Below are 56,578 nucleotides of genomic sequence, written 5' to 3'. Positions count from 1 at the left end.
CAATATTATTCATTCCTTGCTGATGAGCAACTGGTTTTTTAGATAAAACGTTTAAAGAAGGTAGATAGGTAGCATATTGATCAAATGGCATTTCACTTTCAAGGACAGGTAATTCCCAATTCATGCCTTCATAAAATACATTGTATTCTTGGGCACCAGTATTTAAAAATCGATTATATGCTTTAGGATTATTTCCATCTACGCCATCTGCATCTCTTGCCGAGTAGTAATCAGCATAGAGCTCGGAAAAATCATACGTCGTTCCAGTCTGCTTTAACAAAGCTGTTTCAATAGATGCATTTGAAGAGAATGACCAACAAATATTTCTAGATTGTTGATTTTTAACTGGTGTATCTAACCCGTTTATACGCGGGTCATACTTAGTCGGCAAAGGGGTTGTACGAAGCAATTGCTTTGGTTTAGGCTGCTCATAAATTGGTGTTGGGTCTGGTGTTGCCCCCGCCGGATACTCCTTTGCATCAACTTGATTTCCAGGTAAGAATAAGAAGAAACTTGCTAAAATAAAACTGATTCCCGCTAACAAACATAACAATTTTTTCATTTTAAATCCTCCTTTTTTAGTTGAAAATATAAGCTGTTTTTTTATCCTTTCTTTTTATTCTATTTAAAAGATAAAAATCATCTAAATAGTCTCCCGCTTCATTATACTATATAGAGTAAAATTCTGAAAGTTGTTATCGAGGTGATAAGTATACAAAAGTATATTCTTGGAAAAAGATATGAAATTTGCCGCTTGCTACTCTATCATGTAAAATAAAATCAAAACCTGAAAGGGGCAAAAGGATGATAAAAAAACTAGGTCAAGTCATGGTATATATTGAAAATCAAGAAGAGGTTGCACGCTTTTGGACGGAGCAAGTAGGTTTTATTATTCGCGCACGTAACAAGGAAACGGATGCGGAGAAATGGATTGAAATTGCGCCAGATGAAGAAACAGCCACAACCATTGTATTGCAAGATAAAATTGCTGTCGCGAAAATGAGCCCCGATATGAATTTAGGTACACCTTCTTTACTTTTTTATACGGATGAACTAGATGCGACTTACGCTACATTCAAAGAAAACGGCGTTCCCGTCGGAGAATTAGTAGATACGCCACTCGGACGCGTTTTTAATTTCCATGACCCAGAACAAAATTATTTCGCTATTTTAGAAGATAAATAGCAAAAAGCCAGCGATTTTACCCGCTGGCTTTTATTTTTCAATATCCAGTTTCAACAGAAGCATTCACAATATACATGAAATCATTTTTATCTGCTTTATCTTCTAAAAAAATGCCGCTAGTCGTTATCATGCCGCCGTCCATCACTGACACATGAACCGTGCCGTAAGGAATCAGAGCCTTAATTGCGGCGAAATCGACGCTTTCTTTATCAATCGGCACAGCGAGCTTCACGTGCACGACCATATTGTTCAAATCCGCATCAGGCAGGAGCGCTTGAATACCCGGCATCGAATTATGGTAAATCGCATGCCGCACAGCTCTCACAGCCGCTTTTGTCACATCTTGACCGTGTACATCAACCCCAAAACCTGTTTGGATAAAAAGTAGTTTTTCCATATTCTCACTCCTAAAAATGTTGAATAAAATCGGCACCAGCGCGGTGTTTGGCGAACTCTTTTAAGACGGCCGTAAAAACCTTCCCCTCAGGATCACCAGCTGCTTTAAAAGCTTCCGCTAATTGCTTCCGCTGTATTTTATCCAGTTCGTGTGTCAATCTAATGCCATTTGACGTTAAAAATAGTGCCCGTTTGCGCTTGTCGTGCTCCCCGATGCCAACATGAATCAAGCCCTTTTCGCGCAGCTCAGCAATTGGTTTTTGCAAAGCTTGTTTGGAAATTTCTAAAATTGTAATCATTTCACCAGTCGTAATACCAGGCATACGAGCAATGAAAAACAAAATTCGGTGGTGTAAACGCGTTAAATCATGCTTATTGATAAGATCATCAGCAGAATTTGTAAACGATTTATACCCAAAATAAAATAATGCAATTTGTTGGTTCAATCTTGTTTCAATATCCATATTTTGACCCCTTTTTTCAATTTCCCTTACATCATTATACCCTTTTTTAGAAAAACAAGAAATTTATTTTTTATCAAAAGAGTGTTTAGTTTTTCGGTTACGGGTAAAGTGAAGTAGATAATGCTTCTTAAAGAAGGAGAGGAAAACAATGGAAAATTATAAACGAATATTAGTCGGAGTTGACGGTTCTGACCAAGCTGACCATGCTTTTAAAAAAGCGCTTGAACTTGCTGGGAAATACGATGCCACACTTGGAATTGCGAGCGTAGTAGACTTACGATCATTTTCTCCTAATATTTCTTATGACGGCTCACTCGAAGAAAGAGCGATGCAAGCAGCGAAAGCTCGAATTGCTGGTTACCGCGAAGAAGCCGAAAAAGCAGGTTTGCAGGAAATCGCGACCTACGTGGAGAGCGGCAATCCGAAAACTATTCTCGCCAAAGAATTGCCAGAAGAATTTGAAGCCGATCTTATTGTCGTTGGCGCAACCGGACTAAATCGCGTTGAAAAAATTGTGCTAGGCAGCATCTCCAGCTACATTTTAGGTCATGCATCAGTTGACACATTAATTGCTCGCTAATGAGCTAAACTGATGACAAACGACAATCTTCGGAGTTCTTGCCGGCGTTCCGCTCCGTTTGCCATCAGTCTGATTGTGCGCGCTACATTTTATTTGGCTTATTTCTACAGGTTGGAAGGATAACTACAATGTTATCCTTCTTTTGTTAGCGATAACAAAAAGTAATGCTTGAAATGAAAGCGTTTCACAGTTATTATCATAATGAGGCCATAAATACTGAGAGGAGTTTTTTCATGATAAAAGGCGTTATTTTTGATTTAGATGGTGTCATCACCGACACAGCCGAGTATCATTACCAAGCATGGAAAGCACTTGGCGACAAAATCGGCATCGAAATCAATCGCACGTTTAATGAACAACTAAAAGGTGTAAGCAGACAAGATTCACTCGAAAGAATTTTAACATTTGGAGGAAAAGAAGCGGCGTTTAGTGTAGCCGAAAAAGAAGATTTAATGGCATGGAAAAATGATTTTTATGTCAGCTTAATTCAAAACATTACGCCCGATGACGTTTTGCCTGGCGTCCTTCCATTTTTGGAAAGATTAAATGAAAACGGCATCAAAAAAGCGATAGCTTCCGCATCAAAAAATGCGACAGCCATTTTAACTTCCTTACATATTTTAGAAGAATTTGACTATGTAGTTGACGCCAGCCTAATTGCGCGCTCGAAACCAGATCCAGAAGTTTTCCTCGAGGCAATAAAAGGATTAAATCTGACAGCAACAGAATGCATTGGCATTGAAGACGCAGAAGCAGGTGTTGCAGCGATTCAAAATGCTGGCATGACAGCCGTTTCGATTGGAACAGACAAAAGCCTTCAAAAAGCAGAAATCAATTTACAATCGACAGAAGAATTAAGTCAATTAGCACTATAAGCAAAAAACAGAATGAGCGAGTCATTCTGTTTTTTCATGTTTATTTATTAAAGTTTGGCAAATACTCTTTATGCGCTTCTAAAAGTTCGTCAAGTAAAACGCGTGCTTCGCTATCACTTGGAGTAAGTGGATTGATGGTCATCGCAAGAAGTGCTTTGTCATAATCTCCAGTTACTGCCGCTTCAGCTGTTAAGCGTTCAAACGTTTTAATTTCTTGAATGATTCCATTGATAGCGATTGGTAAATGGCCGCTTGCTAGAGGAATCGGACCTTGACGAGTGATTACGCAATTTGTTTCCACCGCAGAATCAGGGTCAATATCTAAAATCGCACCATTGTTGCGTGTATTGACAATTTGAATATCGCGTTTATCATTGTAAATTGAGTTGATTAAATTACATGCTGCTTCACTGTAATAAGCGCCGCCGCGTTGTTCAAGTTGTTTTGGCTTTTCAGCGAGCTCTTCTTGTTTATAAAGCTCAAATAATTCGGATTCTACTTTTTTCACGACTTCTGCACGTGTACCGTGTTCGGCATAAGCTTTTGCTTGATCTTCTAATTGTTGTTTTGTTTGCCAGTAGTAGCGCAAGTAATCAATTGGAATCATATTTAACGTACGAAGGAAAGTTTTATCCCAACCTGTCGCATTAATATTTTTAAGCTTAGAACCTTGCTCTTCTTCTGTCATTTTGAAAACAACATCACGTGTAACGTCTTTTCCGTTATGATAAACAGTTTTCGCAAAGACCATGTGATTTAATCCAACGAATTCTACGTAGATTTCAGAAGGATCCACACCAAGAGTTTCTGCGATATTTCGTTCAATCCCAATTGGTCCGTTACACAGCCCCACCACTTTTTTCTGGTTGCTGTAGCGAAGAACAGCTTCTGTAACCATTCCAGCAGGGTTGGCAAAATTAATCAACCAAGCGTCAGGACATAAACGTTCCATGTCGCGACAAATATCTAAAATAACAGGAATGGTACGAAGTCCTTTAAACATTCCACCAGGACCATTTGTTTCTTGACCAACTACGCCGTGCGAGTTTGGAATACGCTCATCTTTAACACGCGCATCAAGCAAGCCGACACGTAATTGCGTTGTAACGAAATCAGCGTCTTTTAATGCTTCCTCACGGTCAAGTGTTAAATGTATGTCAATGTTAGCGCCAGCTTTTTTTACCATACGTTTCGCAAGATTTCCAACGATTTCCAGTTTTTCGCGACCAGCTTCCACATCGACTAGCCAAATTTCACGTACAGGAAGTTCATCTTGACGTTTAATGAAACCCTCAATTAGTTCAGGCGTATAGCTTGAGCCGCCACCAATAGTTGCAATTTTAATACCATTTGCCATTTTTAATTCCTCCAATATTATAAGAATCTGTGAACGCTTTCTTATTTCCACTTACAGTATAGAAAGATTAACGGTAAATTACCAGCTTTTTGCAACAATTGGGTAGCCATTTCCCAAAAAGGAATTTGTCACATTTGAGTAACGAGGTGTTACATGATAAAATGAAGAAAAATCATGTTGGAGGCTTAAAATGCTTTTTTTAGACCAATCTATCGAACTAAATGATACAGAACTCGATATTTATAACTATATAACGTCACATCTCGACACAGTCGTTTACATGCGCATTCGCGACTTGGCAGATGCGACACATGTCAGCACAACGACCATTTTGCGCTTTTGCCGCCGTTTCAAATGCAACGGCTTTTCCGAATTCCGCGTCAAACTGCAGCTTTACGCCGAGGAACAAAAACGCACACGCATCGACATGTCAGATGAAACGACCTACATTGACTTTTTACAACGAACCGCTTCCCCTGAGTTTAAAGGTCAAGTTGCGCGTGCGGCGTCGGTCCTGCGCGATTCGGAGCTAGTCCTTTTTGCTGGCATCGGTTCATCTGGTATTATCGCCGAATACGGCGCACTTTATTTCTCGTCACTGTTCACACTCGCCTTGCACATCGAAGACCCACTCAATCACCCTTTCTACCACCTTTCCAGCAAACTTTCCGATAAGATTTGTCTTGTTGCCATTTCGGTAGAAGGAGAAAACGAAGACATCATTCGCTATATTCATGAATTAAAGTCGCAAAAATGCAAAATTGTTTCCATCACAAACAGCGCCAAATCAACCATCGCCAGACTATCCGACGCAAACATCTCCTATTACATCAACAAAGAAATGTACCAAGATGCAAACATCACATCCCAACTCCCAGCACTCTACACAATCGAATGCGTTGCCCGTGAAATTAGAACACAATTGGATAAGGAAGATAAACCAAGCTGAGGTGAAGTCACCTCAGCTTGGTTTGTGTGCGAAAAGTACATAAAGTCGTCACAATTTCATTTCGAAACCATGGTATACTAAAAAGAGTAATAAACATATATAGCTGCGGTTACGTTGGCGGCTATTCAAACATTTTTCTTTTAAACTGAGGTGAAGTAAATGGGACTATTTGGTATGGGGAAAACTGAAACCGAGAAAAAACGGGATGACTACGATAAATTACATGATCTGTTAAAAGATGCGATTAAAGAACATGATCAACAGATGGACGAAGCGGAAAGCATTTTCCGGAGTTATAAAAGTAGCGTGCCGAATTTATCTAACAGTAAAATTCCGTCGAATGAGTTTGATACCAAGCGGGAGAAGCTGACGGCAAAACTAGTCAATTTCATGGACAAGGAACAAGAGAAGCGTGCGAGTTTAGTTCGGGCGAAAGAGCGCGCGTATGATCAATATGTGCATTATAAGGCACAGGCTATTCGCGAGGACGCTGCGGAAAAAGAGAAAAAGGAAAAAGAACGAAAAGAACGGGAGGCGCGACTAGAAAATGGCTAATGTGAAAATCAACGCAGACAAAGTAGCGGAAGCGAAAGCGCAGGCTAAAATCGTGGAAACGTCTCTGAGCGCCACACACAAGCAGTGTCAATCACTCATCTCGTATGTGAACGGCGCGAAATGGGACGGCAAGACACGCGATGCATTTTTGACCTATTTGGAATTAATTGAAAAGTACCATGCGGAAGTGAAGACGCAGTATAAAAAGCAGCGCAAAGCGCTCAACAAGTTACAAGACTATGTGGCAGATTATGAGGAACAAGCCATCGTGCGCGAGGTGAAACGCTTATGAGCACAGATACGTTTCAAACCGAAGAATTATTTTTACTGATTTCAGCTTTTGGCGGCGACACCCTTTTTGGTTTGCCAGACCGGCAGGTGTTTCAACTTCGCGGCGAAGAAGGATTTCAGCGCGCGTATGAACGCTTACTCGATAAACAAATTCTGGATGAAACGGGCGCCATGACCGATGGCGGGGCTATTGTGGTGGACGCGCTTTCGCGTTACCAGGCGTGCCCGTCATTTGTTCGTCTGAATCAGTTTATGTTCGGCTTTTCAGCAGAGGATACGGAGAATGCCTATCTGTTAGTCGAAGTAGAGGCGGGGAAAAGCTATCGTTTTGAGGTGCTTGATAAAGTTCTGATACTTCAACTTTTAACGAATCATTTCCCGCTCTTACAACGTGACACGCCGAATGTGGAGCAGACATTCCTCACACGGCCTCTTACTTTAGACGAAAGAAAAAGGGTGTCAGCCTGTGAACCGGACGAGCGTTTTATCAGTATGGAATATTTCCATGTGGAAGAGACGCCGATGGAAGAAGAAAATCCCGCGTTTTACCAGCAATATTTTGTGGTGGCGTGGCAAGACAAACTGGTCGCTATTGATGTTGTGCGCGACGACTACAAGCAAGTGAGCGGTTACTGGCTTTGGAATGAGCTCTACCGTGAGCTGCAATTCCCTGTAAAGGAGGCGTTATAGATGGCCCAACTAACAATGGGTGGAGCGGGTGCGTCAAGTACGATTGAAATCAATCCTGATGAGATGACGCATATCGCCAAAGAACTGCTCGCGATGGCCAATGAATTTGAGTCGGTCATCCAACCCGCGGTGACGAAGTTAAAGAGTACGAAATATGTCACAGCGGGCGAAGCAAAGAAAGCGATGGCTAAAGTCGATGAAGCAAACGAACGAGTGATGGAATTAAAAGACCACTACGAGCGGTCCTCTTCGCTAGTGTTTGATATCTTAAACACGATGGTACAAGCGGATCAAGAGGTGGCAGAGAAAGTCATTGCGGCGCTTCAAATAGGAGGACCCGACGCATGAAAGACATCCAGTACATAGAAGCCGATTTCGAACGCGCCCACACAAGTATCGGCGGCCTTATCGGGAAAGGCGCATGGGGCAAAGGCACCATCGACCAACTAAAAAAAGTATCCAAAAATCTGGAAGAAGCCGAAGACGACATTGCCCGCTACGACACAGACGGCGTGATTTCCTTTCACCATACAAGCCGAACATCCAAGTATCAGGAGATTTTCGAGGATTTTGACGTCCTTTATCGTTTTTCCGACCAAATCGGGGACATAGTAAACAACACGATCGACCACCCGTTTTATGAAAAGCTAGATGACTTTGTGGCAGGCATGCGCGACTTAGATGCGACCACGTTCACAACAGAAAACCGAATTGGAGCCACCACGACAACCACACAATTTGAAAACAGCTATACGCAAAAACAAGTAGAGGTCCCAAAAAGTAAAGTGAGCCTCGAGGATTTATTCAGCGGGGACACCTTTTATGCCGACCAAATGAAGCTGCAGTATGATGCATGGAAACAGACGAACAAAGGAGAAGACGTCAGCCATCAAGATTTTCAAGCCGCGATGTTAAATTCCCGTGCTTTCGCCTACACGTCCATTAAAGATGAACAACAGAAGACAGAATTTTGGACACTCGTGGTCGCCACTATCGTCATCGTGGGTGTTTCCGCATTTTGCCCGCTCGCAGGTGTAGCTTTAAGTGCCGCTTACGGTACGCTTGAAATAAGCGCGGCGAAGACAGGCAAAGACTGGATGACTGGCCGCGAACTGGATGCCACCGAACGCGCCCAGCGCGGCGCTTTTGCGGTTTTGGATGTCATTCCAGGCGTCAAAGCACTAACCGGCGGTGTACAAATGATGCGCTCAGGAAGTCGTTTAGCAAACGTGAGTGATGCCCTCTTACAAGGCGTGAAAAATGTCCCCACACAAGTGGGGGATATTGCCAAACTTGGTCAAACACAAATGAGAACGCGGATGGTCAGCCTAAAAACCGCCACTCAAGACGCATTACAGGTCGCCACACAAAAAGGCATCAAAGGATTGGACAAGGTCGGACAAACGGCAACCGCCATGAAAGGCTCTTTAAACTTGCCACCACGAAAAAATCTAGCCTTAGCTGGCATGGGAGGCATCCCGAACCAAGCGCCTTCCAAAATCGCTCAAGGGACAGAGAATCTGAAAGATGTGCTGCAGAAGTTTGATGTAAATTTGGGTGGCGGAGGCAAACGGGCTGATGGTATAATAGAGAAAGCCAGTGGGGTTAATGTCAATAAACCACCTAGAAACTTAATTGATAATATGGATGAAATTGCTGATGATATTAGGAATATAAACAAAAAATATTCTAGTGGACTTGAACAGAATAATTCAATAGAGAGTATCATCAATTCTGCTTCATATTATGAAGATGTGTGGGCACAAACTTCTGCAGTAACAAGAAGTATTGCAGAACATGCATTTGTAGATGGAAATAAGCGGACAGCATTTGACACTTTAAATATGTTATTAGATGATTTAAGGTTAAAATCGCCTTTAAATGATACTCAAAAATGGGATTTAATAAATAGAATAGGAACAGGAGACTTAAAAGATGTGTCAGAAATTGCAAATATTCTTAAAGGAAAATAAAGCGAATTTTCTAATTAAGTATGATTCCGTTAGAGATGATAATAAGTATACAGTTATGTTATTTGATACTGTAAAAAAAGAAAGAATTTCTGGTGGAGATACCAATTCCATAGTTGAAACGGAACAAAAGATAATAAAAGATACACATAGTAATGTGGATTTTAACGAAATTAATGAATTGTTTTCTAAAATAAAAAATTCAGTGGAAGTAAACACTGATTTTGTAGCAATGATATCAATTAATTATTCTGATGACTATTTAGATTACACTATATATCTAGATAAATCGGAGCAAATTAGTCATAATAAGTTTCATTCTTATAAAGAAATAAAAGATTTTGTGAGGAAAAATTATGAATGAGCAGTTAATAATTGATATTAATAACTTTCTGCAGAAATTAACCGAAAATGTTGTCAAACCTATGTATGGTGTCAGAGATAAGAATTCTATTCAACTAATCTCGCAATCATTGAATCAAGAAGTTTTTGGTGTGGAATTGTATCCAACGATTTTTGATAAAGCAGCTTACCTCTGGTATTCACTTTCCAATTATCATTGCTTTTATAATGGAAATAAGCGTACTGCCTTAGTGACAACGTATGTTTATTTAAGAATAAATGGATATTGTTTAAAGATAGATGCTAGCTTTTATGATATTTCTTTAAATATTGTGGAATCGCATATAGAAAAGGAAACAATCAAAGAAATTTTACAAGCGAATGCTGTTAAAAGCCACCAAATTTCATCCGAAAAAATTTTAAGGCAATTAGAAATAGAAATGAGTAAAAATATTTTTTTTCAAGATGTGATTGTTAAGTTATCACAAACTTAATGAGGAGACATAGATAAAAAACTAAATAAAAAAAGGCGCTCTATAACTTGATTACCAGTCAAATGATAGAGCCTTGATTAAAGAGTATATGTTTGCTAATTAAGTTGCCAATAGCTAACAACAGCAAGCTGTATTTATTGTACAAAAATTCAAAGGACTTTACTAGTCTTTTTGGGAGTTTATTAAGTGTATAATCATTCTAGTTAGAAAATGTATACGATGACCTTTTACCATCAGATATGGTTGGAAGGTTTACAACACCTAAAGGAATCCCTAAGACATGGGGAGAAGCTACTGATTTGAGAATTGGGAAACAAAAAGCTAGTTTCAGAAATAATAATCCAATGGGGTCATTTGATTTAGAAAAAATGAAATAGAAAGTTTAGGTGGTTAATTTGGGCAATTTTTATATGGATGAAATTAATTTTGAATATCCCGAATCATATGAAAAACTTATAGATTTAGGATTAGTAAATTTTGACATTTGGTTTTTGATGGAAAAAGAACAAGCTTCAAGTATTTATAATGGCATGCGAGAGAGGTATCCAAATCGAAAGTTGATTCCATTTGCTAAGAGGGCTGACAATGATGATACTGCTTGTTTTGAAATTGGTAAAGGAAGTAAAATTCAATTAATTCATGATTTCACTACGGAAGGTTTTGAACAAAGAGGCGAATTTGAGGATTTATGGGAGTGGATAGAATCTGCTGTTAAAACAATGATTGAATATAATCGGGAGGAAGAAATTGTCTAATGAAATAAATTATACAAAATTGAGTAAAGAAATTTCTTATGCATTACGCCATGCTTCATGGGAATATGAGTTAGAACTGGATAGAAATGGTTGGGTGCCAATTGACCAATTATTACAAGCATTACGTCAGTCAACCGAATGGCAAAATGTAGAATTTGATGATTTAAAAGTAATGATTGAAAAATCAGAAAAAAAGAGGCATGAAATCAAAGAAGATAGTATTCGAGCATTGTATGGACACTCTGTTCCAATGAAAATAGTAAAAGAAGAAGCTATTCCTCCTAAAGTTCTGTATCATGGAACTGCACATAATTTTTCATCTAAAATTGAAAAAAACGGTTTATCTCCAATGTCTCGACAATATGTTCATCTATCCGAGGATATAGAGACAGCTAATTTAGTAGGAAAAAGAAAAGATAAAAACCCGATTATTTTAGTGATTAATACAGAAAATGCTAGAGCAAAAGGAATAAGATTTTATTTGGGAAATGAAAAGGTTTGGCTGGCAGACAGCATTCCATCAGAATTCATAGAGGTATATAACACAAAATAAAAAGGCACTTTACTATCTGATTGGCGTCGGATAGTAAAGCCTTGATAGTAAGGTATACACTCACTAATCAAGTTGCCAATAGCTAACAAAAGCAAACTGTATGTATTGTACAAAAATTCAAAGGACATGGGTGTACAATGATTTTAGTTAGAAAATAGGAAAGTTATTGAAACGGTATTAGTGAGGAACAAATCACTGATACCGTTTTTTTGTGTATTAAAAAATTGAAGGAGTGAAACAAATGATCCAAACAGAAAACAAGCAGCCAATCAAAGAAATTACTCACCAAAATATCTAGATAATTAATATCTGAATTACCCAGAAGATAATCAACAGTGGAATTTAGTTCTGTTGCAAGGCTCTACCACTTTATCAAGTTCAGGCTCTCTCTTGCCATTTTCCCAGTTTTTATAAGTTACACGATTTACACTAACTAAGTCAGCTAGTGCTTGTTGTGTCATTTTATCTATTAGAAAAGCAAGAAGTTTTAAAAGAAGTTGATGGTTTAAATGAAGAATAACAGTCTGTTTATGCTTCAGATATAAGTGCTTTGAAGCAATTGTTGAAAAATCGAAATATTTAGACATACAAAGATGAAGAATATAAACTAAGGGTGGAAATGTTATTAGAATAATAAAAAGGCACTTTACTAGTAAGTTATCGCTTTTTCGTATACCTAAAGATTAAAGTTATCTAGTAAACAAGATCGCTCTTCTTTTACATCTAGAAACGCAAAAAAAGGATTCTAGCTAGTAATTTTCTTTATTTTTGGTATAATTGTGTTGTAAATGTGTCTAAAATATGTCTGAAAGTACTAGGTATATAGTAGTTAGAAAAAAATCCAATTCATATAAAAAGGAGGGGACTGCATGGATACGGGGCGCATAAAACGGGTTATCTATTTGAAATGGATAGCTTTTATTCATTGGGGTAAGCAGTCTATCAGTCCGGCTCTTTTGGCTGCAATTGGTGTTTTTATAATTGGCATTGTAGTTCTTTTTGTGCCGCCTTATATCGGTCTAGCCGACAATGGGGACTTTTTTCGGGTGTTTTCCAGTAATAATATGTACGTTGATTCGGTTCAGCATTCGGCGACACAATTTGGGTATTTCGTAAAAGACTATCCGATTTATGAGTACTTTAACGAACAAAACACCGCCTTTTTTTCCTCCCAAAGTGTATTTATTCAAGCGGCTTTGTTTGTTAATAATTTCTTTTTAGATGGCGTTTTTGATATTCGCTTTTTGGCGGTCATTTATTTGCTCTTCTTAGTTGTGGCGATTTATTTGCTCGTGGAAGGAATTACGGTGAAAATGCAGGACTGGCGTGGCTATATGGTGGCGATTTTTGCGGTTCTGATTTTCGGGGATACAGCTTATTTGGCGTATTTTAATTCGTTTTTTGGTGAAGGTTTGATGATGATTGCGATGCTTTATATCGCGGCAAGCCTGCTACTTATGTATCAAAATCGCTACAATGATTACTGGATGCTCGGGCTCTTTTTTGTTTCGAGCATTGTTCTTATCACCACGAAACAGCAAAACGCGCCGGTCGCTATCGTCATCGGTGTACTCGGACTTTTACTTCTCTTTATTAAAAAAAATAAAGCTTTTAAGGTTTGGGTGGCTTCCGCACTGGGGGTTATCGTGCTAACTGGTGTGCTGATGTATGCCTTTATTCCTGAAACGTTTGTGACGATTAACAAGTACCAAACGATGACGCGCGGAGTCATTTTGGATTCCGAAAACCCAGAAAAAGATTTAAGAGAAATGGGGATAAATGAGCAGTTTGCGCTTTTAAAAGGCACAACTTATTTCCAAAAATATAAGATGGTGGAAACGGATAGTGCCTTTATGGAAGATCATTTTTATAGCCATTTTGGATTTGTGCCAGTGTTGAAATTTTATGTGGGGCACCCTGATGCGTTGCTTAAAATGCTGAATTTGTCAGCGGAACATGCCTTTACGATTCGTCCGCTAGAAATGGGTAATTATGAAGAGAGTGCGGGCAAGCCATTTGGGGCTAAAACAGGCTTTTTTACGCTTTATAGTACGGTGAAACATAATGCTTCGCCGTCTGCATTTGGGATGATTGTTTTATGGGCTGTGGCTGTCACTTCGGGTTACAGCCGGGGAATCATTCAAAAGTGGCATTTAGGCGATTTTCGGGGAATGCTTAGGCTCGATTTAGTTTTAATTTTAGTTGGAACGAGCTTTTCGGTGTTACTTACGACGATTGTTGGTGACGGGGAAGCTGATTTAGCGAAACATGAATTTTTGTTCAATGTTTGTTTCGATATTGTGTTGTTAATGGTATTAGCTTCATTAACGGAATTGGTCGGCAAACAAATTGCGAAAAGGAGGGCGGGCAAACATGTTTAAAAAATGTTTTTTAGTGCTTCTTTTCGTTAGTAGTATTTGTTTATGGCCCGCACCAGGCGAGGCTGCTAAGGCTGGAACGACGCTTGTTTTATACGATAGTTTGGCGAAACAAGATGTGACGAATGGAAATGTTGATTTGCTTTTAAGGATGCTTGCATCTTACGGACAAACTGTGCGGCTACAAGACGTGCATGAAAAATTGGAGGCAGACGCGGACTTTATAATTGTTGTGCAAAATAAAACGAAGCATTTAGACAGCAAAATTAGTGAGAAGTTGCAGCAGTCGGGCAAGAAAATCTTATTTGTTGGGCAAACGCCACCTGATTGGGCGCGGGAGAAATTAGGAAACCTTGCAGTGCAAGCGAATGATACGGCTGTTTCGGTGAAAGTGCATGAGGCGTTGCAATCTGAACCACTTCTTTTAGGGAAACTGAACCTTATTCAAGCGGCTGAAGGGCACAAAATGGGCGAAGTGACGACGGATACCGGAACTAAATTCCCTTACGCGGTTCGAAATGGCGATGTGTCTTACGCGAGCTTTTTAGTGGATACGCCGGTTAGTGGATTGGCCTTGTTTGAGGTGCTGAACGATTTTTACGGGGCGAAACAGACTGGGAAGCCATATGTTGTCATTCGCGATGTGAATCCATTTGTGAATTTTGAGATGGTACAACAAACAGCTGACGCCTTTTACGAAGCGGGCATTCCGTTCATCGTGAGTGCTGGACCCGTGTTTGAAAACATGAAATTAAATGCCGCTAAAAAATATGTGCAACTCTTGCAGTACGTTGAAACGCGAGGTGGGAGCATCATTTTAAATGCGCCAGTCGTTACTTTTGGGGAAAGCAAGAAGGGCGAATTAACCGATGTGATGGCGACTTCCATCCACTTCTTTGCGGAAAACGAAATTGCACCGCTTGGGATAAGTTCAGAAGCGTACTGGCAAAGGGATAAAATTTATCGTGACGAAGGATTAGCCCCGTTTTCCTCCGCCATTTTATTCCCAAACAAGAATATCGTTTACACCGCTGAAACGAACCAAACGAATGCGTTTCAAAATGCCTTGTTTTATTTAGACGGCAAGCATTACGCGAAATGGGCTAAAAATGCGGAACAGACGCGGTTTGTGGTGGACACTGCACTTGGTTTTTCCTTGTTTAGTGATGAAGCTGAGTTAAAGAAAACGGTTGAGTGGCTTCAAAAATTACCGATTCAGGATTATGCGGATTTACCGCATGCCGTTCAGACGGAAAAGGATAAGATTACGGCTCAAAATGGCTTTTTATACGTGAACGGGCAGGAAATCAGTCCGCAAGATAAGTCTGATACGATGAAGCAGACGGAGGCTACGAAGCAAGAAGCCTCGCTAAACGAATTCTTTTCTACCCAATCAAAGGTTTTAACGGTTATTATTTTGGCGACTTTGCTCGTGTTTGTGATTTTGTTTTTGATTGGGTACCGAGTTTACCGGAAAAAATATGTGAAATGAGGTGAGCGATTTGACGGTTGCAGATTATTTATCGCTGTTTGCAGTCATTTGTATTTGGGGGCTTTTACTTGTGAATATCGTGCTTATCATTGCGGGATACATTTACTATTTGCGCAATGAGCGGCGTGCAGTGCCAGAAATTGCAGGCGAGGAACCTTTCGTTTCGGTCATGGTTCCAGCGCACAATGAAGGGAAAGTAATTGTGAAAACGGTGGAATCCTTGCTTGCATTTAACTACCCAAACGATCGCTTCGAAGTGATTGTCATCAACGATAATTCTTCCGACAACAGTGCGGAACTTTTGCGGAATATCCAGCTGAAATACCCAAACCGCGCGCTTACTGTGATTAATACGGATAGCGAAACGGGCGGGAAGGGCAAATCAAATGCGTTAAACATTGGTTTTGAAAAAAGCAAGGGGGACTACATCGCGATTTATGATGCGGACAATACACCTGAAAAAAATGCACTGCGCTACCTAATTGGGGAAATCACAAACGATAAAAGCTTAGGGGCGGTCATTGGGAAGTTTCGAACGCGGAACCGGAATGCAAGCTTTCTGACCCGTTTTATTAATATTGAGACGCTTAGCTTCCAGTGGATGGCGCAAGCTGGGCGGTGGTCACTATTTAAACTGTGCACGATTCCAGGAACAAATTTTGTCGTCAGACGGTCGATTTTAACGGAAATTGGCGGCTGGGACGAGAAGGCGGTAGCCGAAGACACGGAAATTAGTTTTCGCATATACATGATGGGCTACCGAATTAAGTTCCAATCGAAAGCTGTTACGTGGGAACAGGAACCGCAGACGCTTCCTGTATGGTTTAAGCAACGTTCAAGGTGGGCGAAGGGAAACATTTACGTCATTCTAAAAAATGTGCCGCTTTTATTCCAAAAAAAAGGTCGTCCTGTGCGGTTTGATATTTTGTACTTTTTATCGATTTATTTCTTACTTTTGAGCTCGCTGCTTCTTAGTGATGCGCTCCTTATTTTTAACTTTTTAGGTTATGTGCATACGACGCTTGCGAGCTTTAGTACGACGCTTTGGTTGCTTGCAATTATTCTTTTTATTACGGGGACTTTCATTACGCTTTCAACGGAAAAAGACGAGATTTCGCTTTCGAATTTCTTGTTTATTATGTTGATGTATGTGACGTATTGTCAGCTATGGATGATTGTTGCTGCTTATGGATTCTATATTTTCTTAAAGGATACGATTTTAAAACGGGAAACGAAATGGTACAAGACGGAGCGATTTTAGGAGGGGCATTATGAAAAAATTAGGTGTACTGGCTGTTTTGCTCGGGATTTTCTTTTTTGCTGGCATGCAGCTTCATGCGGAAGCGGCGACTTATCAGACGGTGCTTGGCGTTGACAAGGAAGCGCGCGGAAAATATACGACAACAAAACAAAATTTTACGATTGAAAATTATTGGAATACAAAGACGGTGAAGGTGAAGCTTGTTTACCGTGTGACGCAGCTTTCGGAACAAGAGGTTTCAACCATAACCTTCTCGGTGAATGATGTGCCGTTCTATTCGTTCCGTCCGGCTAAAGGGGAGACGGGCGTGCAGGAGGTTACGGTTGATGTGCCGGTCGATAAGTTGAAAAAGGGGAGCAATGTGCTAAGTATAGAAGGCTTTATTTATACGACGCTGCCAGATAATCAATGTACGATTGACGACACGCCAGCGAATTGGTTGCACATTGACAAAGCGAGCAGCATTTTGGTGGATTACGACGCTGCGGCGTTTAAAAATACGATTGCGGATTTTAATGAGCGTTTTACGGGCATCGATACGGTGAAAAATGAACAAAGCGGCGTTTTTGTTTCAAATCAGGCGGCGAATGCGGAAATGACGGCCGGGCTTCAAGCGGTGACGGCGTTTGCGCATGAAAATCAATTGGACGATAAGCAAATTGCATTCGGGAAGTATACTGAAAGGGCGGATAAGGCGTATCAACTTGTTATCGCGAATTTCAAGGATTTGCCGGCCGGACTTCAAGCGGGGATTGATAAAGCGAAATTGGATGACCAAGCCGTCATGAAACTCACGCGCGTATCTGGCAAAGAAGTTTTGGTAGTCACCTCAAATAGCGATGCAGCGCTAAAAACGGCAGCGAAGCTTATTAGCAACCAGGCGCTCATGTCCCAACTTGCTTTAAACGAAAAGTGGGTGAAAAAGGACGAAAAAGTAGAGACGCCGAAGTCGAAAGTCGACAAAGAAATTAAGCTGACCGAAGAAGGCGACAAAGTGAAGGGCATCGGCCACGTGGAGCAGGATTATTTTATTAAAGTGCCTTCAAACCGAAGCATTTCGGACGGGACTAAAGTGAACTTAAAGTATCGCTACTCAAGTAACCTTGATTTCGAGCATTCCCTTGTCACCGTTTTAATTAACGGCAAACCAATTGGAAGCCAAAAGCTAACGGCGAAAAAAGCAAATGATGATTCGTTCACGATTAATGTGCCAAAAGATATGAATATTGTGGGCAATTTTAACGTCACAGTCGCATTTGATCTAGTGTTAACCGATAATTATTGCGGCTTCATTAACGATTCTGAAATTCCATGGGGCTTTGTCACAAATGAGTCGACGTTCAATTTGCAAACCGAGGAACAGCAAGACTTTCTATTCAACAATTATCCGTACCCGATGATTGAAGATGGGCAGTTTAATAAAGCGGTTGTGGTGTTACCCGACAACCCAGACGCAAATACGATGAACGCCTTGCAAAATGTATTTAACTTGTTCGGTCAATTCGTTGATGGCAACAATGGCAGCCTAGAAGCCGTCAAAAGCGCTGATTTTAAATCGGCCAATGAAGCGAGCAACATCATTGCGGTCGGCGGTTTAAACGACAACACGGTCATCAAGCAGGCGAACGACCAATTGTATTTCAAATACAACAAAGCGGGTACTTATTTCCTCTCAAACGAGAAACTGAAAATTGACCCGTCCTACGGGAAGCGAATCGGAAGCGTCCAACTCATCCCCTCCATTTTTAACAAAGAAAATGCGATTTTAGCGATTACGGGGCCGACAAGCAGCACAACCGAGCTTGGCGCCACGCTACTAGGTTCCGCTGAAATGTTAAGTAAAACCTACGGCGACGGTGCGATTATGGATACCGACGACACCATTCATGCGTATCGCTTCAAAAAAGTTGCAGATGCCGGAGAAAAAACATCTTTTGCATCAAAACTGACGGATAATCAGGCGACACTAGCTTTTGTCGGCGTAGCCATTATGACGCTAATTATTCTTATTGTCGCAACGGTCTTATTACTGCGCAAATATCGGAAGAAATGAGGGAGGATAAATGAAACGAAATCGTAGTGATTTTATAACGGATATTGGGTTTTTGCTGTTCATCCTTCTTTGTTTTATTAGTGTAGCTTTTATTGCGGATGACCCAACCAATTATTTAACCAATATCATCTTTTTTAACATCGCTTTTTTACTTGTGATTATTACGTACTTTACGAATTTGACCTTAGGTTTGATTTTAAATATTGTGTTTATTTTCAGCTACGCGACATATATTTTGTATGAAACAGTTACAAAAGGGACAGAGTATACACTTGGTTCATATTTTTGGCTGATTATGACACCACTTTTCACGGTTGCGGCATTTTTATTCACACGAAATACGACGAAATTACAGCTGGAAAATGCAGTCATTAAGTCACAAAATGAATATTTAGGTACGATTGATCAAGATACGCTACTAAAAAACATTGTTTCTTTCCAAAATGATGAAGCGATTTTTGCGAGCATTTCTAAGCGTTATGATATGCCGCTTGCGTTACTTGTTGTCAAAGTTCGCCACTGGAAAGAGCTAAAAAGATTCCAAAGTAGCGAGGAAATGCGCGTTGCCTTGCAAGATATTTCAGCACTGCTGGAGTCTTGTATTCGAACGAGTGACGTGCTTTATTTACTGGATAAAGAAGAGGCCACATGGGGACTTCTTCTCATAACCGATGATCCGGGGGCGAAACTTGTGTCCGACCGCATCAAAAAACGGATTAGTGAAGCCAATAACACCGAATTTGCTACAAAATACCGCGTGCGCATTGAGCTCCGAGTAGGCGCAAAACTCTTCGATCCAGATACGATTAAAACACCGCTTGATTTTATCGAAGCGGCTGAAAAAGAATTAGAATATGATGTTTAAAAAGAGATAGTTGAACTAGAAAAATCTTAAGGAAGATTAATTCCTTAAGATTTTTTGTTTTTTGTCCGAGAGCGCTTGGAAAATAAGGAATACGGGCCTAAAAATTGTATAGAAAAAGGTCGATTATTATGCTAGACTGAACAGACAGAGAAGTGAAGATGGAGGCGTTTTGGAGGTGGTGCTTATGCGAAGAATACGTATAAAATCTACGAAAGGAATGCAACATGTCTGTTTATGAAACAATGGCTCTAATGCTAGGTTTTGGCACATTTATTATTGCCTTGCTTGGCTTTATGGTCGTGTTAATTAGACTTAGAAAAGACAAATAATCATCTTTTCACTTTGACGAGGGAAAGATGATTATTTCATTTTTATAGCTTTGTCACCGTCTTTACGGCTCTTTTGGGATATGACACAACATATCCCTTTTCTTATTTCAAAGTATAACATAATGGATCAAATTTTCCCATCTTTATTTTGCTTGTTATATGCTTCAAGTCGTGTTCCTAAAGTTCCTGTGTGAAGTTCAAATAGATGTTGGTCAAAATCATAAAAATAAATGGATTCACCTTCACCAGATATGCGTGCCCGTGTTTCTTTAATTTCAAGGCCGAGTGCTTGAATACGCGCATAATAATGCTCAAAATCATCTGTCTCAATTTTGAAAGCAATGTGATTATACGTTTTCTGAAGCGGTGTTTCGCCTTTCATAATGGCAATCCAAATGTCATCAATTAAAAAGAATTTTTCTTCCGCAAGTGAAAATGTTTGGTCGCCGCTAGCGTAAACTTCTTTCGCATCGAAAATTTTTTCGAAAAATAGTGTTGCTTTGTCTAAATCGGCGACTATAAAGGTCATATGACTAAGTCCTCTAATCAAATTCTTCACCTCACGTCGTTTTTCGGGTTACTAGACGGAACTCGAGTTCTTGAAGAGGGGCACTAGCGCCGGCTAATTCATTGTGAATAATCGTAAAAGCATTTTCCGCTTGCTTATCAATCGGATAGTGGATAGTCGTGATATCGAGCAAGTGCGAAATCTCCAAATCATCAAAACCGCAAACCGCGAAGTCACCGGGAACGCTGAGGTTTTGCCTGCGAGCTTCAGAAACAATTCCGGCAGCAAGATAGTCATTTGGAGTAAAGAAAGCATCGGGCTTATTTTTCGTTTCTTTAAACCAATGGACGATTTCTTCACCTTGTTTGCGTGTTCCCATCCCATAAAAATGCCGTACAATGTGAGGATCGATTTCGTGTGCGTTACAAAAATCGAGGTAGGCTTGCATGCGACTTTGCGTATTTAGTCCCGAAGTAACGCCGTAAATGTTTGTGATGCGGCGGTAGCCTTTTTCGTAGAGATGCGTAAGACCGAGCATGTATCCGTCGTATTGGTTCATAAAAACAGAAGGGATTTTTTTGTTTTCAACGCGCTGCCAAGTAATGATGGGGCCGTATTTTGTGTATTGTTCGATGGTTTCCCAGTCGTTTAAACGGATGACGAGAACGAGCGCATCAATTTGTTTGCGCCGAAGCATTTCAAGTGCCTCAAGTTCCTTGTCGCGATTGATTTTTGTCATGAAAAGGGTCACGTTATAGCCATGTTCCTGCGCAGCAATTGTAAAGCTACGAATAAACACATTTAAAGAATCTGAAAATGTTGGTGCCACAATGCCAATTAGTTTCGTTGCCCCTTTCTTTAATGAAACGGCATTTAAGTTTGGCACATAGTCCAGTTCATCGATGACCGCCTGAACACGAGCGCGCGTTTTTTCACTTACGTAACTTTGTTTATTGATGACTCTTGAAACCGTCGCATTTGAAACGCCTGCGCGTTTTGCAATTTCATTTATATTCGCCAAAACAAGCACCTCACTTTGTTCTCTCAATTAAAGTATAGCACAAATAAAAAAAGTTTTGGAAAAAGCTTGACCTGTAATGCATTACATAATTTATGATGAAAATGTAAAAAAGAAAACGCTTTAAATTCACTTAGGAGGTTTATTTGATGAAAAACGGAGTAAAAATTGTCACAATTGGTGGCGGCTCAAGCTATACACCTGAACTCGTGGAAGGATTTATCAAACGTTATCATGAACTACCAATTAAGGAATTATGGTTAGTTGATATTGAAGCAGGTAAGGAAAAGCTGGAAATTGTCGGCAATATGGCGAAAAGAATGGTGAAAGCTGCTGGCGTTGATTGCGAAGTACATTTAACTTTAGACAGAAGAGAAGCACTTAAAGATGCGGATTTTGTTACAACCCAATTTCGTGTCGGCTTACTTGATGCACGTATTAAAGATGAGAGAATTCCGCTTAGCCATGGCATTATTGGACAAGAAACAAACGGAGCGGGCGGTATGTTTAAGGCATTCCGTACAATTCCAGTCATTTTAAGCATTGTAGAAGATATGCGTGAACTTTGTCCGGACGCTTGGTTGATTAACTTTACGAACCCGGCTGGTATGGTAACGGAAGCTGTTCTTCGTTACGGAAAATGGGATAAAGTGATTGGCTTATGTAATGTCCCAATTGGCGCAGTGAAAAGCGCAAGTGATGTACTCAAAAAGCCAGAAGAAGATTTATTTTTCAAGTTTGCTGGTATTAATCATCTTCACTGGCACCGCGTGTTTGACAAAGATGGCACTGAGCTGACTGAACAGGTGATTGACGGCTTGTATGCGCCTGATGCCAATCCTGAAAAAGTGGTCGAAAACATTAAAAACATGCGTTTCTTATATGAGCAAGTGAAGCATTTGAAGATGCTTCCGTGTCCGTACCACCGTTATTACTACATGACGGACGATATGTTAAAAGAGGAGCTTGAGTCATTTAAGAATGAAGGGACTCGTGGCGAGGTTGTGAAACGTTTAGAGGAGAGCTTGTTTGAACTTTACAAAGATCCGAATTTGGATTACAAACCAGAGGAGCTTTCTAAACGCGGCGGAGCGCATTATAGTGATGCGGCCTGCGAAATCATTAACTCGATTTACAACAACAAAGGAACAACGATGGTCGTTTCTACGCGAAATAATGGTGCGATTGATGATGTGCCTTACGATAGCGCAATTGAAATCACAAGTGTGATTAAGGCGCACGGAGCGGAGCCGATTAATTTTGGGAAGTTCCCGTCCGCACAACGTGGCCTTCTGCAAGTGATGAAAGCGATGGAGGAGCTCACAATTGAGGCGGCAGTAACAGGTGATTACGCGACGGCACTTCAGGCGTTTACGTTAAATCCGCTCGTTCCAAGTGGCGACATTGCCCAAGAATTACTGGATGAGATGCTAGAAGCGCATAAGGAACATTTACCACAATTTACTACAAAACAGCTCGTTAAATAAATTTTTGCGGCCCGCCTTGTTGCGGGTCGTTTACTTTTTTTGGCTTTCATGCTAGGCTAAAAGGGAGAAAGGTGTGATCGGTTTAATGCCAATTGAAAACGATGAGAAGCAACCAAAAGCTTGGCTTGGGATTATTTGGGTTGTGCTCTATTTTATTTTAGATTCGATTGGGCAATTCATTGCGATTTTGCTACAATTTTATGCGGGCACGATGGATACAGCGCTAAATCATTTCCAGATGACATGGTATATGAACTTGACGCAAGCGTTTGCGTTAGGCGTCATCATTCTTTTAGCCTATTCGACCAATATGCGTTTATTTAGCTTTAAACCCTTTTCGAAAAAAGCTACAATTCAAGCGCTCATCATTGGTGCTGCAACACTTCTTGTGTCAAATGTACTTGAATTCACCATCAGTTTATTAAATCCCAACTTTAACACAGCGAATCAAACAGGATTAGAAGGCTTCTTGACGAATTCTTCTGTTCTAACGATGTTTACCGCCATTGTTATTTTGGCACCAATTGCGGAAGAAACCATTTTTCGTGGCCTCATTATGGGCGTCATTCTGCGTAAATATCCGAAAATTGCGGTCATTGTAAGTTCGCTACTGTTTACATTTTTGCATATACCAACAGATATTTTGAGCTTCCTTATCTACTTTGTAATGGCATTTGGGCTTGCTTTTATGTATTATAAAACAAGACGGTTAGAGGCTTGTATTTTGCTTCATTTTATTAATAATCTTGTGGCTTTTTTCTTCATGATTTAAAAGCTGTTCTTTTAGGAAAGGAAGTAGTCCGTGAAAAAGTTATCCTTCATTTATATTTGTTATACATTGCTTATAGGAGCATTTGTCGGCTTAGTTGGCGCCCTTTTTATTGCCCTTATTGAATTTTCCATACATATTGTTTGGCAAGAAATCCCGTCACTTATGCCGAATCTTAGTTTTTATCCAGTGTTAGTAGGCCTAGTTGGTGGTTTATTAGTCGGACTTATTCAAACGAAAGTCGGCCCGTTTCCTTATACGCTACATGAAAACATGGCCGAAGTAAAAAAAACGGGGCGAGTGGAATATAAAAATCGTTTGTTGTACACGATTTTGGCCGCCTGGGTCGTGCTCTCATTTGGCGCAAGTTTAGGTCCAGAAGCAGCTCTTGTAGGTATCATCGGAGGGCTTGTGACATGGCTTGTTGACCATATTAAAATGGATATGCAGCGGAAAGAGAGTCTCATCAATCTCGGGATTCTCGGCATGCTTTCGGTCGTGTTTCTCGCGCCGCTTAACGGTATCGCTGAAGATTTGGATCAAGACTATCAAGAGCAAAAACTACCGCGCTGGTCGAAGCTCTGCCTATCTCTGCTCGTGTCAGTCAGCGGACTTGTGACGTATATTTTTGTGAAAGGTCTTTTACCGTTAGAAAAAAGTGTTTTTGCTATCCGGCTACCGGAAATTTCATGGTCTTGGCTGAACCTCGTTTATTTCATCCCAATTATTATCCTTGGCAGCCTTTTTGGCATTTACTTTTTATTTCTACAAAATGTGGTACAAAAAGTTCTTAAATTGATTAAAAATAAAATTTTGCTAGCCTTAATTGGTGGTGTGAGCATCGGTCTGTTCGGCATGATTTCGCATTATTTTCTATTTTCAGGTGAGCATCAATTAGTTGAAATTACAGCCGAAATCGCTCAATATCCCTTCTGGTTACTCCTTGCAATTGGTTTGTTTAAGCCTTTATTAACGGCGATTTGTTTAGGAGCAGGTTGGAAAGGCGGAATGATTTTCCCCGCCATTTTTGCAAGCGGCGTAATGGGTTACGTGGCTACTTGGGCGCTTGATATCCATGTAAGCTTCCTTGTAACTGTTTTTGTTGCCGCAAGTTGTACAAAAGTAGTCGGACGCCCATTTTTGACAAGCTCGATTCTATTATTCGTCTTTCCGCTCCAATTTTTCCCATTCATTCTTATTACCGCTTTCTTGGTGAGTTTGGACTGGAAGAAAATGGTGTTAAGACAAGCATAAAATAGTAACTAGCGTTATCAATCAAAAACCCAGCTGAGATTATCAGCTGGGTTTTGATTTTCTTATTTTTCAACCACTTTCACATCATCAAGTGATCCGTATTTTGTCCACCAAGGAACAGCGCCTTCGTCTAACAATTTGTTCAAGGAAGTAATGTTTTCCTTACCTTGCGTACGAAGCCAATCGCGAAGCGCATCATCACCTTGTTTACCGTAAACTTCAATACCATCTTTCCAAGTCGCACGGCCACATAAAACGCCACTATATTGAACGTTATGTTTGTTCGCAAATTCAATCGTTTTATGGAACATTTCCGCAGTAACACCAGCACTTAAATAAATAAATGGCAGCGGAGAAAGGTCGGAACATTCCTCGAAATGGCGAGCAGCAACCTCTTGCGAATAAGCAGTTTCACCGTCCGTAAAGCCTTCAACATAGTTGAAGTTAACTGGAACTTCAAGTTTTAAAACATCTACACCATAACGTGGTTTAGAAAATTCTTTTATAGATGCCTTTACCTTAGCCGGTTTCAATTTCGCGTATTCAAGGGAACTAGAGTCCGTCACTTTGGAATCATACGTAATCGGTTCAAGGAAGAACGGGATGTCAACCGCACGGCATTCAGCACCGATTCTTTCTAAAAAGGCGAATTTGATTTCATTAATTTCAGCAGGTTCATCTGGATCATAATAAACTAAAATTTTGACAGCATCGCCGCCGTTTTCCTTAATCTGTAATGCTGATAAATCTTCAATTAAGTCAGGTAATTTACCTGGAATTGTCGTATCATAACCTGTTTTTTCATATGAAGTAAGTAAGCCACAACCTTCGTGGCGCGCTTTAATCGCAGGTTTACCGAATTCATCATCTAATAAAATCGCAGAAGCATAAGGCGTTAATTCTTCCGATACAAGACGCTTGAAATCTTCCACATCTTTTTTATCTTCCGTTCCCTTGGCCGCTTGAATCATCTTTTTAAGTGAGCCGCGTTGGTCAATGGCAAGTGCAGCGATAACGCCTTTTTCATTTGAAAGTCTTTGCAATCCATCAAACTTACCTTTTGTTATTGTTACCATAGTTTATCTATCTCCTTTTCAAACGATTTCTGACCCTTCTATTTTACCCCTTACAGACTGCTTTAAACAAATGATTGCATTTTTTACGTGTTTGCTCTACTATTCATGTATGGAGTTGTGAAAACTGTTTTTTCTGAGGCAGCAAAAGGCTGTAGGAGTGAAGAAATAGTGGAAAAAACACGGAAAAGTAAATATGAATTAAGGAAGAAATATCGCAGAAGGCGAATTATAGCCTTTTTTAGCGTCCTTGTCCTTTTTTTGTTAGCCCTATTTGTGGGGATTAGTTGGCTAACACCGAAAAAAACAAGTGAAGATGTACCAAAAGCAAAAGTCAGCCAGCAAAAGGAAACCAAAAAGCCAAAACAAGAAACGAAAACAGCAGAAGTGGTCGAAAACACAGAAATTGATAGCTATTTAAAACAAATCGGCTTTAGCGGCACAGCCGTTGTTGTTCGCGAAGGACATACCGTTTTAAATAAAGGCTATTTGTATGCGAATCGGGAAACCAAAACGGCGAACACGCCTGACACAGTCTACTACATTGGTTCAGCGCAGAAGGCATTCATTGCTACGGCAATTTTGCAACTGGAAGAGAAAGGCCGTTTAAATACCGAGGACGCGGTAGGGAAGTATTTACCGGGCTTTCCAAACGGCGGTCAAATTAAACTATCTGATTTGCTCCATCATACGAGCGGTTTGAACGGCCACAAGGAATCGAATGCGGCAATAACGCCTGAAGCGCTTGTGAAAGATATTGAGGCAGAGGGGATTAAGCGCGGCCCAGGGAAATGGGATTACCTTGACTCGAATTACACGGTGCTCGCCTACCTCGTCCAAAAACTAAGCGGTCAAAGCCTATCAGATTACCTCACGGAAAATATTTTTCAGAAAGCGGGCATGAAAAAGGCTGGCTTTTACCAAACCTTCAAAAAAGAAAAAAATGCTTCGGTCGGCTACTACATCAAAAAAGACGGCAGTTACACGGAGCCGTCGCTTCCGGATTTATCGCAACTTTTCGGCGTGGGAAACATGTATATGTCCGCGTTTGATATGTATTTATTCGACCATGCACTTAGCACGCGGCAACTTTTATTCGAAAAAAGCTTCCAAAAAATGTTCACAAAAGGAAGTCCGTCCTTTTACGGCATGGGCTTTTACGTCGACCCAGGCAGCTACAATAGCCACGGTGTATTAAACGGCTGGAACGTATCAAACAGCATGAGCCACAGCGGAAAAACCTATGTTGTGCTATTTTCAAACATTCAAAACAACATTCGCTCTTTTGGAAAAGTAAACAACCACATTTACGAAATTTTAAACAAGTAGGAGAAGTCGCATGAATTCTAACCAAGCAAATGAAGCCGACTACAAAACCTTGCTGGCTATTTGGCGGGAATCTGTAGCGGCAACGCACGATTTCGTGCGAAAAGAAGATTTGGCGGCACTGGAACAAGAAATCCCGTCTTATTTTCCCCATTTAAACATTTTAATTTGGGAAGACGCGGACGAGGTTATTGGGTTTTCTGCCACACAAGACGCCCATCTGGAAATGCTCTTCTTACGTCCGTCCAAGCGCGGCAAAGGCTATGGCAGTCAAATTTTAAAAAGCCTATTAGACTCAGGCTTAAAAAGTCTCGATGTTAACACGCAAAATAAAGCAGCCCTTTCTTTTTACAAAAAAAATGGCTTCCGTGTCGTTTTTGAAAGCGAAACAGACGGCCAAGGTCGCCCGTATCCGATTAGTCACCTAAAAAAAGAACCTCCTTCAATTTGAAGGGGGTTCCAGACTGATGACAAACAGCAATCTTCGGAGTTTTTGCCTCCGTTCCGCTCCGCTTCGCCTAACTTCTCACATGGTCGGGCAAACTACGCCCTTCCTGTTTTCAGTCATCACGTACTCAAGTACGCTCCGGTGCGGTACTCGGCAATGCGTAAGAATCTCACTATTTGTCATCAGTCTGATTGTGCGTGGTACGTTTTGTTTGGCTTAAGTTTAGAGTTTGATGTGTTAACGCTCAACTTTTTCGATTTCCACAACGCGGAAGCCTTTGCGGTCTAAGTGAGCGATGATATCGTCTTTCATTTTTTCGTCTACGCTGTTTGGTAATGAAACGAGGACGCGGCGAATTAAATCTTCAGATTGATTATCAAGCGTGATGACGTTCGAGATATTCGTATATTTATCCACAATCTTCGTGATTTTTGTTAAAGAGCCAGGTACTTCGCCTGTTGCTATGGTCAGGACATAACCAGTCGTGTCAACGTTCCAAGCGTCTTGAAGGAGACCGAGCATTTTTCCATGTGTTAAAATACCATAGAAATCACCATTTGTATTTAAAACAGCAATATAAGGCAGTTCCTTGATGGTAAAGAACACTTGGAAGAACGAAGAGTTTACACTAATATGTTTCGTTGCATTTTTTAATAGCGACGTTACAGGATCTGTTAAACTCCCGCCATTTGCGGCATGGCGATAAATATGCATTTTATAAATATTTCCTAGAAACTTTTCGCCTGTTGTATCAAGAACAGGAACACAACGATAGCCAGATTCTTCAAGCAAATGGATGGCTTCTTGTAAAGTTGCGGTTTCAGGAACAGTCGTTAATTTTGCTTTTGGGATGCAAAGATTTTTGATTAACATGTCGGTCACTCCATTCTATTTTCTCACTATTTCTATTTTAGCTTAAAGCGCGTGGTTAGTACAGTATAAACAGTAATGGACAATAAAATAAAGGAATACGTAAAGACGCATTCCTTGTTTGAGCAAAATAAAAAACCTTCGTAAGGTTAGTTGTTGTTTCTATGAAATTGTGTTATACTGAAAAACGCTATTACAAATAGTGTTAAAAGTAAGCACAATTAGTCTACTATAATAATATACACTTTATTTTTGATTTTGTCAACGAATTTGGGAGGCTTTTTTTATGAATAAAGAAGAACAAAATGAGCAAAGCCGCATTGATTATACGATTCAAGAGATCGAAAAGGAACAAAAAAGAATTCAAGAATCATTAAAATCGGTGAAGCAGGAGGCTCGCGACATTCGGTCCAATTTTTGGGAAGATGTGCGTGTGAACTTAGCAGAGCCAGACGATGTTTCTGAAACAAACATCAGTATTCGCCAGCAAGAACATTTTTTAAGAGAGCGCGAGCGAAATTATGAACACGGAGAAAAGCAACTTACGGTTTTTGATAAAATGAAAAGTTCGCCTTATTTTGCCCGAATTGATATTTGTGACGAGGAAACACCACGTGAAAAAATTTATATCGGGATTGGCTCCGCGCTTGATGAATCCGATCAGTTTTTAGTGTATGACTGGCGCGCACCGATTTCAAGTGTCTACTATGATGGCCAAATTGGCAAATCCACATATGAAACGCCAGAAGGAAAATTAACCGTTGATGTGTTATTAAAACGTCAATTTAAAATAAAAAATGGGCGCCTTGAGTCCATGTTCGATACAAATGACGCGATTGGCGACGAGATGCTACAAGATGTGCTCGGCAGCGAATCTAGTTTGCAAATGAAAAATATCGTAGCGACCATTCAGCAGGAACAAAATCGCATTATTCGGGACACAAAAAGCGATTTATTGTTCGTCCAAGGGGCAGCAGGAAGTGGCAAAACATCAGCGGTTTTACAGCGCATTGCCTACCTACTTTACCGTTTCCGAAACGGCCTCGATGAAAAGCAAATGATGATTTTTTCGCCGAACCGCTTATTTAACCATTATATCGCGAATGTTTTGCCGGAACTTGGCGAGAAAAACATGATTCAAACGACATTTCAAGATTTCACTGCGAAACGGTTGGGAAAACTAGACGTCGAAAGCCTTTTTGAACAGTTTGAAAATGAAACAAACGATGCGCGCAAGGAAATGATGCTTTTAAAAGAATCGACGTTTCTGATGACGCTAATTGGAAAATACGTGTCGCTCCTGCAAAATGGCGGTTTGCGGTTTAAAGATATTAAATTTCGCGGGGAAACGGTACTTTCTAAGGAAGATATCAAAGCGATTTTTTATGCAACACCACGGTATAAAATGCCCGCAAGGCTTTTAGAAACGAAAAAAATTCTTCGAGAAAAGTTATACACGATTGCGAATGAGGAAGCCAAGAAGGCGTGGGTGAAAGACGAGATGGAGCTTCTTAGTGAGGAGCAGTATCGTGCGCTTGTACCAACGAAGCTCGAGTTCCAAAGTTTTGATGACGAACAGGACTATTTGGCGAAAAAAATTGTCCGTTTGAAGTTCAAAAAATTGCATCAGGCTGTCGAGAAAAACCAGTTTCTGCATGTGAAACAACAATTTGGTCACTTTATGCAATACGCGCCGCGGCTGTTTGATTTACAGGAGTTTAGACTTTCAGAAGCCGATTGGAATGCGGAGATTCATCGTGTTGTGGCAAGCTTAAATGAAAATAAACTGGCGCTTGAAGACGCTGTTTTGTTCCTCGAATTAAACGACGCAATTGTGGGCAAAAAAATTAATCGCATCATGCGTTTTGTCTTTATTGACGAAATTCAAGATTATTCAAAAGCTCAAATTGCTTATTTAAAATCAATTTTTCCAAGTAGCCAGTTTACGCTTTTAGGCGATTTAAACCAAGCCATTTTTAAGAAAGATGAGCAGTCGCTGTTAAAAGAAATTGCACCGCTTTTTGATGCCGAGCGAACTTCGGTTGTCGAGCTTACGAAAAGCTACCGCTCTACGGAACAAATTACGAATTTTACGAAGGAAATTATGGCGGAATCGGACCGAATTATTCCGTTTTCAAGACAAGGTAACGTGCCAAAAGTGATTCAAACGGAAAGTTTTGTGGCAATGATGGAAGTTTTGCAAGAACAAGCTTTAAAATTGAATGAAACGTCTAATATGGTAGCAATTATCGGACGGAATCAGGAAATTTGCGAACAAGCTTATTTGTCGCTGTATAAAAAAATGGACGTTAAACTTGTGCATCTAGGCAACCAAAAACTGTCTGAAGGCATTATGATTATCCCGTCTTATTTAGCGAAAGGGCTAGAATTTGATAGCGTGATTGTTCTTGATGCTTCGGAAAAATCCTATCCAACTAGCGCAGACAAAACATTGCTTTATACGATTTGTTCGCGCGCGATGCACGACTTAGTTGCGGTTTCAGATGGTGAAATGACACCACTTTTTAAGGTGATTCCGAGTGGGTTGTATGAATTTGAAAAACGACTTTCGAAGTCGCAAATGCCGAGTGATTCGTGAATGTAAAACGTCCCAGAAAATGGAGAGGGGCATTAATTATTGGTTGATAACGGTGCCTTGGTACTTTGTTTTATGAGAAATTTAAAGATCGGCTACTTGATTTTATGTAAAACGCTAGCTTTATGGCTGGCGTTTTTTTCGTAAAATGAGTTACGGCGCGTTATAATGTTTAAAGAGAATTGAAAAGGTGTATTAATACTTAAGATAGGAAAGTGAGGAGCAGGATGATGAATAAACAGATTGGGAATTTTGATTATTATAATCCAACGCATATTGTTTTTGGGAAAAACCGGTTTTCTGAACTGGCGGGTTTAATTGCGGAGGATAAGAAGGTTTTGATTTTGTACGGTGGCGGGAGCGTTGAAAAATTTGGCACGCTTTTGAAGGTTCGTGAGGCTCTTCACGGGCATACGACAGGTGAATTTGGTGGTATCGAGGCGAATCCGACGTTCGAAACGCTTATTCAAGCGGTTGATTTAGTCAAAAAAGAAGGGTATGATTTCTTGCTCGCGGTTGGCGGCGGTTCTGTCATTGATGGGACGAAATTTGTTGCGGCTGCGGCGCGTTTTGACGGCGACCCGATTGATATTTTTGGGAACGGCGTTGGTGCTGCTAAACCGGTAAAAGAGGCGCTTCCGTTTGGGACGGTTTTGACGCTTCCTGCGACGGGTTCTGAGATGAATAGTGGGGCGGTTGTAACGATTAAAGCGAAAAAGGCAAAGGTGAGTTTTGGGAGTCCGGTAACATTTCCGAAATTTTCGCTACTTGATCCGGAGCTTACATATACGCTTCCAGAGCGGCAGCTTGCCAATGGCGTGATTGACTCATTTGTGCATGTTATGGAGCAATATTTGACGTATCCGGTTGGGGCGATGGTGCAGGATCGTTATGCGGAGGGTTTGCTACAAACGTTGATTGAGATTGGGCCGAGTGTGATTGATGAAAAAAATCATGATTACAATTTGCGAGCGAATTTCATGTGGACGGCGACGAATGCGCTGAACGGGACGCTTAATAAGGGGGTTCCAGGCGACTGGGCGAGTCATTCGCTTGGGCACGAGATTACGGCGCTTTACGGGATTGATCATGCGCGTACACTTGCGATTGTTTTGCCGGCACTCTTAACGATTCGGAAAAAGGAAAAATTTGATAAACTTGTGCAATATGCGGAACGCGTGTGGCATATTACGGAAGGTAGTAATGAAGCCAAAGTCAAACAGGCTATTTCGAACACTGGGCGATTTTTCGAATCACTTGGTGCCCCGATTTATTTCAGCGAGTATGGTTTAGGGGAAGAAGTTGTAGAGGCGCTTGTCAGTCAACTTGAAAGTCATGAGCTAACAGCGATTTCAGAGCGCGGCGATCAAACGCTTGAAGTGAGTCGAGCGATTTATGAGAAAGCATTAAAAGCAGAATAATCCTCGCAGACAGAAGGTCATAATTATAAAATTATGGCCTTTTTTTATCAAAATAAAGGGGTGAAGTAGGGTGGAAACTGAACAGAGGGAAAAAACTTTTTTTGGGCATCCTAGAGGCTTAGCGACATTATTTTTCACCGAATTTTGGGAGCGCTTTTCGTACTACGGAATGCGTGCGTTGTTGCTTTACTATATGTACACACAAGTGTCAGATGGGGGACTTGGCTTTAGTCAAGGGACGTCGACAGCAATTATGTCGATTTATGGTTCATTAGTTTATATGTCTGGGGTAATCGGCGGCTGGGCGGCTGATCGCTTGTTCGGTTCAAGGCGCACGATTTTTTGGGGCGGCGTTTTGATTATGGCCGGGCATATTGTTCTTGCGCTTCCTATGGGGGCGACGGCACTGTTCTTTTCGATGGTGCTCATCATTTTAGGGACAGGATTTTTAAAACCGAATGTGTCGAATGTTGTGGGGGACTTATACGCAAAAGGCGATAATCGACGCGATGCAGGTTTTAGTCTTTTTTATATGGGAATAAATTTAGGCGCGTTTATTGCTCCGTTCATCGTTTCAGGTATTTGGGGCGCCACAGATAGCTTCCACGCTGGCTTTAGTGTAGCTGCTGTTGGGATGGCAATTGGGCTAGTCGTATACGTCATCACAGGAAAACTTTATTTAAAAGAAGCCGGCAAACAAGTGCCAAATCCCATGTCAAACTCTGAAAAAGGGAAATTCATTTGGTTTGCGCTCGCTTTAGTGGCTGCAATCGGCGCTTTAATTGCGGCCATTGCATTCGTTACGGGCAGCTTCACGATTAATACTATTATCCTTGCCGTGACCATTCTAGGTGTGGGCATTCCAGTCGCCTATTTCGTCGTGATGATTCGCAGTAAAAAAACGACAAAAGAAGAGCGCTCACGGCTGTACGCCTATATTCCGCTATTCCTAATCGCCGTTTTGTTTTGGATGATAGAAGAACAAGGCTCGACGACGCTCGCGATTTTTGCGGCTGAACGAACGCAACTAGACATCTTTGGTTTTACTTTAAATCCCGCCAATTTTCAGTCATTAAATCCAGTTTTCATCATCATCTTATCACCTGTGTTCGCGTGGCTCTGGATGAAATTAGGGGACAGACAGCCATCAACGCCGAAGAAATTCGCAATTGGTTTATTTTTCGCCGGGTTATCTTTCGTGATTATGATGTTCCCAGGCCTAATAAACGGTAACACGACAACGCTTGTTAGTCCACTGTGGCTTGTTGCGAGCTTCTTTATATGTATTGTCGGCGAGATGTTCATTTCGCCAGTCGGACTTTCCGTTACGACTAAGCTTGCCCCAGCGGCGTTCGCTTCACAAACGATGAGTTTATGGCTTTTAGCGGACAGCATGGGACAAGCATTTAACGCACAAGCAACACAATTTTTCAGCGCAGACACGGAAGTAGCTTATTTCGGAATCACTGGTTTTATTGCCATTGGATTCGCCGTACTACTCTTCTTAATGTCACCAATGCTGAAAAAATACATGCGCGGTATTGATTAACAAATTTAGGAGCCTGAAAAAGGTTCCTTTTTTGTGGCCATTTTTATAGCAGAAAACTATCTGTGTACAATTTATTATCATATCTTTTTATGCTATACTAAAGGATGTATTTATAAGACAATCAAGAGGTGATGAACATGATTAAAATTCAAATTAGCGAAAGCGAATTGCGGACCCATGCCAGCGACCTACGGGAGGCAAGCGGCGGGGATCCTTATCATCCGTGGGGTTCTGGGAATATGCGCGATTCCTATGCGAACTCCATCAATGATTTCCGAACCGCGATTATGGAATCGATTGAGATGATGCATCAGTTTTCAGAGCTTGCGGACAAAGATGCGGCACGTTTAGAGAAAATGGGCGAAGCGTTTTCGAAACAAGATCAAGCGGCAGGACAAGCCATCGAAGGGATGGGGCTGCGCTAATGGATGCGAAAAGTGAGCGAAACACACAAGCGCTACAGGCGTTACGAAAGCAAGAAAGCGACATGGAAGACGGGTTACATATGCTTCAAAATCAACAGAACCAATTGGAATGGCTGGAAGAAGACCATATGCGTATTCAGCGGGAACAAGAGGAACTGCGTGAACTTCTGCGGGAGGGTTGGCAAGGGGAGCGTGCCACGGGCTTTCATATGTATACCGAAGAGGTCCAGTACAGGGAACAACGCGACTGGCGACAAGGCATGGAGGAACAAAGGAGCGATGTCACGAATCAAATGACGGCTGCTAAACAGACCTTACGAGAGCTAGAGGCGAAACAAGCCGAGCTTCGAAAGGCGTTGTCCTCATGAGCCGGATTAGTATTGCCGAAGTACGTGCCTTTCAAGAAGCTTTACAAAAGGCCAATGCCACCATGCGTGCTCGTATTCAAGCCGTACAAGCAAGCGCCTTTCGTTATTCGGCGGATTATTTCTTAGACGGGCAAGCGATTCAAGCTTCCCAGTATTATTTTCGCGAAACCTATCAGACGGTAGGCGGGAGTTTGCTTGAAATTTTAGATACGAGTGAAGCACTTCTGGAACGCTATTTGAATGATTTTAGTGCTCAAGTGGATGACTCGAAGACGGCCAAAGTCAATGCGGAGTTGTTAGGTGTAGCTGTAGAGAAAGCTCAACGTATTCGCCAAAAACAAGAAAAGTTACAAGCTTCCCTTTCCTCACAGACGGGTCCTTCCCAAGAAGGACGCGTCCAACAATTACGGCTAGACCTTGTTGAAGCGGTGGAAGAAGAAAAAATTCTGGAAAACTATTTACAATTTGAGCAAAGTCATACCCACTTTTTCCAAGAACTTTTAGCACTTGTGATGACGGCGCAAAGAACGATGCGACAACTCTTGCAGGAAGTCGAATTTAACGCCCAAACCGGCACCTATACATATCCAAAAGGCTATATCCAGTCGATGGATGCCTTGAAACAGCGGCTTAATACCGTTCGCGGCGTAGACCCAAAACTGGTCGAAGCGCTGAAAGCCTATCAAGTTTTGGCAGTGGTGTACTACGATGCGGAGGGAAAGCCGCAAGTGATGTGGCTGCTTGAACAAAACGGAGTGGGTGTGCATGACCCGAAACTGAAGAAATACTTAGACAAGGCAGGAAAGTACTTAGACCCAAGTGACTACCAAATTATCACGAATGAGGAGCTAAACAAAAAAATCACCGAGTCGTGGAAAACTGGCACCTATTATATGGACGGCACGAAATACAAAGGTATGACTGGTGGCACGCTTCGGGCATCCGCGTATGTGGAATCGGTGAAAGGCACGCTGGATGAAAGTGGCCTGATGGATGTGGTGATGGGGTTGGGCTTGAGCACGGCAGCCATTCGGGGGAGTATGACGTATGGGAAGACTGGTGGAGCTGACCCAATTCTAACAATATCAAATAGATATCCGAATGAAGCACAGTTAGGAAAATCTTATAATTTCACCATAAAAAACGGGAATATTAAGGGTTTAAATGGTATTGAAACAGTAGACTTTATTATTGATATAAATGGGAATCTAAAATTAGGAAGCGGCCATTCATTTTTAGCTAATGGCGAATCTGTTCAGGCTGCTGGAAAACTAAAAATAAATGGAACAACTGGTCAAATTAGAAGGATTACGAATTGGTCAGGACACTATACCCCAAGTCCCGACCAAGCAATATTATCTCCAAATGCCCTTAGAGGTGTTGGGCTAAATGTAAATAATAGTTGGTTAGAAATATATGATATTAATTTGACGAGTTCTGGTTATGTTAATTTGGCAGAAGTTAATTTAGTGTCAAGTATTAAATTGAAAATTAAATAATTAAGGGGAGATTAATGTGGAGAAAGTTACTCAGATGAATAAGGAAATTTTTAAAAATAACTTAATTGCTACGGTAGCGGAAATTAGAGAAAAAAAGAATGTATCTTTTAATGATTGTAAGTTTATTATTGTTCCAGTACAAGAAAAAAATAAACCACTAAGTACCGAAGATGATTATATGAGATTGAATATTTTAAGTAAAGAAAATATTGGTGGAAAAAAAATCCCAGTAAAACAAACGGTAGGAATTTTAGCTGGCTTGCAACCACTTGTGCCAATTTGGATAAATGTATCTTTTTATGAAATGGAAGAAGATACTGCTATATTTAAATTAGAGACGAGTTTACGTTTCAGAAAACCAACCTTATTGAGAAATGCAGAAACAGGACATGCTCCTTTTAAGGCAATTTTTTAATGTTATTTTGCTAGATTCTAAGGATGAAGTAGAAAAGGTTTGAAAGAATAAATTTAAATATTTAGTGTAAACTGTGGACATGTTATGCTTAAGAGGCTCAAGGGACAAGTCAAGGTACTAGCTATTTCGTGAGTGCCTCGGGTACTAACAAACTGACATGTCCGCTAAAGAAAGTCAATAGTGATGTTAGGAGAGCCTAGCGGTCTATTGACTTTCTTTATAATGTTTTACGGATTAGAAGAGACATTATTCTCTTTTTTCCACTTCTTTATCATGGACGGCACGAAATACACCGGTATGGCTGGCGGCACGCTTCGGGCATCAGCATATGTGGAATCGGTGAAAGGCACGCTGAATGAAAGTGGCCTGATGGATGTGGTGATGGGGTTGGGCTTGAGTACTGCGGCGATTCGGGGGAGTATGACGTATGAGGGAGCTAGTGGACTTGGAAAGAATATTGAAAATGCTAACCCTTCGGAAATTAGGTTCAGTCAAACTTCTGTAAATGGTTCAGATGAAATTATTGCTAGCATGAAAGCGAATGGTTGGAAAGGTGACCCAATTGATGTTGTGAGAATGCCTGATGGTAGTTTGACAACTCTTGATAACACAAGAGTTGCAGCAGCTAGAGAGGTTGGAATAGACGTTCAAGCCAATGTTAGAAGCTATGATACACCTTTACCTGATCAAGCCACAATCGATAGATTTACGACAAAAAAAGGCGTTCCAAAAACATGGGGAGAAGCTATAGAGTTACGAGTTGGAAAACAGAAAGCTGATTTTAGAAATAACAATCCAATGGGGTCGTTTGATTTAGAAAAAATGAAATAGAAAGAATGTGCTTATAGTCATGAAAAAATTTTATATTGAAGAAGACGTATTTATATACCCTGAAGCCTATAACAAATTAATTGAATTAAACTTGGTAGATTTTGATGTGTGGTATTTAATTGAGTCAGGTCAAGCAACTAGAAGGTACTATGATTTGAAAGAAAGGTATCCTAATAGAAAGTTAATACCCTTTGCAAGAAGAGATGATAATGATGATATAGCTTGTTTTGAGATTGGAAAAGAAAATAAAGTTCAATTAATTCATGATTTCACTACGGAAGGTTTTGAACAAAGAGGCGAATTTGAGGATTTATGGGAGTGGGTAGAATTTGCTGTTAAAACAATGACTGAATATAATCGGGAGGAAGAAATTGTCTAATAAAATAAACTATACAAAATTGAGTAAAGAAGTTTCTTATGCATTACGTCATGCTCCATGGGAATATGAGTTAGAACTGGATAAAAATGGTTGGGTACCAATTGACCAATTATTACAAGCATTACATCAGTCTACCGAATGGCAAAATGTAGAATTTGATGATTTAAAAGTAATGATTGAAAAATCAGAAAAAAAGAGGCATGAAATCAAAGAGGATAGTATTCGAGCATTATATGGACACTCTGTTCCAATGAAAATAGTAAAAGAAGAAGCTATTCCTCCTAAATTTCTGTATCATGGAACTGCACATAATCTTTTATCTGAAATTGAAAAGAGTGGTTTATCTCCCATGTCTCGACAATATGTTCATTTATCCGAAGATATAGAGACAGCTAGTTTAGTAGGGAAAAGAGAAAAATCCGATTATTTTAGTGATTAATACAGAAAATGCTAGAGCGAAAGGAACAAAGTTTTATTTGGGAAATGAAAAAGTTTGGTTAGCAGATACTATTCCATCAGAATTTATAGAAGTATTTACACAAAAATAAAAAGGTACTCTACTATCTGATTGGAGTCGAATAGTAAAGCCCTGATTAGTAAGCGTGAACTCACTAATCAAGTTGTCAATAGTTAAAAAAACTAACTGTATTTTTAGAAAATACTTTTCTAGTATTAATAAGTATTGCCAGAAAATATAAGTGAATAATGATAGGTTTTAATGAATCCTTAAAAGCCATATACTATGTTGTAAAATGATACAGAGATTCAACAAATAAACTCCAACTTGCAATACTCAAGGAACAATTTGTGGAACTGGATAAAGATGATTAGGATGTCAAGTTACTTGAAGATTTAAATCTTTCTCTGTATGCTGGACTAAGAACATATTTATTTTTTAATAAAAATACATATGCCGTATTGATTAACAAATTTGGGAGCCTGAAAACGGTTCCTTTTTTGGTGTCAGTTTGCTAAGATAAAAGGGAGGGGGCGACAGAAAATTGGATTCGAAAATAACTTTTTATATGACAAGGCACGGTAAGACGTTGCTTAATACACTTGAAAAAGTGCAAGGGTGGTCAGATTCGCCGCTGACGAATGAAGGCCGGGAAGTGGCAGAATACTTAGGTCGCGGTTTAGATATTTCGTTTGATGCGGTTTATACGAGCGACCGTGGACGGACAATTGAAACGGCGGATATTATTTTAGTGGAAAGTGGACAGACCCATCTGGAGAAAAATATTCTAAAAGATTTGCGCGAATTTTGCTTTGGGAAATTTGAAGGTTCGCCGAATGAGGAAATGTTTAGCACCGTGATGGCACATCTTGGTTATGCTTCGCCAGAGGAAGGCATGCGAAATTTAGGTTTAAAAGGGGTCCAATTGGTGCTTGAGGCTGTGAGTGAGCTTGACGAAACCGGTCTTTCAGAAAGCTGGGCAGATATGGAGGCGCGCCTCATGCGCGCTTTAGACAAAATGATCGAGCAGGAACAAGGCGAAAGCGAAAAGCACGTCTTGGTGGTGGCGCACGGAATGACGATTAACGCCTATTTGACGATTTTGGCGCCGGAATTTGTAAACCCGATGCTTGAAAACGCGAGCATTACGAAAATGGTGTATGAAAACGGAGAAATACGCGTGGAGTCGGTGAATGACACTAGTTATATTTTAGCAGGACAAAAATAAATTGAAAAAAGCATAAACCCAGTAAAACCCATCTCTAGAAATGGCGTTATTGCTGGATTTATGCTTTTTATTATATTTCTTATTTCATGAATTTGACGCAAACTGGTTCTGGAACTTTGATATCTTTTTGGAGTAAAGTCAGTTTGCCGGTTTCTTTGTTGACGCTGAAAATAGTAACGTTGTTGGAGTTTTCGTTTGTTGCAACGAGGATTTCGCCAGTTTTATCTAAGTCAAAATCGCGCGGTCCGACACCTAAAACGGGTACCGTTTCCAGCAAACTCAATTGTCCGGTTTTATCAATCGCAAAAGAAACAATCGCATCTTGACCGCGGTTGGAAACATAGAGGAAGCGTCCGTCGTTTGAAATGTGAATGGCACTCCCTTTGTTTTCAGCTGTAAAATCAGCCGGAAGCGATGGAATCGTTTGAACGACCGTCAACTCGCCGCTCGTGCTGTTATACTCTGCTACAACAACTTCTGATGTGAGCTCGGTCATGATATACACGTACTTCGCATTTGGGTGGAAAACTAAGTTTCGTGGTCCGCTTCCAGGTGTGAGAAGCAAATCAGCCACCTTTTCAAGTTTGCCAGACGTCGCGCTATACGTCGTCACGTAGTCCGTTCCAAGGTCACATGTCACGACAAATTTTTGATCGGGCGTAAAGCCAGCAAAGTGTGCATGTGGTTTTTCTTGGCGTTCGTGTACGCTTTTTCCGGTATGCTCGATTTCAGAAATCGGTGCGCCTAGTGCGCCGTTTTCAGTTGGATAACTTAAAATGGTTCCTAAGTGATAGTTCGCTGAAACAACAATTGAATTGTCAGCCGATGCATCAACATAACAAGGAGGATTGCCAGTTTTTACTTGTTCATTTAAAAGAGCAAGTGAGCCGTCCTCATTAATTTTGAATGCAGCAAGGCCACCTTTATCGCCGTCTTTCGCTACAGAATACAAATATTTTTCATCATCTGAAATTTTTAAATAAGTTGGGTTATCCATTGTGCCCGCGTGCTTATTTTCTAAAACTTCGCCCGTTTCGCGGTCCATTACAAGGCGATAAATTCCTTTACTTTCCACTTTCGTATATGTACCAATGTATGCGGTTGCGGTTTTATTTGACATAAATTCGATTCCTCCTGTTAAAAAGTCATTTCACGCTTTATTATAGCACAGACTTAAGCTCCTATGCTGACTGAAAGCATAGGAGCTTAAGTGATTCTTTCTTATACAACGCCTTGTGCAAGCATTGTATCGGCAACTTTTAGGAAGCCGGCGATGTTTGCTCCGACGACGAGGTCACCCTCGTAACCATATTCTTTTGCAACGAAGCTAGCGTTTTTATAAATGTTTTTCATAATATTTTTTAGGTGGTCATCGACTTCAGCAAAACTCCAACTCATTCGACTGCTGTTTTGCGCCATTTCAAGAGCAGAAACACCAACTCCTCCAGCATTTGCTGCTTTTGCAGGACCAAATAAGATTTTATTCTCATGGAAAACCGAAACAGCTTCTAGTGTGGACGGCATGTTTGCCCCTTCTGCAACAGCGATGACACCGTTTTGAACGAGCGTTTTCGCTTGTTGTTCGCTAATTTCATTTTGCGTCGCACATGGCAAGGCAATGTCACATGGCACTGACCAAATATCGCCATTTTCATAAAATTCGGCAGTGGGGTGTTTTTCAAGATAGGTGTGAAGGCGCCGACGCTCTACTTCTTTTATTTGTTTTAATGTTTTAAGATTAATACCTTCTGGGTCAAAAATATAGCCGTCAGAATCGCTACAAGCTACTACTTTTGCGCCTAGTTCTTCGGCTTTTTCAATCGCATAGATGGCCACATTACCAGAGCCAGAAACGACAACCGTTTTATTTTTAAAAGACTGATTTGTTGCGGCGAGCATTTCTTTTGTGAAATAAACAAGACCGTAACCTGTTGCTTCTGTTCGCGTCAAGCTCCCACCATATGTGAGGCCTTTACCAGTGATGGTGCCAGCGTCAAAACGGCTCGTCATTTTTTTATACTGCCCGAATAAATAGCCGATTTCGCGACCGGATACGCCGATATCACCAGCAGGGACATCTGTATCTGGGCCGATGTGCACCGCGAGTTCAGACATGAAACTTTGACAGAAGCGCATAATTTCTGCATCGGATTTTTCTTTTGGATCAAAATCGGAACCGCCTTTACCACCGCCGATTGGCAAACCAGTTAGGGCGTTCTTGAAAATTTGTTCAAAGCCTAGAAATTTTACTATACTCCCATTTACCGAAGGGTGGAAGCGAAGTCCGCCTTTGTAAGGGCCGATAGCGCTATTAAATTGTACGCGGAATCCGCGGTTTACTCGTACCTTTCCGGCATCATCTACCCAGGGAACACGGAATGTAATAAGGCGTTCAGGTTCAGTTAGACGCTCTAAAATGCCGTTTTCTTGGTACTTAGGGTCTTTTTCCAGCGCAGGAATAATCGCATTTAAAAATTCCTTTACTGCTTGATGAAATTCAGTTTCTTCTGGATTACGTCTTTTGATTGTTTCAAAAATCTCCGCCGTATATTGCTCAGCAGCTTGACGATTTTCTGAAACCATTGTTGTTTGCCCCATATTAACACTCCTTTGAAAATGATTAACTTGCACGGAATGTTAATTATTCCGCATATGTTTGGTGGGATGTGAAATTATATTACTCTTGTTGTTAAGTTTACCATGTTAAAAATATATCTGGCAAGTAAAAAAACAAATTTTCTGAAAAAAATAAATATATAGGCATAACAAAGAAAATATTGTATGATTGGGCGCACAAAAAAATTCCCATGCGGGGGGACGCATGGGAAAACAGGGAGTTAATTGGAGTTGTGATTTCTGAGACAAAATCAAGGGATAATTGGGAAACTTAATGAATAGACATAAAGTCGTTTGTCTCAGGAAAGTCACAAGTTATTCTTTGGGTAAAGTAACTTTCTCCGATAAAATAAGTATAGAAGAATAGTGGCAATTAATCCTGCTCATTGGCTTACAATTTGCGGGTGCAACATTACAATTTTGTCACAAATCTTGGATTTCCTTACGGTCGCTCGTTTTACTGAGGCGACCTTCGCGTTCAAGGAGTTTTTGTTCGATTTCAGAAAGGGTGACGCCAGATTCCACGAGCAAAACGAGTAGGTGGTACGTCAAATCGGCGGTTTCGCTAATCAATTCGGCTTTTTCATTTTTGGCGGCAATAATGACTTCGGTTGCTTCTTCGCCAACTTTTTTTAAAATCTTGTCTAAACCGCGGTCGAACAAATAGGTTGTGTAGGAGCCTTCTTTTGGCGCGGTTTTTCGGCTCGCAATTTCAGCGTATAGCTTTTCTAACATGACGACACATCCTTTATTTCATTTGTGAAACAAGAGCGCGAACCTAAGTGGCAGGCGGGCCCGGTTTGGTGGACGCGAATAAGCAAGGTGTCTAAATCGCAGTCGGCCGTTATTTGTGCGACTCGTTGCACATGCCCGCTTGTCGCTCCTTTATTCCAAAGTGCTTGTTTTTTTCTCGAAAAGAACCAGGTGTAGCCGGTTTCGAGCGTTTTTTGGTAGCTTTCTTCGTTCATGTAGGCGAGCATGAGAACTTCGCCGTCTGAGGCGTCCACGATAATGGCTGGAACGAGTCCTTTTGAAAAATCGATTGTCATAAGCGCACCTCCACTGCGTTTTTTTTGAGTGTTTGTTTCACGTCCTGAATATCAAGCTCGCCGTAGTGGAAAATGCTCGCGGCAAGTGCGGCGCTTGCTTCTGTTTGGGTGAAAATATCGACCATGTGCGCGGTGCTTCCGCAACCACCAGAGGCGATGACAGGAATTTTGACGGCCTGCGCAATCGTTTTCGTGAGGGCGATGTCATAGCCGTTTTTTGTCCCGTCGCCGTCCATGCTTGTGAGTAAAATTTCGCCAGCCCCGAGTGCTTCCGCTTTTTTTGCCCATAAAACGGCATCGAGGCCTGTATCATGTCTGCCGCCGTGTGTGAAAACGTGCCACGAATCCTCTACGCGCTTGGCATCGATTGCGACGACGATGCACTGGGTGCCGAATTTATTCGCTCCTTCTGAAATGAGCTCTTTGCGTTTGATGGCCGCTGAATTTAATGAAATTTTATCTGCGCCAGCTTTTAGAAGCGCCTGCATTTCTGCGGTCGTTTGAATGCCGCCGCCAACTGTTAATGGAATGAAAACTTGTTCGGCTGTTTTTTCGACGACATCGATCATCGTTTTGCGCCCTTCATTTGTGGCTGTTATATCGAGGAACACAATTTCGTCGGCACCGGCTTTGTTGTATGCTTTCGCGATTTCAACGGGGTCGCCAACGTCTTGTAGGGCAACAAAATTGATGCCTTTGACGACACGGCCATTTGTTACGTCGAGACAAGGAATGATGCGTTTTGTGAGCATTAGTTTTCCACCTCCAAAATTTCTTTCATCGTGAGGCTTTCGCTATATAGCGCTTTTCCAGCGATGGCGCCCGCTAGTTTTTGCTTTTTAAGCGCGATTAAATCCGCTTGATTTTTCACGCCACCAGAAGCAATAATTGCGCAGGAAACTGCGTTTTGTAGCGCCGCAAGCTGTTCAAAATTCGGACCAGCGAGCGTTCCGTCGCGCCCAATATCCGTAAAAATCAGCGTCGCAACACCAAGTTTTTCCATTTGAACCGCAAAGTCAGTGAAGCGAATATCACTCGTGTTCAGCCAACCATCAGTTGCAACAAAGCCGTTTTTAGCATCAATTCCAACCGCGATTCGCTCGCCGTACTTAGTCACCGCCTCGCGCACAAATTCAGGCGAGGAGACGGCACTTGAGCCAATAATCACCCGTGCAATCCCACTTTCGAGATACGCCGCCACTTGCTGCATCGAACGAATCCCGCCACCAACTTGTACCGGTAAACCCGTTTGTTCACTCATTTCTTGGATTAAAGCGAGGTTCGCGGGCTCGCCGTTTAATGCGCCGTCCAAATCCACAATATGCAAATACGAAGCGCCTGATTTTTGAAATGCCAGAGCTTGCGCCACCGGATTTGGATTCACAATCGTTTCCTTGTCGAAATTGCCTTGATACAGCCGCACACATTTGCCGTTTTTTATGTCAATTGCTGGGTAGACACGCATCGCACAACCTCCTTAAAGCCACGTAAAATTTCCAAACCAACCGTATCACTTTTTTCAGGGTGAAACTGCGCCCCGTATACATTTTCACGTTGAATGAGCGCCGGCACAGCTAGACTATGTTTTGCTACAGCAGAAATATAAGCCGAATCCGTTTCTGCAAAATAAGAATGCACAAAGTAGACATAACGTTCGTTTAAATTTTCCGTAAGAAGATTTTCTTGCTGCACGTCAATTTGATTCCAGCCCATATGTGGCACTTTGAAGCCAGCCTCTTCGGGGATTTTTTTGACTGTTCCGGGAATCAGGCCGAGCCCTTTCGTCAGCGTGTGTTCCTCGCTTGAATCAAGCAACAGCTGCATGCCAAGACAAATTCCGAGTAGGGGAGTACCTTTTTTTGCGGCCGTTAAAATGGGTGTCACAAGTTTTCGTTCTTCGAGTTTGGCCATCGCATCGGGGAAGGCGCCCACGCCGGGAAGGATAATGCCATCTGCCGTCTGTATTTCTGCCGGGTCCGCCGTAAGTTGGCTAGAAAGTCCCACAAAATCGAGTGCTTTTTTCAAACTGCGTGTATTTCCAGTATCGTAGTCAATAATGGCAATCATTTACAGGACTCCTTTCGTGGAGTTCACGCCTTCGATTTCAGGGTTTATCGTGACTGCTTCAGAAAGGGCGCGCCCGAAAGCTTTAAATAGCGATTCGATTTTATGGTGCGTATTTTGCCCGTAAAGTACGCGCAAGTGCAGGGTCAACTTAGCGTTTGATGCGACCGCTTGGAAAAATTCTTGTACGAGTTCCGTGTCGAAATCGCCAACTTTATCGCGTTCAAATGGGGCGTCAAAAACGAGAAAACTCCGACCTGAGAAATCGAGCGAACAATGGCCGAGACTTTCATCCATCGGGACAAAAGCGTTGCCGTAACGATTAATTTGCGCCTTATCGCCGAGCGCTTCCGCAAGGCATTTCCCGAGCACAATCCCAATATCTTCTGTTGTATGGTGAAAATCGACTTCCGTATCTCCCTTTGCGAGACAGACAAGACTGAGGCGCGCGTGTTTAGCGAACAGTGTCAACATGTGATCTAAAAAACCAACCCCGGTTTGAATCTCAGAAGCATTTTGTTTATCAAGCTGAAGTACTAGTGTGATTTTTGTTTCGCCAGTTTCCCGGCTTATTTTAGAAGTTCTCATCTTGCCTTTCCTCCAATCGAATTTGAATGGCGCGTGCATGTGCGGTTAAGCCTTCTGATTCAGCGAGCTCTATTACATCTCTGGCCGCATCTTTAAGCGCATTTTCTGAATATAAAATAAAACTTGAGCGTTTTGTAAAATCGTCCACGCCAAGCGGAGAGGAAAACTTCGCTGTGCCTGCCGTTGGAATGACGTGGTTTGGTCCCGCGATATAATCGCCAAGCGGTTCAGTCGCATGTGCACCGAGGAAAATCGAACCTGCATTTTTAATTTGCGGTAAATAAAGCAGAGGGTTTTCCATTTGGATTTCAAGATGTTCGGGTGCAATTTCATTCGCGATTGCGAACATATCCGCCGTGCTCTCCGCCAAAATGAAATGCCCGTTCTGAAGCGCCACCTCACAAATTGTTTTCCGTGAAAGTGACTGAACTTGCCGCAACAATTCGTCTTCTGTCGCTTGAATAAGCGCGTTTGATGTCGTCACCAAAGTGACGCGCGCAAGTTCATCATGTTCAGCCTGTGACAACAAATCCGCCGCAATAAAGGCTGGATTCGCCGTTTCGTCTGCTAAAATAAGAATCTCAGAAGGTCCCGCAATCATATCGATGCCGACTTGACCGAACACTTCGCGCTTGGCTGTTGCCACAAAAATATTTCCCGGCCCAACAATTTTGGCAACGCGGGGAATGGAGTCTGTCCCGTACGCTAACGCCGCAATAGCTTGGGCCCCGCCAATTGTGAACACTTCGTCAACGCCCGCAATTTTCGCAGCGGCAAGTACGGCAGGATTTAAGTCCACATCAGGCGGGGTCACCATCACAATTTTTTCAACGCCAGCGACTTTTGCCGGAATCGCGTTCATCAAAACCGATGAAGGATAGCTCGCCGTCCCACCAGGCACATAAATGCCGACTGAATCAATTGGCGTCACACGCATGCCGCGAACAACCCCGTCTTTTTCGCTGTCTAAAAAACCACTGCGTTTTTGTTTTTCATGGTAGTCCGAAATGTTCTTACGTGCAGTTTCAAGCGCCCGAATAAGCGAGGCGGGCACGGATTCATATGCCGCATCAATTTCAGCTTGGCTCACCCGAAATGCCGTCAAATCCACGTCATCAAATTCCTTTGTCAGGCGAACTAAAGCCGCGTCACCGTCTTCCTCCACAGCAGAAATAATTTTGCGCACAGCATCGCCTACGTCCACATGCGTCTGTTCGCGCACTTCCAATTGTTTTAAAATAGTTGCCACATTACCCGTGAGTCGTTTCATTCGCCGTCCGCTCCTTTAAAACAAGTTGTAACTTGTCAATTAATGAAAAAATTCGCGTTTTATTTTGCTTAAGAGAAGCCTTATTCACAATCAGTCGTGCCGAAATCGGATAAAGTTTCTCTACAACCACAAGGCCATTGTCACGCAGTGTCGCGCCGGTTTCCACAATGTCGACGATAGCGTCCGCCAAACCAAGTAGCGGCGCAATTTCAACCGAACCTTCGATTTTAATAATTTCAACATCCTCGCCGCGCGCCCGGAAAAATTCTTCCGTTACGTTCGGATATTTCGTCGCAATCACTTTTCGCTTGTAGTCAGTCGGATCAAACGTAGGCGGAGCCGCCAAACAAAACTGGCATTTGCCAATGTTCAAATCGAGCACTTCATAATAACTACTCGCCGCCTCAAGCAAAATATCGCGCCCGACAATCCCAATATCCGCCGCCCCGTGTTTCACATACGTCAGCACATCGACCGCTTTTACGAGGAAAAAATCAATTTCATCCGTGTCACTTTGAAAAATCAATTTTCGCTTCTTATCCGCTAAAACCGTACAATTAACGCCCGCCAAAGTAAGTAAGCGCACAGCCTCGTCCTCAAGCCGACCTTTCGTTAGCGCAATCTTCAACCTCAAACCCGCTCACCCCTCTCAAAAATCACCTTCATACCTTCTTTTTGGAAAGAAACGACAGTCTCGATTTTCCATTTTCTCGCGAAAGCAATCGATTCGTTTTCCGAGTCTAACAGGCTAAGTGTACTATCTGGATTTTCCTGATAATAGCGCTCCGCCGCGCCTAGTTCAGCTAAATCATAATGAATGAGCACTCGTTTTGTAGCCAGCTTTTCAGTTAAGCCGTGTCGCTCTTTGAGAGCTAAAATGGCATCTAAATGGAGGGCAAGCCCAACCGCAGGTACCTTTTCCATTCCAAAATGTTCCGACAGCCGGTCGTATCTGCCGCCGCTTAAAAAATAATCCGCTGCAAAATTCGCAAAGCCGCGAAAAATGAGCCCCGTATAATAGCGCAATTCCTGAACTAAACCAATATCGACAGTGAGTAACGCATCTGGTTCAGCCTGTTTAATCGTTGCTGCAATCTCTAAAATTTCATCAAGTGGTGCATAGAGTTCAGCGTCAGGTAACAATTCCTTCGCCTCTGAAATCGTCGTTTCAACTTGCCCGAATAGTCTTGGCAGGGCGCATAAAAAGCGAGTCCACTGTGGCTCAAATTGTTTTGCGAAGACCTCCATGTCAGACAGGCTTTTATTTTGTAACAGCTTACGAAATTCAACTTCCTCCGTCGCACTTAAACTTAATTTTTGAAGGAGTAGCTCATAAAAACCAGCATGTCCGAGCTCCATCTGAAAATCCGGAATTTGCAGTTCCCGCATAAGCCGAATCCCAGATAACAAACATTCCACTTCCGCTTTTCTTGAGCCGTAACCAATTAGTTCAATCCCAGCTTGCATTTCTTCATTTCGGTCGCCGCCGTGACTGGCATTCGCGCGAAAAATTTTCCCACTATAGGCAAGCTTTACCGGCAACAAAACGCCTGTTGTATGTACCACACGGCCTATCGGTAAAGTCATATCCGGGCGCAGGGCTAACATTCTCCCTTTTTCATCAAAAAAACGATAGTGGGTTTCCTTTGTTTCTAACGAAAAAACATCTTCAAATTCGATAATTGGCGTTTCAATGCGCATAAAACCCCGCTTTTTGAAAAAATCTTGGACGGTGTGCTCCAATTTGTAGGCCGCTTCGGCTTCCCGAAAAAGCTTATCGCGTGTCCCAGTTGGCAAATTTAAATTCCAGTTCATCTGCAAACTCCTTTCTGATATTTTAACTTATTAGCATATTAGCATGTTAAAGCGTTTTTGTAAATGGTTTTATGTTATAATGATGGAAAATAAGGAGGGGACGCGCATGAAATGGGATGGGCACACGCATACGGAGTTTTGTCCGCACGGTTCAAGGGAGGAAGTGGAGCGTTTCATTATTCGAGCTATCGAATTAGGGTTTGATACATATTCTGTCACCGAACATATGCCACTTCCGGCTCATTTTAGTCAGCAGGCAGCAGGGGAGCGGGAGGCATACGAAACGGCGAGCATGGCGATGAGCGATTTGCCGTATTATTTGAAGGAGATGGCGCGGCTTAGGGCGAAATATCGGAGCGATCTCAAAATTAAAATTGGTTTTGAGGTGGATTATTTGGCGCAGTTTGAAGCATTTACGCGCGACTTTTTGAATGAATATGGGCCAGAATTAGATGATGGTATTTTGAGCGTGCATTTTTTGGAAGGGCAGGACGGCATTCGTTCGATCGATTTTAGCGCGGCAGATTACAAAACGGGTATTGTCGATTTTTATGGTGGTTTTCGGGAGGCTCAAATCGCGTATTTGGAACAAATAAAAGCCTCGATTTTGGCGGATTTGGGGGCGTTCAAGCCGAAGCGGTTGGGGCATATTTCGCTTTGTCAGAAATTTAGGCACGCGTTTAATACAGAAACAGCTCTTCCAGACGACGTGATGACGGACGTGCTGGAACTTGTGCAGCGTAGCGGCTATGCGCTTGATTACAATACGGCGGGGCTTTTTAAAGTGGACTGCCGTGCGACATATCCGCCTGAGATGTACGTCAAACAAGCGAAACACCTAGGCATTCCGCTTGTTTATGGGTCTGATTCACATGCCGTCCGTGATGTTGGACGAGCTTACTCGGTTTTTTCTGAAAACTTGTCATAGTTCGTCGCCGGAATTTTTAAGCCCGAGGTATGCACGATGCTGTTTTTCTCTACTTTCCAAGTGCCTTTCACAACACCGTTTTGGACGACAATCGGCCGAAAGAGGCCGTTTTTTGTAATGACTTCGCGTTGCAATTCTTCTGGCAAATGCACGGAGCGGTCGCGGTAGCTGATGAGCCATTCGTCAAAGCCGGCGAGCAAAACGGTGTGATTAGTCGCCGTTTTTTTCGTTTCCGGGTAAAAATAAAAGTCGCCATCTTGTACGAGTTCGCCGCTTAAACTCGCAAGCATTTTTTTGATGGTCGTCTGCGGAAGTCCGCTCCACCAATTGAAATCTTGAATGGTCGCCGGGCCGCGGCTTTTAAAATAAATCCGTCCGAGTTCTTGGAGTGCCTCATCAAATGTGGCATCTGTTTTATGCTGCTCCAAAAATTCCGTATTTTGAAACGTATTCGCATCCGCATGGAAAACTAAAATGTCATCTAGATTGGCCCTCGCAATGAGCTGCGTAAATGGAATGCCCGAACATGGCAATTCAAGCTGTTCGATGCTCGCTGAAAGCTCCGCGCGCGTTTTAGGCCCATCGCTAAGCTGCTTTTTAAGTTCAGCGTTACTTCGCTCAAAATCGCTTTCTGAAATCCCTAATTTTTTCCAATAACCGCGAAAGATTTGAAGAGTTCGCGCGCCGTAAACCTCTTTCAGCAAAAAATAATCTTCCGGGCGCATCGCATGAATCGTCCCGCGAAATGCCCATCCGCGAATGATTTGATTCTCCGCGAGCGTCCGCTCAATTTCAGCGCGACTCGAATTTTTTGTCCGACTTGCAATCGCATAAAGCATTTGCGCCCGGTTCTGCGCCTGCATCGCTCCAAAATAAGCGACCACTTCATCTGGCGTTTCAAAAGGCGCTAAAATACGCTGTGCGCCTGTTCGTAAGTGGATTAAATCTGATTTTTTCATTTGCAGCACTCCTTTTTTTTAGAATAGAGAAAGCAGCGTGAAAAAGCAACTAAAAAAAGGTCACGAAGTAAGATTATTCATTAAAAAACTAAAAAATAGCTGAAAAAAACATATTTCAGATTATTTGTTTACAAGTGATACAAATCTATGCTAAGGTAGGATCATTACACGAAAGGAGATGAAGCATTATGACAGAAAAAAAGAAAAATAAAGGTTTGAAGGTACTTCTAAGTTTGATGTTAGGATTTAGCTTTGTGTTTATGTTTCAAGGGCAAAAAGCAGAGGCTCTGCAAGTATCAAGCGTCTTGTACTACTATGAAAAGGGGTTTTATCGGACACTTTTTGGGGTGGAAAATTTCACGAGAAATAAAAATTATCGAACAATCTCTTACCAAAATGGTGCAAGCTACACAACAAAAACAAAACGGCTTTATGCGTACCAATCAGGAAGTTGCACAGCTTACACGAGAACTTGGAAAACATATTAATAAATCGCTTGGAATCTGGTAACTTCACTAGATTCCTGCTTTATAGTAGAAGGAGTAAGTGAACATGCAGATGAACCATATAGCGAAAAGTATTAGGCAGGTCAATATACTAAACGATATCACTTTTTCTTTAGGACGAGGAAAAGTGGTTGCTTTAGTCGGGCCTAATGGAAGCGGGAAAACAACGTTAATGCGGATTATGAGCGGTGTCCTTTGCGCGAGTAGCGGCGAAATCCTAGTTACGGAGGATAATAAAACGCTTTATTTTATGCAAGATAACAGCATTTTATATTCGTATTTAACAGGGATGAATCATCTTCTATTCATTGGACGGATGTATGGGAATGTGAAAAAGATAACAGAGATTGTTGAGAAATTACATATAATGCCTTTTATAAATAAAAAAGTTGGCACGTATTCTTTAGGAATGAAACAACAATTGCTATTTGCGATGGCGCTTGTTGCAGATGGGGATATTTTAATTTTAGACGAACCATTTAATGGACTGGACCCATCTGTAAGCACTGAATTTAAATTTTGTATCCAAGAGTTGAAGCACAGCGGGAAGCAAATTTTTATTTCCTCCCATATTTTGTCAGATATAGATGAAATTGCGGACACCGTTTTATTTTTAAAACAAGGAATGATTGTTCAAGCAGAAGAAGTGGGTGAACAGCATCTGGAGGAATATCAAATCACGCTGAAAACGGGACTAACAGCGCAGGCGATTCAAACGTTAGAAAGCCACAACTCGATTTACTCGCTTAATAGGAAAGATGAAAATTTACTTATAGTTAAAATTTCGGCGGGAAAATTAATAGATTTGACACGGCTTTTAAATGATTTACAGGTGGATGTTGCAAATATTTTGTTGCAAAATGAAAAAACGAAACACTTATATCATGAAATTTATGAACAGAAGGAGGATGGCGGCGAATGAGGAATATGTACCGCTTTGAATGGCAAAAATTAATGAAACGAAAATTATTTCTCATTTTGCTTATTTTAATCGTCAGTTTAATTGCGATACTTTTTGTTTTTTATCAGTCACAATTTAATTTTGAAAAAGAGAACGAGATAAATAGTGAACAAGAGGAGATTCAAAGTATTGAGATGGCGATTCAAGGTGTGAAGGCGGATCCGGCCAAGTCAATTGCAAAAAATCAAGTTCTCAGTGAATATGAGCGAGACTTAAAAGTGGCAAAAGCGAAGTTAGAAGCAATGAAACAAGGGAAATCAAAAGAAAGACTGAAACTGCAAATTACAGAAGACAAAAATTTGTTGCAAGATGTTAGAAGTGGCAATACGTATACGGAAATGACCGAAAAACAACTCGAAATGCAAATTGCTTTAAAAGAAAAATATGACCAAGGAAATTTTGAATACAGCGGAACAGAATTTCATTTAAACGGTTCGGGCTTTACATTGGGTGCGCTTCAATTCCTCTTTCCGTATATTTTTCCGCTGCTCTTTTTACTGGCGTCACTGACCGTCATAGGCTCTGATATTGATTCTGGGAAATTACGCTTTTTCTGGAGTTTGCCAATCAAAAAAAGACATGTTTTGCTTACGAAAGAACTTGTAGCCTTGACTTCTGGCGGTATTTTTCTACTTGTAACACTTTCCGCCGCTTACTTGATTCCAAGTTTGAAAAATGGTTTTAAAACCTTCCAAATGCCAGCTATTATTCAAAAAGGTGCTGATTTTTATATTGGCACAGAAGGTGAAGTTTTAGCTGCTGCCGTCATAATAGCCGTATTTATCGTGCTATTTCTAGTTTCTTTACTGACTGTGCTCAATTTAGTTTGCAGAAATAATATTTTGAGCGTCATTATTATATTCTTGCTTATTTTCAGTTCGGGATTTTTACTAGGCAAAATGGAATCAGATGCAGGCATTTTACTAATGTTTAATCCGTTTGTGTATGTCGATGTTGTCAATTTGGCAAATGGAAATATTGGTGCAAAACTGGGAAGTAGTTTCATAAATGTCATTACGGGTGTAGGCGTTTTACTTTCGTACATTGTAATATGTCAGCTCCTTATTTTTAAACTGTCGACAAATGAAAAGCTAATTTTAAACAAATAAATAGACTTTGAAAAAAATCTCAAAGTCTATTCGCGTTATTTTTAAACAACAAATATAAAATAAAGAATAAACAGCGCCATCATCACATACATGATGGGGTGGACCTCTTTATAGCGCCCTTTTAACACCATCGTAATTGGGTAGAAGATAAAGCCAATCGCAATCCCTGTCGCAATTGAGAAAGTTAAAATCATCATCAAGATGACGAAGAATGCGGGAACCGCGACCTCAAATTTCGACCAATCGATATGCGCCACGTTACCAATCATTAAAATACCAACAATAACGAGTGCAGGTGTCGTGACGGCGCTTGTAATTACGCCAAGCAGCGGCGAGAAGAAAAGCGATAAGGAGAAACAAATTGCGACGACAATCGCCGTAAGCCCTGTTCTACCACCGACCGCAACCCCAGCCGTTGATTCCACGTAACTGGTCGTTGTTGAAGTCCCGAAAATCGCACCAACAACCGTCGCAACAGAATCAGAAAAAAGCGAGCGTCCTGCACGAGGCACTTTATTATCTTTCACAAAGCCAGCCTGGTTCGCCACCGCAACGAGCGTTCCCGCTGTATCAAAGAAATCAATGAAGAAGAACGTTAAAATCACAATTAACATTTGGGGAGTAAAAATATCACCAAGATGGATGATAGCCTGCCCGAATGTTGGTGCCACGCTTGGTACGGCGGAGACAATTTGGTGCGGCACTTCGATTTGACCGACTAGCATGCCGACAATGGCGGTAGTCGCCATCCCAAAGAAAATCGCGCCCTTCAAATTGAGTGTCATGTAAATGACCGTAATAATGATGCCGAAAACGGCCAGTAAAACGGGGCCAGAATGAAGATTTCCAAGTGCGACAATGGTCGATTCATTCGCCACAATTATACCTGCATTTTTTAATCCTAGAAAAGCAATGAAAAAGCCAATACCGGCGCCAACTGCGTATTTTAGTTCAGCGGGAATTGCGTTGATGACTTTTTCGCGAATTCCAGAAACAGTTAGGCAAATAAAAACGAGTCCTGAGACGAGCACGCCTGAAAGCGCCGTCTGCCAAGGAATTCCCCACTGTGCGCATACCGTGAAGGCGAAAAAGGCGTTTAAGCCCATTCCGGGTGCCAAACCAATTGGGTAGTTGGCAATCAGACCCATGAGAAGTGAGCCTACAACAGAAGCGAGCACCGTCGCTACGAAAACCGACTTTAAATCCATACCCGTAGTGTGAAGCATTGTCGGATTCACAAACAAGACATACGCCATGGAAAGGAACGTCGTGAGCCCCGCCAAAATTTCAGTTCTTACATTCGTTTTGTTCTCGCGAAGTTTAAAAAATTTGTCCATTAAAAAAAGCCTCCCTGTTTTTATCACATTCGAAAAAGGGCGAGCTAAAAAAATACGGGAAGATCCCTATGTATTCATTCTGCTCGTAGTCGGGTCATTTACGGTAACCCGGTAGAAACATCCGAACCCTATTTTCGGACATATACGATATCTTTTTATTTTAGAGGAAAAAAGAGGGTTTGTAAATGTAAATTTTGAAAAAGTACCTCCCTCATGAATTTTCTTGGTATATATAGAAAAAATAACATCAAAAAGAGGTGACCATATGGGAGGATTTAGTATCGTCGGATTCGTTCTAATGCTCGCAATAATCGCAATTCTTGTTTACATCATTGTAAGGATTTTAAAAAAATAGCAATGAAAATGTGCAAGTAAGATACATAAAATTAACGTCTTTTTATCCTCATCTAAACAGGTGAGGTTTTTTTATATAAACTTTTAAATAAATTAGTTTATACTTTTAGAATAATCATGTATAATAAAAGAAAAAAATGAACTGGAGGATTTCAAATGAAGTATACATTTCCTGAAAATTTTTGGTGGGGTAGTGCAGCATCAGGCCCGCAAACAGAAGGTGCGGCAGATGTTGATGGACGCAAACCGAGTATTTGGGATTACTGGTATAGTAAAGAACCAGGACGCTTTTTTAACGGCGTAGGCCCAGCTAACACTTCTAACTTTTATTACCAATATAAAGAAGATATTGCGCTCATGAAAGAAACGGGGCATAATTCATTCCGTACATCGATTCAGTGGTCTAGACTCATTCCAGACGGTATCGGTGAAGTAAATCCGAAAGCCGTTGATTTTTATAATCGCGTAATTGACGAAATGATTGCACAAGGCGTCACACCATTTATGAACCTCTATCACTTTGATATGCCAATGTCGATGCAAGAAAAAGGTGGGTTCGAGTCGCGCGAAGTCATTGACGCGTATGCAACCTTTGCCGAAACTTGCTTTAAACTTTTTGGTGACCGTGTCAAACATTGGTTCACATTTAACGAGCCGATTGTACCCGTTGAAGCAGGTTACTTATATGATATGCATTATCCAAACGTTGTGGACTTCAAACGTGCGGTGCAAGTCGGATTCGGTACAACGCTCGCGCACGCAAAAGCTGTCAAAGCGTATCACGGATTAAAGCAAGACGGAAAAATCGGCATTATTTTAAACTTGACGCCGTCCTATCCGCGCAGTCAAAATGAAGCGGACTTGCGTGCAGCCCACTTGGCAGATTTGATTTTCAATCGCAGCTTCTTAGACCCAGTCACACTTGGCGAATTCCCAAGAGACCTCGTCGAATTGTTACGTGAGAAGAATTTCTTACCGGATTACACAGAGGAAGACCTAGCCATCATTAAAGAAAATATTATCGATATTTTAGGGGTCAATTATTACCAACCGCGCAGAGTTAAAGCAAAAGAATATATGCCACATAAAGACGCACCTTTTGTTCCAGAGCATCTTTTTGATAACTACGAAATGCCTTACCGCAAAATGAATCCGTACCGTGGCTGGGAAATTTACGAGCAAGCGATTTATGATATTGCGATTAACATTCGCGATAACTACAACAATATTCCTTTCTTTATTTCGGAAAATGGGATGGGTGTTGAAG

At 41.4% G+C, this 56,578-nt stretch carries 60 protein-coding genes, 2 pseudogenes and 1 riboswitch (2 of these 63 running past the window's edge); of the genes and pseudogenes, 40 read left to right on the top strand and 22 right to left on the bottom strand.

Annotated elements, in window-relative coordinates; genetic code table 11:
* Positions 1 to 562 carry the start of a C1 family peptidase gene (locus tag CFT42_RS05520; protein WP_088810354.1) on the bottom strand. Its footprint begins 920 nt before the window's first position, so the window shows 562 of its 1,482 coding nt (coding positions 1-562); the start codon lies at positions 560 to 562; the stop codon falls past the left edge of the window.
* Between the two features lie 242 nt (positions 563 to 804).
* On the opposite strand from CFT42_RS05520, the gene CFT42_RS05515 reads away from it, so the two are divergent.
* Positions 805 to 1,185, top strand: coding sequence for a VOC family protein (locus CFT42_RS05515; protein WP_088810355.1), 381 nt, complete (start codon positions 805 to 807; stop codon positions 1,183 to 1,185).
* Positions 1,186 to 1,222: 37 nt separating this feature from the next.
* Here CFT42_RS05515 and CFT42_RS05510 read toward each other — a convergent pair whose 3' ends face one another.
* A complete protein-coding gene (locus CFT42_RS05510; RefSeq protein ID WP_088810356.1) occupies positions 1,223 to 1,582 on the bottom strand; it encodes a Lin0512 family protein in 360 nt (119 codons plus the stop codon).
* A gap of 10 nt (positions 1,583 to 1,592) precedes the next feature.
* Complete coding sequence (locus CFT42_RS05505; protein WP_088810357.1) at positions 1,593 to 2,045, bottom strand: MarR family winged helix-turn-helix transcriptional regulator; 453 nt, start codon at positions 2,043 to 2,045, stop codon at positions 1,593 to 1,595.
* Positions 2,046 to 2,193: 148 nt separating this feature from the next.
* Here CFT42_RS05505 and CFT42_RS05500 point away from each other — a divergent pair, with 148 nt between their 5' ends.
* Positions 2,194 to 2,625, top strand: coding sequence for a universal stress protein (locus tag CFT42_RS05500; RefSeq protein ID WP_088810358.1), 432 nt, complete (start codon positions 2,194 to 2,196; stop codon positions 2,623 to 2,625).
* Positions 2,626 to 2,858: 233 nt separating this feature from the next.
* Positions 2,859 to 3,500, top strand: coding sequence for a beta-phosphoglucomutase (pgmB, locus tag CFT42_RS05495; protein ID WP_088815599.1), 642 nt, complete (start codon positions 2,859 to 2,861; stop codon positions 3,498 to 3,500).
* A 40-nt stretch (positions 3,501 to 3,540) separates the two neighbouring features.
* Here the strand turns inward: pgmB and CFT42_RS05490 are convergent, their stop codons facing one another.
* Positions 3,541 to 4,857: a 6-phospho-beta-glucosidase gene (locus CFT42_RS05490; protein ID WP_088810360.1), complete on the bottom strand. Its 1,317-nt coding sequence runs from the start codon at positions 4,855 to 4,857 to the stop codon at positions 3,541 to 3,543.
* A 190-nt stretch (positions 4,858 to 5,047) separates the two neighbouring features.
* Between CFT42_RS05490 and CFT42_RS05485 the strand changes: the two genes are divergently transcribed.
* From CFT42_RS05485 to CFT42_RS05440, 10 genes are all read left to right on the top strand, one after another.
* Positions 5,048 to 5,806, top strand: coding sequence for a MurR/RpiR family transcriptional regulator (locus CFT42_RS05485; RefSeq protein WP_088810361.1), 759 nt, complete (start codon positions 5,048 to 5,050; stop codon positions 5,804 to 5,806).
* 159 nt (positions 5,807 to 5,965) lie between these two features.
* The gene (locus CFT42_RS05480; protein ID WP_088815598.1) at positions 5,966 to 6,361 is read left to right on the top strand and encodes a chorismate synthase; all 396 of its coding nucleotides are present in this window, start codon (positions 5,966 to 5,968) and stop codon (positions 6,359 to 6,361) included.
* Positions 6,354 to 6,653, top strand: a complete 300-nt coding sequence (locus CFT42_RS05475) for a WXG100 family type VII secretion target (RefSeq protein ID WP_088815597.1) — start codon at positions 6,354 to 6,356, stop codon at positions 6,651 to 6,653. The genes CFT42_RS05480 and CFT42_RS05475 overlap by 8 nt, the downstream gene beginning before the upstream one ends.
* Entirely contained in the window at positions 6,650 to 7,342 is a 693-nt protein-coding gene (locus tag CFT42_RS05470) for a DUF5081 family protein (RefSeq protein WP_088815596.1), read from the top strand. Before CFT42_RS05475 ends, CFT42_RS05470 begins: the two co-directional genes overlap by 4 nt.
* Positions 7,343 to 7,690 carry a hypothetical protein gene (locus tag CFT42_RS05465; protein ID WP_088815595.1) on the top strand — a complete coding sequence of 116 codons (348 nt, stop codon included), beginning with the start codon at positions 7,343 to 7,345 and terminating at the stop codon, positions 7,688 to 7,690.
* Positions 7,687 to 9,315, top strand: coding sequence for a hypothetical protein (locus tag CFT42_RS05460; RefSeq protein WP_088815594.1), 1,629 nt, complete (start codon positions 7,687 to 7,689; stop codon positions 9,313 to 9,315). Before CFT42_RS05465 ends, CFT42_RS05460 begins: the two co-directional genes overlap by 4 nt.
* Positions 9,278 to 9,676, top strand: a complete 399-nt coding sequence (locus tag CFT42_RS05455; RefSeq protein ID WP_088815593.1) for a hypothetical protein — start codon at positions 9,278 to 9,280, stop codon at positions 9,674 to 9,676. Before CFT42_RS05460 ends, CFT42_RS05455 begins: the two co-directional genes overlap by 38 nt.
* Entirely contained in the window at positions 9,669 to 10,148 is a 480-nt protein-coding gene (locus tag CFT42_RS05450; RefSeq protein ID WP_088815592.1) for a type II toxin-antitoxin system death-on-curing family toxin, read from the top strand. The genes CFT42_RS05455 and CFT42_RS05450 overlap by 8 nt, the downstream gene beginning before the upstream one ends.
* Positions 10,149 to 10,558: 410 nt before the next feature.
* The gene (locus CFT42_RS05445; protein ID WP_369821478.1) at positions 10,559 to 10,903 is read left to right on the top strand and encodes a hypothetical protein; all 345 of its coding nucleotides are present in this window, start codon (positions 10,559 to 10,561) and stop codon (positions 10,901 to 10,903) included.
* Positions 10,896 to 11,456, top strand: coding sequence for an RNA 2'-phosphotransferase (locus CFT42_RS05440; RefSeq protein ID WP_088815590.1), 561 nt, complete (start codon positions 10,896 to 10,898; stop codon positions 11,454 to 11,456). The genes CFT42_RS05445 and CFT42_RS05440 overlap by 8 nt, the downstream gene beginning before the upstream one ends.
* A 329-nt stretch (positions 11,457 to 11,785) precedes the next feature.
* Here CFT42_RS05440 and CFT42_RS15110 read toward each other — a convergent pair whose 3' ends face one another.
* Positions 11,786 to 11,917 carry a helix-turn-helix transcriptional regulator gene (locus CFT42_RS15110; protein WP_088839081.1) on the bottom strand — a complete coding sequence of 44 codons (132 nt, stop codon included), beginning with the start codon at positions 11,915 to 11,917 and terminating at the stop codon, positions 11,786 to 11,788.
* A 408-nt stretch (positions 11,918 to 12,325) separates the two neighbouring features.
* Between CFT42_RS15110 and wsfD the strand changes: the two genes are divergently transcribed.
* The 6 genes from wsfD (at position 12,326) to CFT42_RS05405 (ending at position 19,834) form a co-directional block, all read left to right on the top strand.
* Positions 12,326 to 13,837, top strand: a complete 1,512-nt coding sequence (gene wsfD / locus CFT42_RS05430; RefSeq protein WP_088810363.1) for a glycan biosynthesis hexose transferase WsfD — start codon at positions 12,326 to 12,328, stop codon at positions 13,835 to 13,837.
* Complete coding sequence (locus CFT42_RS05425; RefSeq protein WP_088815588.1) at positions 13,830 to 15,326, top strand: DUF2334 domain-containing protein; 1,497 nt, start codon at positions 13,830 to 13,832, stop codon at positions 15,324 to 15,326. The genes wsfD and CFT42_RS05425 overlap by 8 nt, the downstream gene beginning before the upstream one ends.
* A gap of 10 nt (positions 15,327 to 15,336) precedes the next feature.
* Positions 15,337 to 16,587, top strand: a complete 1,251-nt coding sequence (locus CFT42_RS05420) for a glycosyltransferase family 2 protein (RefSeq protein ID WP_088810365.1) — start codon at positions 15,337 to 15,339, stop codon at positions 16,585 to 16,587.
* Between the two features lie 10 nt (positions 16,588 to 16,597).
* Positions 16,598 to 18,640 (top strand): cellulose biosynthesis cyclic di-GMP-binding regulatory protein BcsB, encoded by a 2,043-nt coding sequence (locus tag CFT42_RS05415; protein WP_088810366.1) that lies wholly within the window; start codon positions 16,598 to 16,600, stop codon positions 18,638 to 18,640.
* Positions 18,641 to 18,650: 10 nt separating this feature from the next.
* Complete coding sequence (locus CFT42_RS05410) at positions 18,651 to 19,505, top strand: diguanylate cyclase domain-containing protein (RefSeq protein ID WP_088810367.1); 855 nt, start codon at positions 18,651 to 18,653, stop codon at positions 19,503 to 19,505.
* A 224-nt stretch (positions 19,506 to 19,729) separates the two neighbouring features.
* Positions 19,730 to 19,834 carry a putative holin-like toxin gene (locus CFT42_RS05405; RefSeq protein WP_088810368.1) on the top strand — a complete coding sequence of 35 codons (105 nt, stop codon included), beginning with the start codon at positions 19,730 to 19,732 and terminating at the stop codon, positions 19,832 to 19,834.
* Between the two features lie 127 nt (positions 19,835 to 19,961).
* Here the strand turns inward: CFT42_RS05405 and fosX are convergent, their stop codons facing one another.
* Both fosX and CFT42_RS05395 read right to left on the bottom strand, forming a co-directional pair.
* Complete coding sequence (fosX, locus tag CFT42_RS05400; RefSeq protein ID WP_088810369.1) at positions 19,962 to 20,384, bottom strand: FosX/FosE/FosI family fosfomycin resistance hydrolase; 423 nt, start codon at positions 20,382 to 20,384, stop codon at positions 19,962 to 19,964.
* Positions 20,385 to 20,394: 10 nt separating this feature from the next.
* Entirely contained in the window at positions 20,395 to 21,363 is a 969-nt protein-coding gene (locus CFT42_RS05395; RefSeq protein WP_088810370.1) for a LacI family DNA-binding transcriptional regulator, read from the bottom strand.
* A gap of 146 nt (positions 21,364 to 21,509) precedes the next feature.
* Between CFT42_RS05395 and CFT42_RS05390 the strand changes: the two genes are divergently transcribed.
* The 3 genes from CFT42_RS05390 to CFT42_RS05380 all read left to right on the top strand — a co-directional run bounded on the left by CFT42_RS05390 (position 21,510) and on the right by CFT42_RS05380 (position 24,870).
* On the top strand, positions 21,510 to 22,847 hold the full coding sequence (locus CFT42_RS05390; RefSeq protein ID WP_088815587.1) for a 6-phospho-beta-glucosidase: 1,338 nt from the start codon (positions 21,510 to 21,512) through the stop codon (positions 22,845 to 22,847).
* A gap of 85 nt (positions 22,848 to 22,932) precedes the next feature.
* Positions 22,933 to 23,619 (top strand): CPBP family intramembrane glutamic endopeptidase, encoded by a 687-nt coding sequence (locus tag CFT42_RS05385; protein ID WP_088810390.1) that lies wholly within the window; start codon positions 22,933 to 22,935, stop codon positions 23,617 to 23,619.
* 30 nt (positions 23,620 to 23,649) lie between these two features.
* Positions 23,650 to 24,870, top strand: a complete 1,221-nt coding sequence (locus CFT42_RS05380; protein ID WP_088810372.1) for a chloride channel protein — start codon at positions 23,650 to 23,652, stop codon at positions 24,868 to 24,870.
* 62 nt (positions 24,871 to 24,932) lie between these two features.
* On the opposite strand, the gene CFT42_RS05375 is transcribed toward CFT42_RS05380, so the two are convergent.
* Positions 24,933 to 25,946 (bottom strand): tagatose 1,6-diphosphate aldolase, encoded by a 1,014-nt coding sequence (locus tag CFT42_RS05375; RefSeq protein ID WP_088815586.1) that lies wholly within the window; start codon positions 25,944 to 25,946, stop codon positions 24,933 to 24,935.
* Between the two features lie 168 nt (positions 25,947 to 26,114).
* Between CFT42_RS05375 and CFT42_RS05370 the strand changes: the two genes are divergently transcribed.
* Both CFT42_RS05370 and CFT42_RS05365 read left to right on the top strand, forming a co-directional pair.
* Complete coding sequence (locus CFT42_RS05370) at positions 26,115 to 27,272, top strand: serine hydrolase domain-containing protein (protein ID WP_244169933.1); 1,158 nt, start codon at positions 26,115 to 26,117, stop codon at positions 27,270 to 27,272.
* A gap of 10 nt (positions 27,273 to 27,282) precedes the next feature.
* Positions 27,283 to 27,720, top strand: a complete 438-nt coding sequence (locus CFT42_RS05365) for a GNAT family N-acetyltransferase (RefSeq protein ID WP_088815584.1) — start codon at positions 27,283 to 27,285, stop codon at positions 27,718 to 27,720.
* 234 nt (positions 27,721 to 27,954) lie between these two features.
* Here CFT42_RS05365 and cbpA read toward each other — a convergent pair whose 3' ends face one another.
* Complete coding sequence (gene cbpA / locus CFT42_RS05360; protein WP_088810376.1) at positions 27,955 to 28,590, bottom strand: cyclic di-AMP binding protein CbpA; 636 nt, start codon at positions 28,588 to 28,590, stop codon at positions 27,955 to 27,957.
* A 283-nt stretch (positions 28,591 to 28,873) separates the two neighbouring features.
* Here cbpA and helD point away from each other — a divergent pair, with 283 nt between their 5' ends.
* The 11 genes and pseudogenes from helD to CFT42_RS05305 all read left to right on the top strand — a co-directional run bounded on the left by helD (position 28,874) and on the right by CFT42_RS05305 (position 39,755).
* Positions 28,874 to 31,186 (top strand): RNA polymerase recycling motor HelD, encoded by a 2,313-nt coding sequence (gene helD / locus CFT42_RS05355; RefSeq protein WP_088815583.1) that lies wholly within the window; start codon positions 28,874 to 28,876, stop codon positions 31,184 to 31,186.
* Between the two features lie 227 nt (positions 31,187 to 31,413).
* Positions 31,414 to 32,604 carry an iron-containing alcohol dehydrogenase gene (locus tag CFT42_RS05350; RefSeq protein ID WP_088810378.1) on the top strand — a complete coding sequence of 397 codons (1,191 nt, stop codon included), beginning with the start codon at positions 31,414 to 31,416 and terminating at the stop codon, positions 32,602 to 32,604.
* Positions 32,605 to 32,674: 70 nt separating this feature from the next.
* Positions 32,675 to 34,153, top strand: coding sequence for a peptide MFS transporter (locus CFT42_RS05345; RefSeq protein ID WP_088815582.1), 1,479 nt, complete (start codon positions 32,675 to 32,677; stop codon positions 34,151 to 34,153).
* A gap of 137 nt (positions 34,154 to 34,290) precedes the next feature.
* Entirely contained in the window at positions 34,291 to 34,578 is a 288-nt protein-coding gene (locus CFT42_RS05340) for a DUF3130 family protein (RefSeq protein WP_159457888.1), read from the top strand.
* The gene (locus CFT42_RS05335) at positions 34,578 to 34,946 is read left to right on the top strand and encodes a hypothetical protein (protein WP_088815581.1); all 369 of its coding nucleotides are present in this window, start codon (positions 34,578 to 34,580) and stop codon (positions 34,944 to 34,946) included. Before CFT42_RS05340 ends, CFT42_RS05335 begins: the two co-directional genes overlap by 1 nt.
* Positions 34,943 to 36,445 (top strand): T7SS effector LXG polymorphic toxin, encoded by a 1,503-nt coding sequence (locus tag CFT42_RS05330; RefSeq protein WP_088815580.1) that lies wholly within the window; start codon positions 34,943 to 34,945, stop codon positions 36,443 to 36,445. The genes CFT42_RS05335 and CFT42_RS05330 overlap by 4 nt, the downstream gene beginning before the upstream one ends.
* A 16-nt stretch (positions 36,446 to 36,461) precedes the next feature.
* The gene (locus tag CFT42_RS05325; RefSeq protein ID WP_088810613.1) at positions 36,462 to 36,860 is read left to right on the top strand and encodes a hypothetical protein; all 399 of its coding nucleotides are present in this window, start codon (positions 36,462 to 36,464) and stop codon (positions 36,858 to 36,860) included.
* Positions 36,861 to 37,139: 279 nt separating this feature from the next.
* Positions 37,140 to 37,691, top strand: a pseudogene (locus tag CFT42_RS14950) (T7SS effector LXG polymorphic toxin); the annotation flags it as partial.
* A 19-nt stretch (positions 37,692 to 37,710) separates the two neighbouring features.
* Positions 37,711 to 38,070, top strand: coding sequence for a hypothetical protein (locus CFT42_RS05315; RefSeq protein ID WP_088810612.1), 360 nt, complete (start codon positions 37,711 to 37,713; stop codon positions 38,068 to 38,070).
* 4 nt (positions 38,071 to 38,074) lie between these two features.
* Positions 38,075 to 38,618 (top strand): annotated as a pseudogene (locus CFT42_RS05310) (RNA 2'-phosphotransferase).
* A 477-nt stretch (positions 38,619 to 39,095) separates the two neighbouring features.
* Positions 39,096 to 39,755, top strand: coding sequence for a histidine phosphatase family protein (locus tag CFT42_RS05305; protein WP_162859601.1), 660 nt, complete (start codon positions 39,096 to 39,098; stop codon positions 39,753 to 39,755).
* 79 nt (positions 39,756 to 39,834) lie between these two features.
* On the opposite strand, the gene CFT42_RS05300 is transcribed toward CFT42_RS05305, so the two are convergent.
* The 11 genes from CFT42_RS05300 to hisZ form a co-directional block, all read right to left on the bottom strand.
* Positions 39,835 to 40,875 carry a lactonase family protein gene (locus tag CFT42_RS05300; RefSeq protein ID WP_088810609.1) on the bottom strand — a complete coding sequence of 347 codons (1,041 nt, stop codon included), beginning with the start codon at positions 40,873 to 40,875 and terminating at the stop codon, positions 39,835 to 39,837.
* A gap of 101 nt (positions 40,876 to 40,976) precedes the next feature.
* The gene (gdhA, locus tag CFT42_RS05295; RefSeq protein WP_088810608.1) at positions 40,977 to 42,353 is read right to left on the bottom strand and encodes an NADP-specific glutamate dehydrogenase; all 1,377 of its coding nucleotides are present in this window, start codon (positions 42,351 to 42,353) and stop codon (positions 40,977 to 40,979) included.
* A gap of 441 nt (positions 42,354 to 42,794) precedes the next feature.
* Complete coding sequence (hisE, locus tag CFT42_RS05290) at positions 42,795 to 43,106, bottom strand: phosphoribosyl-ATP diphosphatase (protein ID WP_088810607.1); 312 nt, start codon at positions 43,104 to 43,106, stop codon at positions 42,795 to 42,797.
* A complete protein-coding gene (gene hisI / locus CFT42_RS05285; protein WP_088815579.1) occupies positions 43,100 to 43,420 on the bottom strand; it encodes a phosphoribosyl-AMP cyclohydrolase in 321 nt (106 codons plus the stop codon). The genes hisE and hisI overlap by 7 nt, the downstream gene beginning before the upstream one ends.
* On the bottom strand, positions 43,417 to 44,172 hold the full coding sequence (gene hisF, locus CFT42_RS05280) for an imidazole glycerol phosphate synthase subunit HisF (protein WP_088815578.1): 756 nt from the start codon (positions 44,170 to 44,172) through the stop codon (positions 43,417 to 43,419). Before hisF ends, hisI begins: the two co-directional genes overlap by 4 nt.
* The gene (gene hisA, locus CFT42_RS05275; protein WP_088810604.1) at positions 44,172 to 44,885 is read right to left on the bottom strand and encodes a 1-(5-phosphoribosyl)-5-[(5-phosphoribosylamino)methylideneamino]imidazole-4-carboxamide isomerase; all 714 of its coding nucleotides are present in this window, start codon (positions 44,883 to 44,885) and stop codon (positions 44,172 to 44,174) included. The genes hisF and hisA overlap by 1 nt, the downstream gene beginning before the upstream one ends.
* Complete coding sequence (gene hisH / locus CFT42_RS05270) at positions 44,858 to 45,487, bottom strand: imidazole glycerol phosphate synthase subunit HisH (RefSeq protein WP_088815730.1); 630 nt, start codon at positions 45,485 to 45,487, stop codon at positions 44,858 to 44,860. The genes hisA and hisH overlap by 28 nt, the downstream gene beginning before the upstream one ends.
* Positions 45,488 to 46,072: an imidazoleglycerol-phosphate dehydratase HisB gene (gene hisB, locus CFT42_RS05265; protein ID WP_088815577.1), complete on the bottom strand. Its 585-nt coding sequence runs from the start codon at positions 46,070 to 46,072 to the stop codon at positions 45,488 to 45,490.
* Complete coding sequence (gene hisD / locus CFT42_RS05260; RefSeq protein ID WP_088815576.1) at positions 46,059 to 47,342, bottom strand: histidinol dehydrogenase; 1,284 nt, start codon at positions 47,340 to 47,342, stop codon at positions 46,059 to 46,061. The genes hisB and hisD overlap by 14 nt, the downstream gene beginning before the upstream one ends.
* Positions 47,323 to 47,976: an ATP phosphoribosyltransferase gene (gene hisG, locus CFT42_RS05255; protein WP_088815575.1), complete on the bottom strand. Its 654-nt coding sequence runs from the start codon at positions 47,974 to 47,976 to the stop codon at positions 47,323 to 47,325. The genes hisD and hisG overlap by 20 nt, the downstream gene beginning before the upstream one ends.
* Entirely contained in the window at positions 47,973 to 49,157 is a 1,185-nt protein-coding gene (gene hisZ, locus CFT42_RS05250; protein WP_088815574.1) for an ATP phosphoribosyltransferase regulatory subunit, read from the bottom strand. Before hisZ ends, hisG begins: the two co-directional genes overlap by 4 nt.
* 106 nt (positions 49,158 to 49,263) lie before the next feature.
* Between hisZ and hisJ the strand changes: the two genes are divergently transcribed.
* The gene (gene hisJ, locus CFT42_RS05245) at positions 49,264 to 50,085 is read left to right on the top strand and encodes a histidinol-phosphatase HisJ (RefSeq protein WP_088810599.1); all 822 of its coding nucleotides are present in this window, start codon (positions 49,264 to 49,266) and stop codon (positions 50,083 to 50,085) included.
* Here the strand turns inward: hisJ and CFT42_RS05240 are convergent.
* The gene (locus tag CFT42_RS05240) at positions 50,055 to 51,044 is read right to left on the bottom strand and encodes a winged helix DNA-binding domain-containing protein (protein ID WP_088815573.1); all 990 of its coding nucleotides are present in this window, start codon (positions 51,042 to 51,044) and stop codon (positions 50,055 to 50,057) included. The two genes, hisJ and CFT42_RS05240, sit on opposite strands and share 31 nt — an antisense overlap.
* A gap of 188 nt (positions 51,045 to 51,232) precedes the next feature.
* On the opposite strand from CFT42_RS05240, the gene CFT42_RS05235 reads away from it, so the two are divergent.
* From CFT42_RS05235 to CFT42_RS05225, 3 genes are all read left to right on the top strand, one after another.
* Complete coding sequence (locus CFT42_RS05235; protein WP_088810597.1) at positions 51,233 to 51,532, top strand: hypothetical protein; 300 nt, start codon at positions 51,233 to 51,235, stop codon at positions 51,530 to 51,532.
* Between the two features lie 64 nt (positions 51,533 to 51,596).
* Positions 51,597 to 52,472, top strand: a complete 876-nt coding sequence (locus CFT42_RS05230; protein WP_088810596.1) for an ABC transporter ATP-binding protein — start codon at positions 51,597 to 51,599, stop codon at positions 52,470 to 52,472.
* Positions 52,469 to 53,620, top strand: coding sequence for an ABC transporter permease (locus CFT42_RS05225; RefSeq protein ID WP_088810595.1), 1,152 nt, complete (start codon positions 52,469 to 52,471; stop codon positions 53,618 to 53,620). Before CFT42_RS05230 ends, CFT42_RS05225 begins: the two co-directional genes overlap by 4 nt.
* Positions 53,621 to 53,661: 41 nt before the next feature.
* Here CFT42_RS05225 and CFT42_RS05220 read toward each other — a convergent pair whose 3' ends face one another.
* Positions 53,662 to 54,957: an NCS2 family permease gene (locus CFT42_RS05220; protein ID WP_088810594.1), complete on the bottom strand. Its 1,296-nt coding sequence runs from the start codon at positions 54,955 to 54,957 to the stop codon at positions 53,662 to 53,664.
* Between the two features lie 66 nt (positions 54,958 to 55,023).
* Positions 55,024 to 55,125, bottom strand: a riboswitch (purine riboswitch).
* 342 nt (positions 55,126 to 55,467) lie between these two features.
* Here CFT42_RS05220 and CFT42_RS05215 point away from each other — a divergent pair.
* Positions 55,468 to 56,578, top strand: the 5' portion of a protein-coding gene (locus tag CFT42_RS05215; protein ID WP_088810593.1) for a glycoside hydrolase family 1 protein. The gene runs 281 nt beyond the window's last position; the window shows 1,111 of its 1,392 coding nt (coding positions 1-1,111); the start codon lies at positions 55,468 to 55,470; the stop codon falls past the right edge of the window.

It is taken from the genome of Listeria goaensis, assembly GCF_900186125.1.
GTDB classification, from domain to species: domain Bacteria; phylum Bacillota; class Bacilli; order Lactobacillales; family Listeriaceae; genus Listeria; species Listeria goaensis.
Note: the sequence above shows the minus strand (reverse complement) of the source record. Positions and strands in the feature narration are given on the sequence as shown.

What these genes read in the sequence shown, in the direction of transcription:
- CFT42_RS05515 (WP_088810355.1), top strand. Translation starts at nt 805, where the DNA reads ATGATAAAAAAACTAGGTCAAGTCATGGTATATATTGAAAATCAAGAA.
- CFT42_RS05510 (WP_088810356.1), bottom strand. Translation starts at nt 1,582, where the DNA reads ATGGAAAAACTACTTTTTATCCAAACAGGTTTTGGGGTTGATGTACAC.
- CFT42_RS05505 (WP_088810357.1), bottom strand. Translation starts at nt 2,045, where the DNA reads ATGGATATTGAAACAAGATTGAACCAACAAATTGCATTATTTTATTTT.
- CFT42_RS05500 (WP_088810358.1), top strand. Translation starts at nt 2,194, where the DNA reads ATGGAAAATTATAAACGAATATTAGTCGGAGTTGACGGTTCTGACCAA.
- pgmB (WP_088815599.1), top strand. Translation starts at nt 2,859, where the DNA reads ATGATAAAAGGCGTTATTTTTGATTTAGATGGTGTCATCACCGACACA.
- CFT42_RS05490 (WP_088810360.1), bottom strand. Translation starts at nt 4,857, where the DNA reads ATGGCAAATGGTATTAAAATTGCAACTATTGGTGGCGGCTCAAGCTAT.
- CFT42_RS05485 (WP_088810361.1), top strand. Translation starts at nt 5,048, where the DNA reads ATGCTTTTTTTAGACCAATCTATCGAACTAAATGATACAGAACTCGAT.
- CFT42_RS05480 (WP_088815598.1), top strand. Translation starts at nt 5,966, where the DNA reads ATGGGACTATTTGGTATGGGGAAAACTGAAACCGAGAAAAAACGGGAT.
- CFT42_RS05475 (WP_088815597.1), top strand. Translation starts at nt 6,354, where the DNA reads ATGGCTAATGTGAAAATCAACGCAGACAAAGTAGCGGAAGCGAAAGCG.
- CFT42_RS05470 (WP_088815596.1), top strand. Translation starts at nt 6,650, where the DNA reads ATGAGCACAGATACGTTTCAAACCGAAGAATTATTTTTACTGATTTCA.
- CFT42_RS05465 (WP_088815595.1), top strand. Translation starts at nt 7,343, where the DNA reads ATGGCCCAACTAACAATGGGTGGAGCGGGTGCGTCAAGTACGATTGAA.
- CFT42_RS05460 (WP_088815594.1), top strand. Translation starts at nt 7,687, where the DNA reads ATGAAAGACATCCAGTACATAGAAGCCGATTTCGAACGCGCCCACACA.
- CFT42_RS05455 (WP_088815593.1), top strand. Translation starts at nt 9,278, where the DNA reads ATGTGTCAGAAATTGCAAATATTCTTAAAGGAAAATAAAGCGAATTTT.
- CFT42_RS05450 (WP_088815592.1), top strand. Translation starts at nt 9,669, where the DNA reads ATGAATGAGCAGTTAATAATTGATATTAATAACTTTCTGCAGAAATTA.
- CFT42_RS05445 (WP_369821478.1), top strand. Translation starts at nt 10,559, where the DNA reads ATGGATGAAATTAATTTTGAATATCCCGAATCATATGAAAAACTTATA.
- CFT42_RS15110 (WP_088839081.1), bottom strand. Translation starts at nt 11,917, where the DNA reads ATGACACAACAAGCACTAGCTGACTTAGTTAGTGTAAATCGTGTAACT.
- wsfD (WP_088810363.1), top strand. Translation starts at nt 12,326, where the DNA reads ATGGATACGGGGCGCATAAAACGGGTTATCTATTTGAAATGGATAGCT.
- CFT42_RS05425 (WP_088815588.1), top strand. Translation starts at nt 13,830, where the DNA reads ATGTTTAAAAAATGTTTTTTAGTGCTTCTTTTCGTTAGTAGTATTTGT.
- CFT42_RS05415 (WP_088810366.1), top strand. Translation starts at nt 16,598, where the DNA reads ATGAAAAAATTAGGTGTACTGGCTGTTTTGCTCGGGATTTTCTTTTTT.
- CFT42_RS05410 (WP_088810367.1), top strand. Translation starts at nt 18,651, where the DNA reads ATGAAACGAAATCGTAGTGATTTTATAACGGATATTGGGTTTTTGCTG.
- CFT42_RS05405 (WP_088810368.1), top strand. Translation starts at nt 19,730, where the DNA reads ATGTCTGTTTATGAAACAATGGCTCTAATGCTAGGTTTTGGCACATTT.
- CFT42_RS05390 (WP_088815587.1), top strand. Translation starts at nt 21,510, where the DNA reads ATGAAAAACGGAGTAAAAATTGTCACAATTGGTGGCGGCTCAAGCTAT.
- CFT42_RS05385 (WP_088810390.1), top strand. Translation starts at nt 22,933, where the DNA reads ATGCCAATTGAAAACGATGAGAAGCAACCAAAAGCTTGGCTTGGGATT.
- CFT42_RS05375 (WP_088815586.1), bottom strand. Translation starts at nt 25,946, where the DNA reads ATGGTAACAATAACAAAAGGTAAGTTTGATGGATTGCAAAGACTTTCA.
- CFT42_RS05365 (WP_088815584.1), top strand. Translation starts at nt 27,283, where the DNA reads ATGAATTCTAACCAAGCAAATGAAGCCGACTACAAAACCTTGCTGGCT.
- cbpA (WP_088810376.1), bottom strand. Translation starts at nt 28,590, where the DNA reads ATGTTAATCAAAAATCTTTGCATCCCAAAAGCAAAATTAACGACTGTT.
- helD (WP_088815583.1), top strand. Translation starts at nt 28,874, where the DNA reads ATGAATAAAGAAGAACAAAATGAGCAAAGCCGCATTGATTATACGATT.
- CFT42_RS05350 (WP_088810378.1), top strand. Translation starts at nt 31,414, where the DNA reads ATGAATAAACAGATTGGGAATTTTGATTATTATAATCCAACGCATATT.
- CFT42_RS05340 (WP_159457888.1), top strand. Translation starts at nt 34,291, where the DNA reads ATGATTAAAATTCAAATTAGCGAAAGCGAATTGCGGACCCATGCCAGC.
- CFT42_RS05335 (WP_088815581.1), top strand. Translation starts at nt 34,578, where the DNA reads ATGGATGCGAAAAGTGAGCGAAACACACAAGCGCTACAGGCGTTACGA.
- CFT42_RS05330 (WP_088815580.1), top strand. Translation starts at nt 34,943, where the DNA reads ATGAGCCGGATTAGTATTGCCGAAGTACGTGCCTTTCAAGAAGCTTTA.
- CFT42_RS05315 (WP_088810612.1), top strand. Translation starts at nt 37,711, where the DNA reads ATGAAAAAATTTTATATTGAAGAAGACGTATTTATATACCCTGAAGCC.
- CFT42_RS05305 (WP_162859601.1), top strand. Translation starts at nt 39,096, where the DNA reads ATGACAAGGCACGGTAAGACGTTGCTTAATACACTTGAAAAAGTGCAA.
- CFT42_RS05300 (WP_088810609.1), bottom strand. Translation starts at nt 40,875, where the DNA reads ATGTCAAATAAAACCGCAACCGCATACATTGGTACATATACGAAAGTG.
- gdhA (WP_088810608.1), bottom strand. Translation starts at nt 42,353, where the DNA reads ATGGGGCAAACAACAATGGTTTCAGAAAATCGTCAAGCTGCTGAGCAA.
- hisE (WP_088810607.1), bottom strand. Translation starts at nt 43,106, where the DNA reads ATGTTAGAAAAGCTATACGCTGAAATTGCGAGCCGAAAAACCGCGCCA.
- hisI (WP_088815579.1), bottom strand. Translation starts at nt 43,420, where the DNA reads ATGACAATCGATTTTTCAAAAGGACTCGTTCCAGCCATTATCGTGGAC.
- hisF (WP_088815578.1), bottom strand. Translation starts at nt 44,172, where the DNA reads ATGCTCACAAAACGCATCATTCCTTGTCTCGACGTAACAAATGGCCGT.
- hisA (WP_088810604.1), bottom strand. Translation starts at nt 44,885, where the DNA reads ATGCGTGTCTACCCAGCAATTGACATAAAAAACGGCAAATGTGTGCGG.
- hisH (WP_088815730.1), bottom strand. Translation starts at nt 45,487, where the DNA reads ATGATTGCCATTATTGACTACGATACTGGAAATACACGCAGTTTGAAA.
- hisB (WP_088815577.1), bottom strand. Translation starts at nt 46,072, where the DNA reads ATGAGAACTTCTAAAATAAGCCGGGAAACTGGCGAAACAAAAATCACA.
- hisD (WP_088815576.1), bottom strand. Translation starts at nt 47,342, where the DNA reads ATGAAACGACTCACGGGTAATGTGGCAACTATTTTAAAACAATTGGAA.
- hisZ (WP_088815574.1), bottom strand. Translation starts at nt 49,157, where the DNA reads ATGAACTGGAATTTAAATTTGCCAACTGGGACACGCGATAAGCTTTTT.
- hisJ (WP_088810599.1), top strand. Translation starts at nt 49,264, where the DNA reads ATGAAATGGGATGGGCACACGCATACGGAGTTTTGTCCGCACGGTTCA.
- CFT42_RS05240 (WP_088815573.1), bottom strand. Translation starts at nt 51,044, where the DNA reads ATGAAAAAATCAGATTTAATCCACTTACGAACAGGCGCACAGCGTATT.
- CFT42_RS05235 (WP_088810597.1), top strand. Translation starts at nt 51,233, where the DNA reads ATGACAGAAAAAAAGAAAAATAAAGGTTTGAAGGTACTTCTAAGTTTG.
- CFT42_RS05230 (WP_088810596.1), top strand. Translation starts at nt 51,597, where the DNA reads ATGCAGATGAACCATATAGCGAAAAGTATTAGGCAGGTCAATATACTA.
- CFT42_RS05225 (WP_088810595.1), top strand. Translation starts at nt 52,469, where the DNA reads ATGAGGAATATGTACCGCTTTGAATGGCAAAAATTAATGAAACGAAAA.
- CFT42_RS05220 (WP_088810594.1), bottom strand. Translation starts at nt 54,957, where the DNA reads ATGGACAAATTTTTTAAACTTCGCGAGAACAAAACGAATGTAAGAACT.